Raw genomic sequence first — 48,905 nt, 5'->3', positions numbered from 1 at the left:
CAAGCAGAAGAGCGGCCGTGCCGGCCAGCACGGCACACCCTGGGGCGGAAGACACTGACGCCGCACCAACCCCGGCCTCTATCGACACTGTCGCCGGGGAATCGACTCCGCCGGGGTCCCGAAGCCTTCGAAAATTATGGACAGCCCCGGCGCCACCGGCGCGGTGGGACCCGATCCCAAAATGGTTAGCGCGTTGCTGGCAGGCTGGTCCGGAAGCGGCCGGCTGGAGGGACGGACGGCAGCGCCAACACTGTTGCCGGAACTCCGTTCCAACCACTCCGGTGTCGCCACGCCGCTCACCCGCCTGCACGTCCAGTGGACCATTATTAGAATCTATGTTTGATAATCAGTTGATCCTTTGCTACTTAAATTCTATGTGAGGGCACCGACACGGAAGACGGAAAAGGCGCGAACCGGCAAATCTGTGGACAACTATTTTCCGGCGCCAGGAGCAGCCATACACGAGGGTGGCCTGCCCGCACCAAATCGGGCTATCCGCCAGCAGGCCCCGGCGAAGGACTTTTTCACCCCCACCCACCCCGTTGAGAATCTAGATCATGACGCCATCATCTAAATCCTCAACGGAGAGGCGGTCTCGCACCCCCGCCGCTCGCTCCGTTTGCCGGCGGTTAGCCCTCTGCCCAGGAACCGGCCGGCGCCAGGGGCCCGCGTGCCATCGCCACGAGGGCACCCCGGCTCTGGACGCTGCACTTGCCGAAGAGCGACTTGAATTGGTCCTGCACCGTGTACCTGCTGACGGCCAGCTCCCGTGCCAGTGACGCGGTGTCAAGCCCGGAGGCAGACAACTCGAGCAGTTGGCCTTCGCGCGGGCTGAGGGCAAAACTGAGCTCGAAGACCGCCATCCGTTCCGCCGGGAGGCAGTCCTGGATGGTGACGGCGATGGGCGCGGGGGTGCCCGACACCGCCGTCGTCATCCTGGCGGCCACCAAGCTCGCCCACACCCCGTTGCCGACATGCAGGCACGAGCGGGCGGGATGCGCATCCACGCCCCGCTCCACGGCCAGCAGCTGTGCCGCCACGTTGAGCACCTCCGCCGGGATCCCTTGGTGCGGCGCAGGCCCCCGCTGCAACAGGTCAAGCCACGGCCCGGCGGACTCCGTCTGGCTGACAATGGACAGGTCGTCGGCCAGGACCAGCACGGCTTGCCGGTGCCCTGTGGCGTTTCCGCCCGGCCCTTCGTTGCCGGGGCCTTGAAACTCGCGGGCGGAGCACTCCCTCAGGCCGGCGGTGACCACTGCCGCCATCGCCGCCATGTACCGCACCTCTTCCACGGAAAAGTCGTGGCTGCCAGGGCCGCGCCACAGGTCAAGCCAGCCCCAGAGACCCCATCGGTCGGCGAACGCCACCGAGAGGACGTCAACAATTCCGTACCTGCAAAGCAGGCGCTCCCACAATTCGCTGCGGGCCGGATCGCCGCCGGTCGCGAATTTCAAGGAGACTGCCGGCGACGGGCCGGCGGCCAGTTCCGTCCACCGGTTGACCTGCGTCTGGTACTTCAGTGCAATGAGCAGCGGCAGTTCCCGCGGGCACGGCGTCTCGGCCATCGGCGCAATTCCGACAGTCGTGCACGGATCCGCCAGCAGCCACACCCAGCCGTCATGTCCGGCAAGGGCGCGCAGCTCCTGCCGGACGGCCGCACGGTAGGCGTGGCTGTCCAGATGCTCCCGGGCCAGCGCCTTCACCCGGTCCTGGCTGCGACTCACTGCCCAATTACTGGCCATGGGTCAAGTATGCGCGCATTTCGTGGCCTGCATTGAGGCTTCCAAAATCCCAGATTTATGGGATGTCGCGGCACGGCACGGAGACCTACGGTGAAGTTGTTGGTACCACCGGAAAGGAACGGGCAATGTTTACCCTGCAGATCGAACACGGCATCAAGGATTTTGCAATGTGGAGGGACGCGTACAACGCCGATCCATTGGGGCGGGCGGCCTCCGGGGTCGTGGCCGAGCGGTCGTTTCGCCCGATCGGCGACGAGCACTATGTGGTGCTGGACCTGGACTTTGCCACCTCCGATGAAGCGGAGGCATTCCTGGTCCGGCTTCGGACACAGGTCTGGTCGACGCCGGATGCCTCACCGGCGCTGGCGGGAGGGCCGCAGACGCGCATCCTGGAACGGCTTTACAGCGGCTAAGAGGGCCGTCGTCCGGCATGCCCAGGACAAGGCACACGTTGTTGGCACCTTGTCCACTGGCCAAAGGCCCCCGTCGGATGGCGCATGTGGCAGGTCACCGGGTAGGCGCGGGCGACCGCCGGGCGAGCTGCACGGCGTCGGCGATGGGCATGCGCAGGGCCTTTCCGTGCCCGGGCAGAATGGATGTGGCGGCGCATGTCTGCAGCTGGTCCAGGGCGCGGCCCGCCATGGCCCGGTCATGGTCAAACATGGGATGCAGCCGCTGCGGCCCGGTGACGGTGGAGAGCGGGTGGCCGGTCACGAGCGCGTCTCCCGAGGCCAGGGCGCCGGACGCCAGCAGGAAGGCGGTGTGGCCCGGTGTGTGGCCGGCTGTGTCAATGGCCTGCGGCAATCCCGGCAGGCCGGCAAGGAGTTCGTTGGTGAAAACGCCGGAGGCCGGCACGCAGGTGCCTTTCGAGCCTCCTGCCGCGATGATGTGACGCATCCATCGGAAAACCCGGGGCTGCCAGGCCCGCAGCAGGACTTGCTGCGTGGACACCTGGTTCTTGTCCCGGCCGATCATTTGACCTTGTTCGGCCGCGCCGCTCAGGACCGGAATGTTGAATTCTTCCGACAGCATCCGCGCGGAACCCGTGTGGTCCACGTGGCCGTGGGTGACAAGCAGAGCCGCCATGTTCCGGGGCTCCAGGCCCAGCTGCCGGATCGACTCCACAAAGTCGACGCCATCGCCGGGATACCCCGAATCGATGACGGTAAATTCCTTGCCGTCGCGGAGAATGATCCAGTTGGACGCCGGTCCCTCCACGAAAAACACGTCGTCGGCGCATTCCAGCGGCAGGGCCGTGTTGTTCAAACTGGTCGCCTCCCGGCTCTCGCTGCTCGCAAGCCCGCAGCGGGTCCCTCGCGGCCGTGGGCCCATGCGGCTTCCACCCGTTACAGGCCGAAGGTCTCGGATTCGTCGAAGGGCCCCACGACCGTAATGGTACGCGGCGCGGCGGCCAGATCGCGGGCCAGTTCCCGAACCTGCTCCACTGTGACTGCGTGGATGCGGTCCAGGGTCTCGTCAATGTCGAGGAATTCGCCGGAAACCAGTTCGGCCCGACCCAGGCGCGACATCCGCGAGCCGGTGTCCTCAAGCGCCAGCACAATTCCGCCTGACATCTGGCCCAGCGCCTTGGCCAGTTCGGCCTCGGTGATACCATCTTGCGCCAGCTTCTCCAGCTCGGCGGTCAGCAGGCCGATGACCTGGCCCACCTTCTGCGGGGAGCAGCCCGCATACATGCCAAAGTAGCCGGCATCGGCGTAGGAGGAGGCAAAGGAATACGTTGAATACACCAGGCCCCGCTTCTCACGGATCTCCTGGAACAGGCGCGAGGACATGCCGCCGCCCAGGACGGAGTTCAGCACGCTCATCACGTAGCGGCGGGAGTCGGTGGCGGTCAGCGACGGGCAGCCAAGAATGATGTTGGCCTGCTCCACCTTGCGGTTGACCACGTGCAGCCCGGCCGTGCCAGTGATGGATACGGGGACGGAATTGCGGCGCGGGGCCGGGGCAACGCCGTCGTCCAGGGACCAGCCCGCGGTGCGCAGGGCGGACAGCACGTGGTCACAGACGGCGTCGTGGTCCAAGCCGCCGGCGGCGGTGATCACCAGGGTTTCGGGACGGTAGTGCTTTTGGTAGTGATTCCAGACGGACGCGCGTGGAACGGCCTTGATGGCGTCAGGGGTGCCGCCGATGGGGCGGCCCAGTGCGTGGCTGCCCAACACGGCGGCCACAAACTTTTCGTGGGCGACGTCGGTGGGGTCGTCGCTGTCCATGGCGATTTCTTCCAGGATGACATCGCGTTCCTGCTCCAGCTCGGCCGGATCCAGCACTGCGGAGGTGACCATGTCGGCGATGACGTCGATGGCCATGGGCAGGTCGGTGTCCAGCACGCGTGCGTAGTAGCAGGTGCTTTCCTTGGCCGTGGCCGCGTTGGACTCCCCGCCCACCTCGTCAAAGGCGGACGCGATTTCCAGTGCGGTCCGGCGCAGGGTTCCCTTGAACAGCATGTGTTCAAGGAAGTGGGTCGAGCCGTGTTGGCCCTCGGTTTCATCCCGGGAGCCAACACCGACCCAAAAACCAATTGTCGCGCTTCGCTGCCCCGGCATGGACTCGGTCAGGACACGCACTCCCCCGGGCAGGACGGAACGGCGCACTGCGGCGCCGCCCGCCGTGCCCGAGATGAGCGTGGAGTCTGCGTCTGCCAGTCCGTCGGCAGCGGAGGTCAGCGGCAAAAGGGTAATTGCCATGAATTACTCAGCAGCGCCTTCGGCAACTGCTTCTTCAGCGTTCTCTTCCTCGGCAACCACCGGGGAAAGTGACAGCTTGCCGCGGTCGTCGATCTTGGTGATTTCCACCTGGATCTTCTGCCCGACGGACACAACATCATCAACGTTGTCAACGCGCTTGCCACCGGAAAGCTTGCGCAGTTCGGAGATGTGCAGCAGGCCGTCCTTGCCGGGCGTGAGCGAAATGAACGCGCCAAACGTGGTGGTCTTGACAACGGTACCCAGGTAACGCTCGCCAATTTCCGGAATCTGCGGATTGGCGATGGCGTTGATCGCTGAACGGGCGGCATCCGCGGAGGGGCCGTTCGTTGCACCGATGTAGACCGTGCCGTCATCTTCAATGGAGATGTCGGCGCCGGTGTCTTCCTGGATCTGGTTGATCATCTTGCCCTTCGGCCCAATGACCTCGCCGATCTTGTCAACGGGGATCTTGACCGCGATGACGCGGGGCGCGAACTCGGAGAGCTCGTCCGGCACGTCGATGGCTGCGTTCAGGACGCTCAGGATGTGCAGGCGGGCCTCGCGGGCCTGCTTCAGCGCTGCGGCCAACACGGAGGCCGGGATGCCGTCGAGCTTGGTGTCCAGCTGGATGGCCGTGACGAACTCGGAGGTGCCGGCAACCTTGAAGTCCATGTCGCCGAAGGCATCTTCGGCGCCAAGGATGTCGGTCAGGGCAGCGTAGCGGGTCTGACCGTCAACCTGATCGGAGACCAGTCCCATGGCAATGCCGGCAACAGGTGCCTTCAACGGGACGCCGGCGTTGAGCAGCGACAGGGTCGATGCACAGACAGAGCCCATGGAGGTCGAGCCGTTGGAGCTCAGCGCCTCGGAGACCTGGCGGATGGCGTACGGGAATTCCTCACGCGAGGGCAGAACCGGCATGATGGCGCGCTCGGCAAGTGCACCGTGGCCGATTTCGCGGCGCTTGGGCGAGCCCACGCGGCCGGTTTCACCGGTGGAGTACGGCGGGAAGTTGTAGTTGTGCATGTAGCGCTTGCGCGTTACCGGGCTCAGCGAGTCAATCTGCTGTTCCATCTTCAACATGTTCAACGTGGTGACACCCAGGATCTGGGTCTCGCCGCGTTCGAAGATGGCGGAGCCGTGCACGCGGGGCAGAACTTCAACCTCGGCGGTGAGCTGGCGGATGTCCGTCAGGCCGCGGCCGTCGATGCGGACCTGCTCGGTGAGGATGCGCTGGCGGATGACCTGCTTGGTGACGGCGCGGAACGCTGCGGACAGTTCCTTCTCGCGGCCTTCAAAGCCGGCAGCCAGGGCAGCAACTGTCTCGTCCTTCAAGGCATCGGAAGCAGTGTCGCGCTCCTGCTTGTCGGCGATGGTGAACACTGCTGCCAGCTTGGTGCCGGCAGCGGAGTTGACGGCAGCGAAAGCGTCTTCCTCGTAGTCCAGGAATACCGGGAACTCAACAGTGGGCTTGGCGGCGCGGGCGGCCAGGTCCGCCTGGGCGTCGCACAGTGCCTTGATGAAGGGCTTGGCAGCCTCCAGGCCCTCGGCCACAACTTCTTCGGTGGGGGCCTGGTGGCCCTGTTCCTTGATGAGCTTCCAGGAGTTGTCGGTGGCTTCGGCTTCCACCATCATGATGGCTACATCGTCGCCGGTCACCTTGCCGGCAACCACCATGTTGAACACGGCGTTTTCCAGCTCGGAGTGCTTCGGGAAGGCAACCCACTGGGCGCCATTTCCGTCGTCGACCAGGGCAACGCGGACGCCGCCGATGGGGCCGGAGAACGGCAGGCCGGACAGCTGGGTGGACATCGAGGAGGCGTTGATGGCAACCACGTCGTAGAGCACGTCGGGGTTGATGGCCAGAACGGTGACCACAATCTGGACTTCGTTGCGCAGGCCCTTCTTGAAGGCGGGGCGCAACGGGCGGTCCATCAGGCGGCAGGCCAGGATGGCTTCCGTGGACGGGCGGCCTTCGCGGCGGAAGAAGCTGCCGGGGATGCGGCCGGCGGCGTACATGCGCTCTTCCACGTCGACGGTCAGCGGGAAGAAGTCAAAGCCCTCGCGGGGGTGCTTGCCGGCCGTGGTGGCGGACAGCAGTGCGGTGTCTTCGTCAATGTAGACCATGGCAGCGCCGGCGGCCTGCTGGGCAAGGCGGCCGGTCTCGAAGCGGATGACGCGCTTGCCGTAACGGCCGTTGTCAATGACGGCCTCTGCGTACTGAATCTCGGGACCCTCCATAGAGAGTCACCTCCATTTCCTTGTAGGTGTTCTAAACGCCTGCACCGCAGAAACACTCCACCGCCGGCCCAGGCACTCCCACCGAATCATGCTGTGGGGACCTGTACAACACCCGGTCTTCGATCGAGGTCCACGGGCGCCCCGCGGGGCCGTTCCCGGAGACCACTACCGAGGACCGCGAATGTGTGGCGGACGGTTGTGTTCCGTGGCTCAAGCTGCTTCGCCGGTGCGCGGATGCGTGCCGGCTCGCGTCAATACTGTCGTGCGTCACTACTGTGAAGGCGGCCTCCCCCGCAGCACGGGGGAGGCCGCCTCATCTCACATGCTAGCGGCGCAGGCCGAGGCGCTCGATGAGCGTACGGTAGCGCGCGATGTCAGTGTCCTTCAGGTAGCCAAGCAGGCGGCGACGACGTCCGACCAGGCCCATGAGGCCGCGGCGCGTGTGGTGGTCGTGCTTGTGCATCTTCAAGTGTTCGGTCAAATCCAAGATGCGGCGTGAGAGCATCGCGATCTGAACCTCAGGCGAACCAGTGTCACCTTCGCTGGTTGCGAATGCCTGCATGATTTCCTGCTTTACAGCGGCTTCAAGTGCCACAAGTAACTCCTATTGATGTGCCGTGAACGTGGTGTCGCCGCATTCAAGGGAACCCCCGAACACGGCGGAATCCAGCCACCACGGACTGCAGCCGGACTCAGTCCCCTAGTTTACGGCAGATGAAGGCGTTAAGTCGAAGCGGGTGGGCTTGGGCACACCGGGGCGCCTACAGAATTTCCAGGCTCGCATCCACGTCCTGGTGCATCTGCTCAATGAGCGCTTCCGGGCCGGTGTAGGCGACCATGCCGCGAAGCCGCCGCATAAACTCCACCACCACGTGCTGGCCGTACAGGTCGAACGCCTCGACGGGCTCCTCCGGACGGCCGATGACAAACGCCTCCACCTGCCGGTTGACGCCGACAAAGGTGGGGTTGGAGCCGACGGAGATCGCCGCCTGCCAGCGGTGGCCGTGCTCGTCGGTCAGCCAGCCGGCGTACACGCCGTCCGCCGGGACGGTGCCACAGGCGTCCGGCGAGAGGTTCGCTGTCGGGAATCCCAGTGCCCGGCCGCGTGCTGCACCGTGCACCACTTCCCCGCTCATGCTGTGCCAGCGGCCCAGGACCTGGGCGGCGGTGGCGACGTCGCCCTTGGCCAGTGCCTCCCGCACCCAGGTGGAGGACCAGCGCCGGTCATGTCCTTCGTCATCGACGGGCACGACGTCGAACCCCAGTTGGGTGCCCAGCGCCACCATGGTGCCCAGGTCCCCGGCGTTGCCCTTTCCGAACCGGACATCGTGGCCCACCACCACGGCGCAGGTGCCAAGGGTGTTCACAAAGACGTTGCGGACAAACTCTTCCGGGGTCTGCTGGGCGAATTCCAGCGTGTAGGGGACCACCAGCACGCCGTCCATGCCCAGCTTCTCCATCGCGGCCAGCTTATCCGCCAGCCCCATGATCTGGGCCGGTGCGGAGTCCGGGCGGTGGACCAGTGCCGGGTGCGGGTTAAAGGTCAGGGCAACGGCCAGCGCGCCGCGGCGCACGGCCTCGGCCTTAACCTGGCCCAGCACCTGCTGGTGCCCGAGGTGCAGCCCGTCGAAGTTTCCCAGCGCGACCACGCAGGGGCCGAACCCTTGCGGGACCTGCTCCAGTGAGTTCCAAATGTGCACTTGCGTATCCTCTAGCTTTTTCCGTGCCTGGCAAGCTGCCACCGGTCAGACGTTTTCAAGGTTACCGCCTTGGGGCGCCCGGTCCGTCCCACGGTGCCTGGGGCGCACGCGGATCGGTGGCGGCCAGCGTCAGGATCCAGCGGTCCGCCGGCGTCCCCCGGTCGTTGAACGCACCGCGGACCTGGCCCTCGAAAGCGAAACCCAGTTTCCACGCCAGCTTGCGGCTGCCCCAGTTGGGCACCATCGCCGACCAGTGCAGATAGCTCAGGTTCAGCTGATTGAACGCGTAGTCGGCCAGCAGCCGCACGGCCTTTTCCGCCGCGCCGGTGCCGCGCGCGTGTTCGCCGAAGTTAATGCCGACGGCGGCGGCGCCCGGGTGCTTGCACTGCAGGTCCACCGTCCCCAGCAGCGTGTCCGTTGCGGGGTCCGCCACGGCAAATGTCAGGGTATCGCCGGTCCGCCAGCCGTCCGGGGTGATGGTGTTGATGAAGTGGTTGGCGTGTTCGCGCGTGTAGCCCAGCGGCACCGTGGTCCAGCGGATGGCTTCCAGACTGGAACAGTTGATGACCAGCTGGTCGGCGTCGTGCTCCCGGAGCGCCCGCAGCACCACGTTCCCGTCGCTGAGCTGCGGCACCACGGCCGCGATGTCCAGTTCCGGTTCGCCGCGTGCGCCGCCCGCCGGTGCCGCACTGGCGATGGCAGGCTTGTCCGTGGCGCTGCCGGCCATGCGTCCGCGCCACGCCGCAGCACTTTGCACCAGCAGCCAGCCATCCGCCACGTCCCCGTCCTTGTGGCCAAAGCCGGGGATCTCGGCGGCGAGCGTGAAGCCGCAGCGCTCCGCCAGCGCCCGGCTGGGGGCGTTGCCCACGGTGGTGCTCCAGTGCAGCACCGCCAGGCCCAGGGTGCCAAAGGCGTAGCCGCAGGCCAGGCCCACCGCACGGCCGGCGTTCCCCCGTCCCCGCCCCGCAGCCAGCAGCTTGATGCCGACGGAGCCGGCCCCGCCGCGGGGTGTGCGGTGGACGTTTTGGAGGCTGAGCGTGCCAATGACGCGTTCCCCGCCGTCGAGCCGTTCAACAATGGCAAAACGCAGCAGCGAACCGTTGTCCCAGCCCTCGGCAACGGAGCCTTCGATCAGCTCAGCGGCGCGTTCCGCCGTCATCCCGGCGTCCGCGCTGGCCCACTTCACGTTGAGGGGATCGTGATGAATGGCGGCAAAGTCGGCGGCGTCAGCCGTTGTGAAGCGCCGCAGGGAGGTGGGCCCGTCGGCCAAGGCGGGGGCCGGCGTCGAACGTTGCACGACGGAGGCGCTCACTTGTCGGCTGCCGCGCGGTGGCGGTACAGCCACCACAGCCCAACCAGCGGCAGGATAAGCGGCACGTAGCCGTAGCCTTGGCCAAACATGCTCCAGACGGTGGAGTGGGGGAACGCAGCGGCGTCAAGGACGCTCAGCAGGCCCACCACCAACACGCCGGCAAGTTCAATGCAGATGGCGACGGTGGCCGCCACGGCCCACTTGTGCCCGGGCCGTGCCAGCGAAATGGTGGCGACGATGTAGACGACAGCGGCAAACGCCGAAAGCAGGTACGCCACGGGGGCGTCATTAAAGGCCGTGGCGATCTGGAAGCCGGCGCGGGCGGTGGCCGAGATGGCGAAAATGCCGTACACGGTGATCAAAAGGCGGCCGGCGCCGGTGGTCCGTCCCGCTGCGGGTGCAGCCGCGTCGTCGTTGCTGTTGCTCAGGGAGTTCTTCATTGTCCAATTCCAGGTTGTAAGTGCGCAGCGGCCGTGCCGACGCCGTACCAAATCTGTGCCATGCGGGCCAGCATGACCACCACCGTCACTCCGACGGCGCCCATCACGTAGTTGGACCAAAACGTCCGTTCCATCATGGCCCAGTAGAAGCCGGCCACGGGCAGGGCTGCCGCCGTGAACATGTAGCCCCAGAACTCCCAGCCGGCGCCCGTCAGGTGTTCGCCGCTGGTCAGGCGGACCAGGGAGGCCACGGCGTACACAATGACGAAAAGTTCGACGCCGGCCAGCGACAGCAAGGTGATGTCGTTGGGTTTTTTCTTCGTCACCGCCGCGACGACGCAAATGATGGTTGACGCCAGGCCCACCACCAGTCCCGCATAAAACCAGCCGTCCACGGTCACTGTCCGGACTCCTTGGCTGTCGGTGTTGCGCTCACATTGTTCGGGGCGGGATCCGGGGGGAAGACCAGTACCGGCTTCGCGTACTTGCCGGCGTCGGCCAGCAGGGCTGTCAGCGTGCCGTCCGGGGCGAAGGCGGCGGCAGGGTTCTCCGTGGTGTGGGTGCCTTCCGCGCTGGCCGGGATCCGGCGGCCAAAGGACAGTTCCACGGCTTCCCCGGCGCTGAGTTCACGTACGGGCATGAGGGCACGGGCGGCGACGGCGATGTCAAGGATTTGCAGGTCCTCGCCGAGTTGTTCAAGCGTGCGTGCCTGCCCGATCGAATACGGGCCAACCCGGGTGCGTCGCAGGGCGGTCAGGTGCCCGCCCACGTCGAGGCCGGCACCGAGGTCGCGGGCCAGTGCACGGATGTAGGTCCCGGAGGAACACTCGACGGTGGCGTCCACGTCAATGTACTCAAGGCCTGATTCGTGTCGGCCGCGGCGGATGCCGTGGAACTCGAAGGAGTGGATGGTCACGGGACGGGCGGCCAGCGTGACGTCCTCGCCGGAACGTACCCGGGCGTAGGCACGTTCGCCGTTGACCTTGATGGCGCTGACGCTGCTGGGCACCTGGCTGATGGGTCCGGTGAGCGCGGCAATGCCGGTGCGGATGGCCGCTTCGGTGACGTCCGCCGTCGTGGTGGTGTGGGTAACCTCACCCTCTGCGTCGTCGGTTACCGTGGCGGCGCCCAGCCGGATGGTGGCCTCATATGTTTTTGAGGTCCCGACTATATAAGTGAGCAGGCGGGTGGCCTTGTTCACGCCAACGACCAAAACCCCCGTAGCCATGGGGTCCAGCGTGCCCGCATGGCCCACTTTCCGGGTCCCCGCAAGCCTTCGCATCCGACCAACCACATCATGGCTGGTCCATCCCTGCGGTTTGTCAACGATTACCAGTCCAGAAAGCACGCTTTGAAGTATATCGGGCCGGGATGGCCCCGCACTGCCGTTTTCCCTGAACATGGCGCCGTGGCCGCCACCCGCGGGGAACCGGTCCGCATGCGCTTCCCATTCACGGAGCAAAAAGGTGCTTGACGTTGTGATGCACATCACATACGCTGGGGCCACGCGTCCGGCTCTCCCCGGACGGCGTGTTGTGGACATTTGGTGCTGGGGCAATATCCAGTTCACCCGGCCGCCAATGGCTGAGGTGTCTGATCCGTTGCCGCATGGCCACCACCTGGGGCGGCTGGATCCCCCAGCGTCGATCAGCCCGTCATCACCGGGCCCTCCCACAAGGAAATATTATGAGGTTGAGAATTGCGGCCACAGCTGCCGCATGTGTCTTTGCAATGGCCATGGCAGCCGGACCTGCCGTGGCACACCCGGGCAGCCACCCCGGCGGCCAGAACGGCCACCACCATCCGTCCCCCGTGACGCAGGTGGCATCGCAGCTGATCAGCCCGTTGAAGGTCGCCTTTGGCCCGCGGGGAAGCTATCTGGTCGCAGAAGCGTTTGCGGGGCAGCTCACCAGCATTTCCGCCAAGGGGGTAAAGACCACTGTGGTCAGTGCCCCCGGCCAGGAAATTGCCGGCGTCTCCTACTCCAACGGCACAACGTACTATTTCAACAACGACCAGGGCGCCGGTCCTGAACCGGGGGCCGAACTGCTCCCCGCCCGGCTCATGAGCATCGACCACCGCGGCCATACCCGCCAGATCGCGGACCTGAGTGTGTTTGAAGCGGCCCACAACCCCGACGGAAAGACCGTCTATGGGGTGCGTAACGCCGCGCCTGCCTGTTTGGCACAGGCGCCGTATCTGCAGTCCACGGGCGAACTGTTTTCCCATCCCTATTCGTCCGCACCTGCCAACGGCGGCGTGTACGTGGGCGATGCCGGCTCAAACAGCATCCTGTTTGTGTCCGCCAGAGGCAAGGTCAAGCTGGTCAAGGCAGTGCCGGCCGAGCCCATCACCATCGATGCGTCGGTGGTTGCTGCGGCCGCCGCCATGGGCATGATGGTCCCTGACTGCATGCTGGGCCTGAAGTACTACGCCCAGGCAGTTCCCACCGACATCACCCTCAACGGTCAATGGCTGTACTACACCGTGCTGCCCGGCGCTCCAGGCGAAGATCTGGGCGTCGGCAAGGCATACCGGGTCAACCTGCACAGCGGCAGGACACAGCTGGTGGCACAGGGGCTGGCAGCGCCCACCGGGATCGCCGTGGACCGCAACAACCACGTCTACGTCGCCCAGTTGATGGGCGCCGGGGTCAGCATCATCAAGAACGGCAGGGCCACCACCGTGCTGCCCGCCATGATGGCCGCCGACGTTGCCGTCAGCGGCCATACGCTGGCAGCGGTCACCAACGCCCTGGACGAAGTAAACGGAGGCAAGCTGGTCACGATGGGGATTAGGTGAAGTTGGTACTCACGAAACCTCGGTAAGAGAGCTGCCGAGGGCCCCGAACCGAGGGGCCACAGGCTCGAGGGACCCCGTTGTCGGCTCGCTCAGCGAGCTGGCAACGGGGAGAGCCTGGGGACTTGCGAGGCTTGGGAGGCAGCGAACGGGCCGGCCACCCTGCGAAAGGTGGCCGGCCGCCGTCGTGCTACGAGAGAGTCGTGCTGCGAGAGAGGGGAAGAACTACGCCTGCTCGGCGTCCTCTTCGTCCTTCTTGTAAGGGTCCGCGTCGCCGGCGAACTCCGCGTTGGCGGAAAGCTCGGCAAGCTTGGCGTCGCGTTCCTTGGCCACCCGGAGGAGGGCTTCGAGGTTGGAGGCGTTAACGGGAATTTCGTCCGCAACAAACTCCAGTGTGGGAGTCAGGCGCACGGTGATGTTCCGCCCGACCTCGGCGCGGAGCACGCCCTTGGCACGTTCGAGCCCCGTCTTGGCATCGGACTGGACCGTCTCGTCGCCAAGGATCGTGTAGTAAATGGTGGCGTGTTGCAGATCGTTCGTGACGCGGGCGTCGGTGACGGTGATGCCTTCGACTCGCGGGTCCTTGACACGCCTGCGGAGGCCCTCGGCCACCACAACTTTGATGCGCTGGGCCAGTTTGGCAGCGCGGGCTGAGTCAGCCATGAATAACTCCTAAAGAATAAAAGGGACAGTCGACGGCGTCAGTTGCGCCGCCCTTTGCGGTCGACGATCCGGGGACTTGCCACGCACTGAAGGCGAGTCTACGCCGCCCCCCGGCAGCGAAGCCGATGGGGGCCCGGGAGTACGGTTGGGGCCTTCCAATCCTTGCAAGCTCGGATCGGGACCCTCGGCTTCAACCTATCGGCCGCATGCAGCGACGCTGCGACTTTGTCGTAAAACACAGCCGTGTGTGACACAAAGCGGGCGGGGCCCCCATCGGCATGGCAGACGGGGGCCCCACACGGTTGAGCCGATCTTACGCGCGCGGCTTCTCGCGCATCTCGAACGTCTGGATGATGTCCTCGGCCTGCAGGTCGTTGAACGAACCCAAACCAATTCCACACTCAAAGTCCGTGCGGACTTCGGTTGCGTCATCCTTAAAGCGCTTGAGCGAGTCAACGGTGAGGTTCTCACCGATGATCTTGCCGCCACGGAGCACACGTGCCTTGGAGTTGCGGCGGATGGTTCCGGAGCGAACGATGGAACCGGCGATGTTGCCGAACTTGGAGGAACGGAATACTTCGCGGATTTCCGCGGTACCGAGTTCAACTTCCTCGTACTCAGGCTTGAGCATGCCCTTGAGTGCAAGCTCAATGTCATCGATGGCGCCATAGATGACCGAGTAGAAGCGCATGTCAACGCCCTCGCGGTCGGCCAGTTCGGCAACGCGCTCGGCCGGCTTGACGTTGAAGCCGATGATGATGGCGTTGTCCACCGTTGCCAGGTTGACGTCGTTCTGCGTGATGGCACCCACACCGCGGTGGATGACGCGCAGCTGCACGCTGTCGCCAACATCGATCTTGAGCAACGAGTCTTCCAATGCCTCGACGGCACCGGACACGTCACCCTTGAGGATGAGGTTGAGGTTGGCAACCTTGCCTTCGATGATGGCTTGGTCGAAGTCTTCCAGGCTGACGCGCTTGCGGCGCTTGGCCAGGGCGGCGTTGCGGTCGGCTGCTTCACGCTTTTCAGCGATCTGGCGGGCCGTACGCTCGTCACCCGTGACAAAGAACGTGTCACCGGCACGGGGAACGTTGGACAGACCCAGGACCTGAACCGGACGCGACGGTCCGGCCTCGGAGATGACGTCACCGTTCTCGTCGAACATGGCCCGGACACGGCCATGCGCGGTGCCGGCAACAATGATGTCACCGACGTGCAGGGTACCGGACTGCACCAGGACGGTGGCCACGGAACCGCGGCCCTTATCCAGGTTCGCTTCAATGGCGATGCCGCGGGCGTCCTTGTTTGGGTTGGCGCGCATGTCCAGAGCGGCGTCGGCCGTCAGCAACACAGCCTCAAGGAGTTCCTCGATGTTGACGTTGTTGCGGGCGGAAACGTCCACGAACATGGTGTCGCCACCGTACTCTTCCGGAACCAATCCGTACTCGGTCAGCTGGCCCCGGATCTTCTCCGGGTTGGAGCCTTCCTTGTCGATCTTGTTCACGGCAACGACAATCGGCACGTTGGCAGCCTGGGCGTGGTTGAGCGCCTCAATGGTCTGCGGCATGACACCATCATCAGCGGCAACCACCAGGACGGCGATGTCGGTGACCTTGGCACCACGGGCACGCATGGCGGTGAACGCCTCGTGGCCGGGGGTGTCAATGAAGGTGATCTTGCGCTCGGCGCCTTCGTGCTCGTGCACGATCTGGTAGGCACCGATGTGCTGGGTGATGCCACCGTGCTCGTCAGCGACAACATCGGACTTGCGGATGGCATCCAACAGGCGTGTCTTACCGTGGTCCACGTGGCCCATGACAGTGACAACCGGGGGACGGACCTCAAGGTCTTCGTCACCTTCGGCTTCAAGCTCGGCATCGAAGTCGATGTCGAAGCTGCTCAGCAGCTCGCGTTCCTCGTCCTCGGGGGAAACGACCTGGACCTTGTAGCCCAGCTCGGTGCCCAACAAGGCGAAGGTGTCTTCGTCCAGGGACTGTGTGGCAGTGGCCATTTCACCGAGGTGGAACAGTACTGTCACCAGCGCTGCCGGGTTTGCCTCGATCTTGTCGGCAAAGTCGGAGATGGAAGCACCGCGGCGCAGGCGGATGACGGTCTTGCCGTCGCCGCGGGGAACGCTCACGCCACCAAGTGAAGGAGCACTCATCTGCTCCAGCTCCTGGCGCTTGGCACGCTTCGACTTGCGCTGCTTGCCACGGCCTGCACCGCCCTTGCCGAAGGCACCCTGGGTGCCGCCGCGACCGCGGCCGCCCTTGCCGAAGCCACCTCCGGCCGGAGCGCCGCCCGGTGCGCCGCCCGGGGTGGCCCCGGGTGCGCCCGGACGTCCACGGCCTGCTCCGCCGGGACGGTCGTTTCCGCGGCCGGGGGCAGCGGGACGCTCGGTGCGGTTGGGCATCATGCCGGGGGTGGGACGGGCGCCGCCGGGGCGCGGAGCACCCGGACGGGGGCCGCCGGCGCCGGCTGCACCAGCGGGACGCGGAGCGCCCGGACGGGGCGCACCTGCGGGACGGGGGGCTCCCGGACGGGGGCCGCCGGTGCCTGCCTCAGCGCTGCGCGGGGCACCCGGACGGGGCATGCCCTGCGAGGTGGCAAACGGGTTGTTGCCCGGACGTGGACCGCCGGCACCGCCGCCGGTTCCTGCCGGATGCGCGGCGCGGTTGCCATCACGGTTCTCGCCACGCTCGGGGCGGCCGGAACGCGGCATGCCCTGGGCGGAGGCGAAGGGGTTGTTGCCGGGCCGGGGGCCCGCGCCTCCGGCTGCGGGTGCAGCAGCTGCGGCGGGCGCCGCGGCAGCAGGTGCTGCCGGGGCGGGCTTCGACGGTGCGGCCGCTTTCGGGCCGGGTACCGCCGCGGGTGCCGCGGCAGCAGTTGCGGCAGGCGCCGCAGACTGGGGTGCCGGGGCTGCGGGAGCCGCCGGGGCTGCGGGAGCTGCCGGTGCGGCGGCGGCAGGAGCTGCCGCCGGCTTTGCGCCGGCCGGTGCCGCCACGGGGGCTGGCTTGGATTCCGCTGCCTTGGGGGCAACGGGGAATGCGTCGCGAAGTTTCCTCACGACGGGGGCCTCAATGGTGGAGGATGCTGAGCGAACGAATTCGCCCAACTCCTGCAATTTGCTTACTGCTTCTTTTGAGGTGATGCCGAGCTCTTTTGCAAGCTCGTGTACGCGGGCCTTGGCCACATTTCTCCTGTCTCGGCCCGCACCGGACAGGTACGAACCGCTTAATTCTTACTGCAACATTCCATGTCGGAATGGGCGGCGTGAGTGAGCATGAAGATGCTCATTTTTGGGCACTCATCGCTGGGTACTCATCGGGTTTCCATCGGTTTTCTGACCCGCTTTCACAAAGGGACAATATCGGTTCGTATTGATTGGATGCCGTCTCGTGACACATTTGCAAGCTGCGTTTCAAGATCGCCCGCATTGGTGATGCCCGGAAGGGCCCGCCCAATGGCACGGCGTTTGATTGCCAACTGCAAACAGTCCGGACTGGGGTGCAGCCACGCTCCCCGGCCAGGCATACGACGTCGTAAATCAACCAGCGCTTCCGGTTCACCGGATCCGCTGGTTGACCTTACCAGTCGTACTAATTGTTGCCGGGCGGCGGTTTGCCTGCAACCAATACAGGTCCGCACGGCCCCGGTAAAGTCGGAGGCAGTGCCTCCTGCTTTTACGGCGTTCTTTACCAACTGTGCGATGCCTTAGAAATTTTGGTCACAGACTGCCCTTGAGCCCGGTCATTCCTATTCTAGCGCGCTGGAGGTCCGCTACCTATTCAGCGGCGGCGTCGGAACTGATGTCAATGCGCCAACCGGTGAGCTTGGCGGCCAGGCGGGCGTTCTGCCCCTCCTTGCCGATGGCCAGCGACAGCTGATAATCGGGAACCACCACGCGGGCCGAGCGCGCGTCCTCGTCCACGATGGTGACGGAAATCACCTTGGATGGGGACAGTGAATTGGCGATGAATGTGGCCGGATCCTCACTGAAGTCGACGATGTCAATCTTTTCATCGTTCAGTTCAGTCATGACCGCACGCACGCGCGAACCCATTTCACCAATGCACGCACCCTTAGCGTTGACCCCGCCCTTGTTGGCCTTGACGGCCATCTTGGTGCGGTGGCCGGCTTCGCGGGCCAGGGCCACAATCTCCACGGTGTTGTCCGCAATTTCCGGAACTTCCATTTCGAAGAGCTTGCGGACCAGCCCGGGGTGGGAGCGGGACAGCGTAATGGAGGGGCCTTTAAGTCCACGGTGCACGTCGACCACGAAGGCACGCAGACGGTTTCCGTGGCGGTAGCTTTCACCGGGAACCTGTTCGTTGGGCGGCAGCACGCCCTCGACACTTCCAAGATTGACCTGAATCATGTTCGGGTTGTTGCCCTGCTGGATCTGGCCGGCGACCAGCTCGCCTTCCTTGCCGCGGAACTCGCCCAGCACATTGTCGTCCTCGACATCACGCAGGCGCTGCAAAATGATCTGGCGGGCGGTGCTGGCGGCGATGCGGCCAAAGCCGGCAGGCGTGTCGTCAAATTCGCCGATCCGTTCGCCATCCTCGTCCAGCTCGGCGGCCCAGATGGTGACGTGGCCGCTCTTGCGGTCCAGTTCGGCGCGGGAGTCCTCGATGGCGCCCGGTGACTTGTGGTAGGCCATGAGCAGGGCCTGCTCAATGGTGGGGATCAGCAGATCCAAGGGGATTTCGCGTTCGCGCTCCAGTATTCGCAGCGCGCTCATATCGATGTCCATGGTCAGCTTTCCTCTCCATCGACCGCGTCGCCGCCGGTCGGTTCAAATTCCAAATCAAGCTCGGCCTCGTCCAGGCGAGCAAACTCTATTTCCACCACGCCGCGGCGGATGGAAGAAAACAACACCTTTTCGGGCTCCCCCTGCTTGGGCTTCATACCCTTTTTAACGGGCAGTTCCGGCAACAGCTGCACGCCGTCGTCGTCTACGGCCAGAATGCGCCCCATGAGGTTTTCCCGGTCGACGGCGTTGACCTTGACCATGCGCCCCAGGGCGCGGCGCCAGTGGCGCGGTTCCGTCAACGGCCGGGTCGCACCGGGAGAGGAAATTTCCAGGTCATAGGGTTGGCCGTCGTCGTTGGGGTCCGTGTCCATGGTTTCGGAAAGCGCCTTGGAGACCCTGGCAATGGCGTCCAGGCCAACACCGCCGGTTTCGGTTTCAGGAAGGTCAACCACCACGGAGACAGTCCGGTGCGCGCCTGCCATTTGGACCTTGATATCTTCCAGGAAAAGTCCGGCTGCCGCCACGGTCGGTGACAACAGCGCGTTGAGCCTGTGTGCTTCGGCGATGGGGTCGACGACCGAGTGAAAGTTCCCCGAGCTTCGGGCCGCTTTGGGCCTATCCGGCTTGGCCATGGAACGACCGCCTCCCTTAAATGATGTTGTGGATATCTACACTACCGAGTTTCACAGTGTGCCGCTGAACGTTTTTGCTGTGAGTAAGAACGCATAATGGACCTTTCCGCCGTGAAATGGAAGCCCTTGGCGTGCATTGGGCGAGGACATCATGAGATCATCAACAGTTGTGACTAATTCCGCATCCGCAGCCGAGTCCGCCACGGACCCTTCCGGCGGTTCCCTGCCCGGTGACGCCGCCGCATTGTCCCTGAAACCTGCGGCCCGGCCATTGCGGACGGGACCCCGCCGCGCCTCCTCCCCCGTCGGTGCGCCCGTGCAAGCGTCCGCCACGCAAGGACTCCTGGTGATCGGGGCTGACGGCCTGGTTGTCGGTCCCCCGGTTGCCGGCAAGCAGTCCGCAGATGCAGACCTGCCGGCCACAGACGACGCCGAAACTCACCTCCCGGGGCAGTCCCCACCCGCCCCTCTGGCTGGCCTGCCCGACACGACCGATGGGGAAGAAGCCCCAGCTTCGGCGGCCGACAGGGACGGCTGGGACAGTTCCGACGCGGCGGAGGTTAAATCCTCCCCGGTGCCGGCGGCCGACAGGGACGGCGGGGAAACTTCCGACGAGACCCCCGGGCCCGCGTCCGGGCCAGACGACACAGCCAGGTCCACGGCCGGCGTGGCGGACGGCACCACAGATTGCGCAGCCGACGCGGAGACCAACACCAAACACCCTGGCGGCGCTGTTGGTAACGCCGGACACCCTGGCACACTGGATAGTGAAGCGGCTCCCGGTTCGGCAGCAGACGAGGTGGCCACTGACGCTGCCGACAATGCAGGGGGCACCGCGGGAGGCACCATCGAGGCAGAGGCCGAAACCAGTACGGATGATGCCGACGCAGGGCCGGCAACGGAAACGAATTCTGGACCAGCCCCACTGACCCGCCGCGCAAGACGGCTGGCCGAAGATGGCACCCCCGCCCCCGCCGTTTCTGGTGTTGCAATGACGGATGAACTTCCGGAACCGGCCGCGGACGCAACTTCCGGTCAGGCAACGGTCACCTCAGCACCGGCGGCCAAGGGCCGGACAACCGGGTGGGCGTGGGTGCGCGCGTTGTTGTTCCTCGCCCTCATTGCTGCCATGGTGCTGGGCCTGGGGACGGTGATCGCCGGGCAGGACGCGGCGGGCGGTCCATCGGCCACCGAAATCAACCGGGAACAGTCCTGGGTGCAGACAGCGGCCCTGCTGGCGCAGGCGCAGAACGTGCGCGATGCCGAGCCGGGCACGGCCGCCAAGTCACTCCTGCAACAGAGTTCCAAAGACCTGGGGCTGCAGCTGGCGGCGCTGGCAGGACGCCAGACGGCAGTCAGCACGGCACCGGCCTCGACCGCAGCCCGTGTCACCACTGTCGGATTCGCGGAGGCCCTTGCCAGCAGCGCCAACAGCCTGCTGGCACAGTCCCTGACTGCGGAAGGCGCCATGGGCAGGCTGTTTGCCGCCGCGGGCGCAAATAGGCTGCTGCAGGCTTCCGCCCTGGACGCGCTGCTTGGCAAGCCCTCCCCGCAGTCGCCCTACCTTCTCACTGTGGAACCGGTAACGGACACCGTTCCGGCCTGCAAGTCAACGAAGGAACCACCGCCCGGGGTCAGCGCCGACGCCGCACTCGCCGCCGCGGCCCGGGCCGAGCAGGAGGCCGTGTACGCCTACCAGGTCTCCGGATCGCGCCTGGCCGAGCCGGAACTCAGCCGCGCCGTGGAACTGGCCACCGACCACCAGGACCGGCTGGATCTCCTCAACAGCGAGCTGGCGCGCCGGTGCCTGCGCGTTGTCTCCCTTGTACCCGGGTTTGTCCTCGATCCGGCGTTTACGGAGGCGCCGACAGCTGCCTTGACGAAATTGGAACGTCAGCTGGTCCTTGTTTATGGCGATGTGGCTTCCCTCAGCGCGCCGGCAAAGGACGCCGCCGGCTTGTCCTCCCGCACCGAGACCAGTGCCACGGCGGCCACACCGTCAGTTGCCCGGGTGTTGAGCCTGCGTGAAATCGCGGTTGCCGGGCTGGTGGGATCTGTGGCGAATGTTCAGGAATGGGGCGGAGGCGTCGAGCCGCTTCCCGGCGTCGCCGGCGTGCCGGCTTCCGCCCCGGGCACCGCCCCGACTTCCGTGCCGGCCAGTCCCTGAGGCCACTACGCCCGTGACATGACGCGGCCACAGGATAGGCACGCCTCAGCGAGGACATCCTCACCTTGCTGGCGGCCGGTTCCCGGCGGTGCTTTGCTTGAAAGCATGAAGCGTGCAGAAGAATTGGGTATCCGGCCGCGCCTGCCACGCACGGCGGAAATTGCCCAGCGTTTGAACTGGCTGCGGGCCGGCGTACTCGGGGCCAATGACGGCATTGTCTCCGTGGCCGCCGTGGTGGTCGGCGTTGCCGGCGCGACGGCGGCCACCGGGCCAATCGTCACCGCCGGCATGGCTGCCCTGGTGGGCGGTGCCATCTCCATGGCCCTGGGCGAATACGTTTCCGTCAGCAGCCAGAGAGACAGCCAAAGGTCCATGATCGAAGAAAAGCGTCTGGACCTGGCGCTGCGGCCCGAACGGAACCTGGCCGGGCTAGCCACGCTCTACGAAGACAAGGGGCTCTCCCGCGACACGGCCGCGCTGGTGGCCCACGAATTGACAGCACACGACTCCCTGGGCGCCCACCTGGCCGCCGAGTTGAACCTCGACGAGGACGACGTCGTCAGCCCCTGGCACGCGGCGTTTGCCTCGGCCATTGCCTTCACCCTGGGCGCCGTCCTGCCCATGCTGGCCATCCTGCTCCCACCCTCCACCGCCCGCGTCCCGGTGACGTTTATTGTGGTCCTGGCCGCGCTGGCCATCACCGGATGGATCGGCGCCAGAATAGGCGGCGGCTCCAAAATCCGTGCCGCATCCCGGGTGGTTCTCGGCGGCGCCCTGGCCCTGGCCGTCACGTTTGCGATCGGCCGCCTGCTCGGCGCCAGCGGACTGGTGGGCTGACGATAGGCTGGCTGCATGCCCGCCACCGTTGACATCCCCGAAGACCTGCGCCGGCGCCACGCCCGCAGCCCCGAGGGACGTGCGTGGCTGGCCGAACTTCCCGCCCTCATCAGCCTTGCCGTGCGGCGCTGGAATCTCTCCGTGGACCTTCTTCCAGGGGCTCCACCGTGGAACGGCCACACCGGGATCGTGGTGCCGGTGAAACGCGGAGACGGGACGGCTGCCGCCCTGAAAATCGCCTTTCCTTTTGACGAAGCCGTGCTGGAACCGATTGCGCTGTCTTTGTGGAACGGCCACGGCATGGTGCAGATCATGGAGCAGGACACCGCCACCTGTTCCATGGTCATTGCACGGTTGGACGCACAGAAGTCGCTAATCAAGGTCCCCATGGACGAGGCCGTGGATGTGTGGGGCGGTCTGGTCCGGCAACTTTCGATAGAGCCGGACAGCCGGCCCGGCTGGACCCAAATGCCCCACGTTGCCGCCACCGCCGAAAGGTACTGCGACGAACTCCCCGCCCGCTGGAATGATCTCGACGGGCCCTTTCCGCAGTGGCTGTTGGAGGCTGCGCTGGAGGTTTGCCAAACGCGTGGGGCCGTTTCCCGCCGCGAGGCCCATGACGTCCTGGTCCACACGGACCTGCATTACCTGAACATCCTGGCGTCCCTGGACGGCACCGGCTACCTGGGCATCGACCCGCAGGCACAGATTGGCGACGTGGAATTTGCCGTGGCACCGTGCCTGTGGAACCGGCTGCAGGACTTGCCGCGCCGGAACGCCGAAGCCGGGCTCCGGCGTCGTTGTTCAGAGTTGGCCGCGGCAGCAGGGCTGGACAGCGGGGTCGCCGCTGCGTGGGCCGTGGTCCGGGAAGTGGAAAACGCGCTTTCGTACCTGGAGACGCCGGGCCACGACGGCGACGCCCAGCGGTCCCTGTGGGTTGCCGGCACCATGGCGGGAAGGTCCCTGCCGGGCCTGCCTGCCGCACACGACCTGAAAACGCTCGATTAGCCGCCTAGCCCAGCATCGTGGCGGCCCAGGCACCCACACCGTTTTCGTTCCAGACGTCAATGCCCAGTTTCACAATGAGTACGGCAACGACCGCCAGCAACACGATCCGAATGAACTTGCTGCCTTGTTTCACGGCTGTCCGGGCGCCGAGGTAGCCGCCGGCCATGTTCGCGAGGCCGAGCACCAGGCCCACCCCCCACAGCAATGAGCCGTGCGGCAGGAAGAACATCAGGGCGCCGGCGTTGGTGGCCAGGTTCACGATTTTGGCCTTGGCGCTGGCTTCCAGGAATGCGTAGCCCATGAGGCTGACCAGCGCGATGACCAGGAAGGAGCCGGTGCCCGGACCAATCAGGCCATCGTAAAAGCCGATCACGGCGCCAATGCAGCCGGCCAGGACGTAGTGCCGCCGGCCCGAATGCCGCAGCGCCGTCAGCTCGCCCATGCCGGGCTTGAACGCGGTGAACAGCAGGACGGCCACGAGGGCCGCCACGATGATTGGCTTGAACACGGAGCCGGGCAGGCTCGCCGCCACCACGGCCCCGCCCACGCTGCCCAGCAGTGCCACGGCCGCCATCGGCAGCGCTGTGCGCAGGTCCGGTCTCACCCGCCGGTAGTACGTGACCGAGCTCGTGGCCGTGCCGAAGATGGAGCCCATCTTGTTGGTGGCCAATGCCTGCACGGGGGTAATGCCCGGAATCATCAGCATCACGGGCAGCTGGATCAGCCCTCCCCCACCCACGACGGCGTCAATCCAGCCCGCGGCAAAACCTGCCACCAGAATCAAGAGGATCGTGGCGGTGGTGATGTCCTCAAAGCCGGAAATCATGCGTTCCTCTCGGTTGTCATCGGGGCTGCCAGCCGGCGACGTCCGGTGGTCGAGCCTGTCTCATGCGCGGCTGTGGTTGGCTCGGGTGCAGGCCCGTGGTTGCGTCCGGCGCCGGACCGCTGTTTTTACGTCCGGCTATCCCCCGGGTGCTCCCACTGCTCGCAAGCTCGCAGCGGGTCCCTCGCGCCCGTGGGCCCAGCCCGACGGCCCCGGGCGGCCTTACGGTCTCCTTTACGCCGGACTTTCAAAACCAGCGGCTCCGACGCCTGGTACCACAGGGCCGCCCCGTGCCGCGCGCTGCGCGCGGCACGGGGCGGCGGTGACGGGAACAACGCAAGGCCGGCGGAGCCCGTGTTTCCGTAGGCCGCGTCAGGGAGGCCGAGGCCGCCCGCGGCCGATTGGCCGGAAAGCGGCCGAGGGAATACGGGTCCGCAGGCCGGACGCGACCACGCCCGACCCGGGTCCGCAAGCCGGACGCAACCACGCCCAGGCAGGGTATGGACGCGTCCGCAGCCCGGAATCGCTACTGCTTGTCGAGGATGAACTTGACGGCATCCTCGACGGCGACGTTGTCGGCGTGGCCAGTGGCGCGGTCCTTGATTTCCACGACGCCGTCCACGAGTCCGCGGCCCACGGCCAGGATGACGGGGACGCCCAGGAGCTCGGCGTCGCCGAACTTCACACCGGGGGAAACCTTGGGCCGGTCGTCGTAAATGACGTCCAGGCCGGCTGACTCAAGGTCATCGGTGAGCTTGGCTGCGGCAGCGAAGATCTCCTCGCCGCGGCCGACGGCGACCACATGGACGTCGGCCGGAGCAACGTTCGCGGGCCAGACCAGGCCCCTGTCGTCGTGGTTGGACTCGGCCAGGGCCGCGACGGCGCGGGTGACGCCGATACCGTATGAGCCCATCGTGACCACCTTGAGCTTGCCGTTTTGGTCCAGGACCTTCAGGTCCAGGGCCTCGGCATACTTGCGGCCAAGGGCGAAGATGTGGCCCATCTCAATGCCCCGTGCCGCCACCAGGGGGCCGGAGCCGTCCGGAGCGGGATCGCCTTCACGCACCTCGACGGCCTCAATGGTGCCGTCCCAGCTGAAGTCGCGCCCCGCAACGAGGCCGAAGACATGCTTGCCGGGTTCGTTGGCACCGGTGATCCAGCTGGTGCCGGAAACAACCCGGGGGTCGACCAGGAACCGCAGCTTGGTGGATGCCTCGGCGCCCAACACGGCGGCGTCCAGGGACAGGCCCGGGCCGATGTAACCCTTGACGAGCCCGGGGTGCTTCGCCAGGTCGGCCTCACCAGCCGCCTCGACACCAACCTCGCCGCCCACGCTCAGGTGGGCGCCGATGTTGGCTTCAATGCGCTTGAGGTCCACGGCGCGGTCGCCGGGGACGCCAATAACCACAATCTGGCGTTCGCCGGTGGGCAGGTCGATGGCCAGCACGACGTTCTTCAGCGTGTCTGCGGCGCTCCACTCGGTGCCGGCGCGCGGCGCGAGTTCGTTGGCAGCTGCCACCAGGGTGTCGATGGTGGGCGTGTCAGGAGTATCCCGGACTACGGCTGCGGGCGCATTGGTGAAGTCAATGTCCTCGGGGACCACGGTGGTGACAGCTTCGACGTTGGCTGCGTACCCGCCGGCGGAACGCACAAAGGTGTCCTCGCCGATGGCCATCGGATGCAGGAATTCTTCGCTCTTGGACCCTCCCATGGCGCCGGCGGTGGCCGCCACGGGGATGACTTCCAAGCCCAGCCGCTCAAAGATACGCAGGTAGGCACCCCGGTGGGCCACGTAGCTGGCGTCCAGTCCGGCGTCGTCAATGTCGAAGGAGTAGGAGTCCTTCATGATGAACTCGCGGCCGCGGAGCAGGCCGGCACGCGGCCTGGCCTCGTCACGGTATTTGTTTTGGATCTGGTACAGGCTCAGGGGCAGGTCCTTGTAGGACGAATAGAGGTCCTTGACCAGGAGGGTGAACATTTCCTCATGGGTGGGAGCCAGGAGGTAGTCGGCGCCCTTGCGGTCCTGCAGGCGGAAAATGCCGTCACCGTATTCCAGCCACCGGTTGGTAACCTCATAAGGTTCCTTGGGCAGCAGTGCCGGGAAGTGGACTTCCTGGGCGCCGATCGCGTCCATTTCCTCGCGAATAATGGCTTCCACCTTGCGCAGGACGCGCAGGCCCAGCGGCAGCCAGGAGTAGATGCCCGGGGCGGCGCGGCGGATGTAGCCGGCGCGCAGGAGCAGCTTGTGGCTGTCCACTTCGGCATCGACGGGATCCTCGCGCAGGGTGCGAAGGAAGAGTGTGGAAAGGCGAAGAGCCACGCGAAATTTCCGTTTCTTGAGCAGTTGGGCACCCGTCACCGGTAGACGGACCAGTACCAATCTACCGGTTCAGGCAAAAGGGCGGCACACCCACCGCGGAGAATTGCCGCCGTGGGTGTGCCGCCGCTTCGAGAGTTTAGGGTCAGCCGGCCTTGCCTTCCAGCGCCACCAGGACACCGGCCACGGCGAAATACTTGTTGCTGCCGAGGTCGCGGATGGTCTTGACGCCCAACAGCTCCTTCAGCGCGGCAGCCTTGGCATCGATGATGCCTGGCAAGGCGGCGGGTGAGGCATCGAGGATCTCCTTCAGCGATTTGTCTTCGAATTCCTTGTCGAGTGCCTTTGCCAAATCAACGTAAAACAGCCATAGCGCGTGTCCTTTCGTTGGTGTCCAAGCTCCACCAGGTGGAGGCCGCGCCCTGACGGCGCCGCCTATGCCAAGCTATGCCACCGGCGCTGAAGCGTTCAAGGGCTTTTACTGGGAGTTTGCCCATAACCTTGTCCGCGCTTTTGTCCCGCGCTGCCTGCCACGGCGGTAGACAATGGCCCGCCGGCAGCATAGTTTTAATTCATCACGCGATGAATTACTTAGCCTTGGAGGGTCAATGTCGCACCGGGCAGCACTGCCAAACCCCGCAACCGCACTCCACCCGCCGGTCCCGGCCGACCCTGCCGCCGGCACCGGCCCGGGCAGCGTCACCGTGAAGAACCTGCTGGTGCACCGCGGCAAGGCGGATGTCCTGCAGGATCTCAGCTTCACCATTCCCGCCGGCCGCATTACGGGACTGCTGGGACCCTCGGGCAGCGGCAAGACCACGCTGATCAGGGCACTCGTGGGCGTCCAGAGAATCACGTCCGGCACTGTCCGCGTGCTGGGACGTCCGGCTGGCGACCCATCCCTGCGGAACGACGTCGGCTACGTCACGCAGGCGCCCAGTGTCTACCGCGACCTGAGCGTCCTGGACAATGTCCGGTACTTCGGGGCCATGCACGGGCGGGGCCGGGCGGACGCGCTGGAGGCCGTGGCCGCCGTCGGGCTGGGAGACTTTCTCAAGCGCAAGGCAGCTGACCTCTCCGGCGGCCAATTCAACCGCGTGTCCCTGGCGTGCGCACTCGTTTCCAAGCCGCCGCTGCTGTTCCTGGACGAGCCCACCGTGGGCCTGGACCCCGTGCTGCGCGCGGACTTGTGGGCACAGTTTGCGGACATGGCGGCAGCCGGCACCACGCTTGTCATCTCCAGCCATGTCATGGAGGAGGCCGGCCACTGCGATTCACTGCTGTTGCTGCGCGACGCCCGGCTGCTGGCCCAGCTCACGCCCGCAGAATTACGGCGCCGTGGAGGCACGGACGATTTGGAACTGGCGTTCCTGCACCTGATCCGGGCGGATGAACAGGCGCAGGATGCCACCGTACAGGCATCGGGAGGGTCAAAGTGAACTGGCGGATGATGTGGGCGACGAATGTGCGGGTGCTCCAACAGCTCAAGGGCGATCCCCGCAGCATTGCGCTGATTCTGGTAGTGCCTTCGGTGCTGCTGGCCGTGGTGTATTGGCTCTACCAAAACGAGACGGTGCCGCCCGGCGCGCCGCGGACGTTCGACAGGGTGGGCCTGATGATGCTGGCCATCTTCCCGTTCGTCGTGATGTTCCTGGTCACTTCCATCACCATGCTGCGCGAGCGGACCTCCGGCACCCTGGAACGGCTGCTTACCACCCCGATCCACAAGGGCGACCTCCTGTTCGGCTACGCGCTGGCATTCTCGCTCATGGCCGCGCTCCAGTCCCTGGTGGCCACGGCCGTCGCCTACTGGGTGTTTGGCATGTCGATCCTGGGCAACGCCGGCTGGGTGGTTCTGGTGGCCGTGGTGAATTCCGTGCTCGGGGTGGCCCTGGGCCTGCTCTGCTCGGCATTTGCCACCACCGAATTCCAGGCCGTGCAGTTCATGCCCGTGGTGGTGATACCGCAAATCCTGCTGTGCGGGCTGTTTGTGGCGAGGGACCAGATGAATTCGGTCCTGGAGGCCATCTCGAATGTGCTGCCGCTGACGTATTCGGTGGCTGCGCTGCAGGAAATTGCCGGCCATGCCGACGCCACGTCCGCGATGGCCGCGGACCTGGTGGTGGTGGCGGCCTTCGTGGTGGCCGGGCTGCTTCTGGCGTCACTGACGTTGCGACGCCGGACGGCCTAGCCCCGTGCGCACCCCGCCCCAGCGCGGCCGCCGGCAGGGCCGCACCACCTCCCGCGAGCTGATCCTGGGCAGCGCCCGGAAACTGTTCGCCGAGCACGGCTATGCGGCCACCAGCCTGCGCGAGATTGCCCGGGAAGCCGGCGTGGACCCGGCCATGGTCCACCACTGGTTTACCGGCAAGGAGGAGTTGTTCAACGCCTGCGTGGAGCTGCCGGCCGATCCGGCGCAGGTGCTGGGCGGAGTCAGCGAAACAGCGGCTGAGGTGAGGGGCGAAGCGTTGCTGCGCGCCATCCTGGTGTTGTGGGATTCAGCCGCCCAGCCCGCATTGCTGGCGCTGCTGCGCAGCGCGGCCGGCTCCAGGGCCCAGGGCGCCCTGATCCGGCAGGTGCTTGTCAAGCGCGTCTTGGTCCGGGCCCTGGCAGGACTGCCGGGCAGCCAGACGGAATTGGACCGCCGCGGGGCACTGGTGGCCAGCCAGATGATCGGGCTGATGGTTTCGCGGTACCTGCTGCGGGTGGAACCGCTCGCCTCCGCCGGCCACGACGAATTGGTCGCCTTGATCGGCCCCACGCTGCAGCATTACCTGACGGGGCCGCTGCCCGGAATGCCGTGAACGTCACGGGCGGCCGCCATGGGCAGCTCTCCCCATCGCCCACAGCCGCCCCTGCCGCCTACGGTTAAGGTTCACGTCCACGGAAAACGCAGGAGTAACCATGACGCAAGGCCTGCAGGGCGCGGACCCGGAAGCGCTGCGCCAGTTTGCACGCGACATGGACCGTGCCGGCCAGCAGCTGCTGGCGCTGAAGCAGGAACTGGGCGCCCGCATCGCGAACAACATGCAATGGGAGGGCCCGGATGCTTTTGTGTTCCGCCACGCCTGGCAGTCATCCTATGCACCCGTGATCGGCAAGGCAGCCGCCATGCTCACGGACACCGCCCGGGCACTTAACGCCCAAGCCATGGGGCAGGAAACGGCCAGCCGCTAATTCCGGACTCCTCCCCAATCCGGCCCGCTGGCGAGCCAGCCGTCAGTTGAGCTGTGGTTGGCCACGGCAGATCCGTTTCGTCGGCAGTTGGCAACCAAAAGTACGGTCTAACACCCGATCCAACGTCCAACACCGGCTAACAGCAGCCCAAACGTCATCACACCTTGGAAGCGGCTGCGGTTCCACCGCCCATGTTCTGAACTTATTGAGGCACAGTCGCGAGATTTATTGACGCACAGCGAGGGTCTCATCGCACCAGGCCAGCCACGATTCCTCGAACACAATGCCCGCGCGCAACACCGCACGCTGCAGCTCCCCGGCCCGTTCCAGGGAAACCCCGGGCGGAAAGTCGCGCGCCTCAATGGTCCGGTACCGCTCCAGGGTGTCAGCGTGCAGCTCCCGGTGCCGGCGGATTTCCGCGCTCATGTCCACCGTTCCGAGCACGGCGGCCGCCCGCAGCCGCACCAGCAGGCTGTCCCGGATGGGCCGAGGATCTGCCTGCCGCAGGCTCCACCGCTCAAGCTCGGCGCGGCCCCGCGGCAGTACGTCAAAGTGCCGCTGGCTTCCCCGCGCCGTTGCCAGGCCGCGGGCGGCAATGAGCCGCTCACCTTCCAGCTTCCCCAGCTCCCGATAGATCTGCTGGTGCGTCGCCTGCCAAAAATGGCCCAGCGACTTGTCAAAACGGCGGGCCAGCTCCGCCCCGGTGCACGGCTTTTCCAGCAGCGAGGTCAGGATCGCGTGCGGCAGTGACATCGCCCGCCCGCTAAATCCGCGCCGCCAGCCGCGTGCCCTGGTCAATGGCCCGCTTGGCATCCAGTTCCACCGCCACGTCGGCTCCCCCGATGAGGTGCACAACGGCGCCGCCAGCTTCCAGCGCGGCCTGCAGTTCGCGCCGGGGGTCCTGGCCGGTGCACAGGATGATGGTGTCAACGGCGAGGACCGTGTCGGTGCCGTTGACGCGCAGGTGGAGTCCGGCGTCGTCAATCTTTTGGTATTCGACGCCCGGGACCATCTGGACACCCTTGGCGCGCAACTCGGTGCGGTGGACCCAGCCGGTGGTCTTGCCCAGCCCGGCGCCGATCTTGGTGGCCTTGCGCTGGAACAGGCCCACGCGGCGGTCCGGTCGTGGGGGCTGCGGCTCGGTGATGCCGCCGGGGCCGGTGTATTCGGGGTCGATCCCCCATTGCCTGTAGAACTTTTCCGGGACCAGCGTGGCGCTGGTCCCGTGCGCGGTGATGTACTCGGCCGTGTCGAAGCCTATCCCGCCGGCCCCGAGGATGGCCACGTTGGTGCCGACGGGCTTTTTGTCGCGCAGGACGTCCAGGTAGCTCAGCACGCTGGGATGGTCGACGCCGTCGATCTCGGGAATGCGCGGCAGGACGCCCGTGGAGAGGACCACCTCGTCAAAGCCGCCGGCCAGGAGGTCGTCCGCCGTGGCGGGAGTATTCAGCCGCAGGTCAATGCCGCGCAGCTGGATTTGGCGGTTGAAGTAGCGAATGGTCTCGTGGAATTCCTCCTTGCCGGGAATCTGCTTGGCGATGTTGAACTGGCCGCCGATCTCCCCCGCCGCCTCAAAGAGCGTCACCTGGTGGCCACGCTCCGCTGCGGTGACCGCGAATGCGAGCCCGGCCGGGCCGGCCCCCACCACGGCCAGCTGCTTCGGCGCGGTGGCGGGCTCGATCACGATTTCCGTCTCGTGGCAGGCGCGCGGGTTCACCAGGCAGGAGGACGTCTTGCCCACGAAGGTGTGGTCCAGGCAGGCCTGGTTGCAGGCGATGCAGCTGTTGATCTCGTCGCTGCGGCCCTCTGCGGCCTTGCGCATGAAAAACGGGTCGGCGAGGAAGGGACGGGCCATGGAGACCATGTCCGCGTGGCCGTCCGCCAGCAGGCCCTCCGCCACGTCGGGGGTGTTGATGCGGTTGGTGGTGACCAGCGGGATGCCCACCGAACCCATCACCTTTTTGGTCACCCAGGCAAAGCCTGCCCGGGGCACGGAAGTGACGATGGTGGGGATGCGGGCCTCGTGCCAGCCGATGCCGGTGTTGATAATGGTGGCACCGGCGGCTTCCACTGCCTGCGCCAGGGCAATGACTTCGGCCAGGGTGGAACCGTCTTCGACCAGGTCCAGCATGGAGAGCCGGTAGATGATGATGAAATTTTCGCCCACGCGTTCGCGCGTGCGGCGCACGATCTCCACGGGGAAGCGCATCCGGTTTTCATAGGCGCCGCCCCATTTGTCGGTGCGGTGGTTGGTGCGCCGGGCCACGAATTCGTTGATGAGGTAGCCCTCGGAGCCCATGATTTCCACGCCATCGTAGCCTGCATGCTGGGCGAGCTTGGCGGCGGCCGCGAAGTCCTCAACGGTCTGCTCCACCTCATCCCCCGTGAGCGGGCGCGGGGTGAGCGGACTGATGGGTGCCTGCACCGCACTGGGCGCCACCAGGTCCTTCTGCGATGCATAACGGCCAAAGTGGAGAAGCTGCAGGGCTATTTTGCCGCCTTCGGCGTGCACGGCGTCCGTGACGACCCTGTGCCGCTCGGCCTCCTCCGGTGTGCTGAGCTTGGCACCGCCCTTCATGGGGCGTCCGGCGTCGTTCGGTGAAATGCCGCCTGTGACCATCAGGGCCACGCCGCCACGCGCCCGCTCCGCGTAGAAGGCGGCCATCCGGTCAAAGCCTCCCGGAAGTTCTTCGAGCCCCACGTGCATGGAACCCATCAGCACCCGGTTGGGCAGCGTGGTGAAGCCCAGGTCCAGGGGCGTGAACAGGTGGGGGTAACTGGCACCAGACATTCATGCACTCCTTTGCGCAACAAGTTGCATAATCGTAGCGCAGAAACGCGGTGTTGGTTAGAACAGCACCGTGGCGAAGGTGCCCACCTGTTCAAAGCCGACCTTTTCATAGACGGCCCGTGCGCGGTGGTTGAAGTCGTTGACGTAAAGGCTGGTGACCGGAGCCAGGCGCTGCGCAAGAAGGACGACGGCGGCCATGTAGCCGGCGCTCAGCCCCAGGCCGCGGTAGCGGGGGTTCATCCACACGCCCTGGACCTGCGTGGCCCGGATGGTGACGGCACCAAGGTCGGCCTTGAAGATGACCTCCCCGTCGGGTTCGCAGTGGCTGAAGGAGTGGCCGTTGTTGATCAGCCATGCAACGCGGCGGCGGTAGTTTTCCTCCCCGCCCAAAAATGGTGAGTAACCCACCTCTTCTTCGAACATGGCTGCGGCAGCGGCCAGCACTTCGCTGAACCGGCTGCTGGAGCTGGACTCCAGCGCCGGGTTGGGGTCCAGCCCCGGCGGTCCGTCGATGACCAGCAGCGGCTGGTTTGCGCGGACCTCCTGGGCACTGATGCCGGCCAGGGAAAGTTCACCCATGATGCCCAAAACGGCGTCCGCCGGGCCGAAGATGGAGGCGTGCGGCTGCCAGTGCGTGGCAATCCAGCGGCCGAAATAGGCCGCCTGTCCGGGCTCAATGCCAATGGGGACCACATTGGAACCCACCCAGCATGCCGAAGCCAGCGGACCGCCGTCGTGCTCGAAAAGGCCGAGAATCACCGCACCGTGCTGTGCGGGCACGGCGCTGCCGCCCGTGGTGAGCAACGCATCGATGAAAACGTTGGCCACGGGGTCGCGCGCCACCAGGGTCCGGAGCGCGGCGGTGTCCCCATGGGCCAGGACACGCACCGGGCCCTGCTCGGCGCCTTTACGAGACGCTAACCACGGGGCCACCCGGGAGCGGATTGTCGGCATCGGACTCCATCTCTTCGGCGATTCTCATGGCTTCTTCAATCAGGGTCTCAACAATTTGGTCCTCGGGGACGGTCTTGATGACCTTGCCACGCACGAAGATCTGGCCCTTGCCGTTGCCGGAGGCCACGCCAAGGTCCGCCTCGCGGGCCTCGCCGGGTCCGTTCACCACGCAGCCCATGACGGCAACGCGCAGCGGCACTTCCATGCCTTCGAGCCCGGCGGTGACTTCCTCGGCCAGCTTGTACACGTCCACCTGGGCGCGTCCGCAGGACGGGCAGGAGACGATTTCCAGCTTCCGCGGGCGCAGGTTCAGCGACTGCAGGATCTGGTTGCCCACCTTGATCTCCTCCACCGGCGGGGCCGACAGTGAGACGCGGATGGTGTCGCCGATGCCCTTGGCAAGCAATGCCCCGAAGGCAACGGCGGACTTGATGGTGCCCTGGAAGGCGGGGCCGGCCTCGGTGACGCCCAGGTGCAGCGGCCAGTCGCCCTGCTCCGCGAGCATCTCGTATGCGGCGACCATGACGACCGGGTCGTTGTGCTTGACGGAAATCTTGAAGTCGTGGAAGCCGTGCTCCTCAAACAGGGACGCCTCCCACACTGCGGACTCCACCAGGGCCTCCGGGGTGGCCTTGCCGTACTTCTTCATGATGGAGGGCTCCAGCGAGCCGGCGTTGACGCCGATGCGGATTGAGGTGCCATGGTCCTTGGCGGCCTGGGCGATTTCCTTGACCTGGTCGTCAAACTTGCGGATGTTGCCGGGGTTCACCCTTACGGCCGCACAGCCGGCCTCGATGGCGGCAAAGACATATTTGGGCTGGAAGTGGATGTCCGCAATGACCGGGATCTGCGACTTTTTGGCAATGATGGGCAGGGCGTCGGCATCATCCTGCGAGGGACAGGCGACGCGCACAATGTCACAGCCGGATGCCGTCAGCTCGGCAATCTGCTGCAGCGTGGCGTTGATGTCCGTGGTCTTCGTAGTGGTCATGGACTGCACGCTGACGGGAAAGTCCGAGCCGACCCCGACGGAGCCGACCTTGATCTGCCGGGTTTTGCGCCGGGGGGCGAGGACGGGCGGTGGCAGTGGCGGCATTCCGAGGCTGACCGAGGTCAAAATATGCTCCTTGAAGTTATTTCAGGCGGTGCGTCCGCGGCGCCTACCTTGCAGCGCCGCGAAAAGGTTCACGCATCATCTGTTCTAAAGTGTAGGCGCGTTGGGCGCCATGCGTGGGCGGTGGCGGCTACGGCAGGTATTTGCTCAACTGGCCAATGACCGGCTTCCATTCGGAGACCTTCAGTCCCGTGACGCCGCCGCCTGCGCTCATCGGGTCCTGCTTGAGGATTTCGTGGACGGCTGCCTCGTCGGCGGCGTTTAAAATCAGGAGCGCCCCGGCGCCGTCTGCATAGGGTCCCGAGGCCAGCACCACTTCCGCCTCGGCCTGCGCCGCCAGCCATTCGCGGTGTTGGGGCCGGTGCTCCACACGGGCTTCCTCGGCTTCGGGACCATAAACATATTCAACAGCAAAGATCGTCATGCTTTCACCCTATAGCAGGAGGACTTTAGCCACTGTCGCCGCGGCGGCAGCCCACAGCAGTGACGTCATGGTTCCGATAATGAACCTTTCGCTGGCCGCCGGCGCCTGCTTTAGTTCCGGATACCGGCCCAGGCCCTTGATGGCGACCACGTAGGCGATGGCCACCGGCTGGCCCGTCAGGACGGCCAGTACGACGGCGGCCCTCTCCAACACGCCGATCAACAGTCCCCCTCGCAGAACCCCCGCCGTAACATCTCCCACGGGAGCAGTGGGAGGATCGACGTCCGGGGCCTGAGGTGCCTCGGGTGCGGGCAGCGCGTCTGGTGGGGCCGGCGCCTCGGGTGCGGGACCGGCGTCGGACACGGGTGGTCCCACAGGTGCGGCCGGGGACTCAGGGGTTCCTCCAGCACCAATTTCGTGGGCGTCGGCCGCGCGCACGGAATGCGACTTTGCCAGCCGCAGGACGCCGGCCGTCAGCGGCCAGCCTCCCAGGCAGGCCACGGCGACTGTCAGTGCCATCCAGAGAAATGTCATCTGTCCTCCTGTTCGGTTCCCAGCGTAGCCAGCCGGGCAGACAAACGACGCCGGGGCATGCCGGACGTGCGCCCCGGCCCGCGAAACCCGCTATCGGTCAGCATGGCCCAGGAGCAGCTCGGCGGCAGCCCGCCCTCCGCGCTCCTCCTGCCAACCCGACCGCAGGATCGCCTTGCTGACCGCCTGCGGACTGATGCCAAGCGCCTTGGCAACGTCAACCTGACGGCGGGATTCGGCCCGGTCCAGGGCGTCCAGCACCCGCCATTCGGCCCCCGTGCGCCGGCGGACCAGGTCGCCCACAAGCACCAGGACGGCCCCGGCCGCCGCGGCGTGGCCGCGGCCCGGTTCCAGCCCGCCAGGCATTGCCCCCTTCGCCACAGCCGCCTGGACGGACAGGGGAACGCGCTCCCCTGCCTTTTTGGCCTTGTCCACGGCTTGTCGGGCCAGCACGAATGCGGCGCCGGCACCCTCCCGCGGGCTGGCGGGCAGTGGCAGGTCCACGCCGCCGATGCCGATGCCCACGTACCAGTGTCCTGCGCGGAGCGCCCTCATGGACACCTCCACGACAGACCGGGGATCATCGAGCACGCCTTGGATTTCGTCGCCGACGGATCGCTCAAACGGGCGAACCACGGGCACGTCCCGGAGTGTGGACAAAAGCTCCGGAACGAGGTCGGCGCCCTTGCGGCTGCCGCGCTGGTCAATCGTCATGACAAACATGAATGAATCATAATCGGTTGATTACTTATAATCAACTAATTTCAGATGACCAAACTGCCTCCGGAAGCCGACGCGTCGGCATGGCGACCCGACGCGCGGGGACGGCCTGGTGAGCAGGCCGATGGGGCTTTCACTGTGTCCCACACCATATTCGGGTATCGTGTGGTTAGACCACATATTTCACAGAAGCCCAATCCCGGAGGAAGCCTTGACGCAAACCATCGATCCCGGCAACACGAAATTCCCGGCCCCACGGCGGGCCGCGGCCGCACCGGCTCCCGCCAAAACGCCAGCCGCACTCAAGCGCCGCTTCCCCAAGTACGCCGACCTGGCACCCCTGATGCAGTTCAAGAAGCCGGAGTTCAGCAGGTCGGCCAGGCTTCGGAGCGCCAGCACCATCTGGGACCTTCGGGATATGGCCAAGCGCCGCACCCCGCAGGCGCCGTTTGACTACACGGATGGCGCCGCCGAAGCGGAAATCACCCTGCGCCGGGCCCGCCAGGCCTTCCTGGACATCGAGTTCCGCCCGGGCATCCTGCGTGACGTCTCGAGCATTGACTTGAGCACCAGCATTCTGGGCGCGAAATCGAAGCTGCCGGTGGGAATCGCACCCACGGGCTTTACCCGGATGATGCAGTCCGAGGGCGAATATGCCGGCTCCCAGGCAGCCCAGGCAGCAGGAATCCCCTACACGCTCTCCACCATGGGCACGGCGTCAATTGAAGATGTGGCCGAAGCTGCCCCGGACGGCCGCAACTGGTTCCAGCTATACCTGTGGACCGACAGGGAGCGTTCGCTGGAGCTGATAGAGCGTGCGGCGCTGGCCGGCAATGACACCTTGATGGTCACGGTGGACACCGCCGTTGCCGGGGCCAGGCTCCGCGACGTCCGCAACGGCATGACGATCCCGCCGGCGCTGACGATCAAGACGGTGCTGGACGCCTCCTACCGTCCGGCCTGGTGGTTTAATTTCCTCACCCACGAGCCGTTGATGTTTGCCTCGCTCTCGCGCTACTCCGGAACTGTTGCCGACCTCATCAACTCCATGTTTGATCCCACCCTGACGTTTGCGGACCTCGATTGGCTGCGCGAAACCTGGAAGGGGAAGCTGGTGGTCAAGGGCATCCAGACCGTCGAGGACGCACGCAAGGTGGTGGACCACGGGGCAGACGGCATCATTCTCTCCAACCACGGCGGCCGCCAGCTGGACCGGGCCCCCATCCCGTTCCACCTGCTGCCGGACGTCTCCGCCGCGCTCAAGGCGGACAACAGCGACGCAGCCGTCATCCTGGACACCGGCATCATGAGCGGAGCGGACATTGTCGCCGGGCTGGCCATGGGCGCAGACTTTACGTTGATCGGCCGGGCCTACCTTTACGGCCTCATGGCCGGCGGGCGGGCGGGCGTGGACCGCGCCTTGGAAATCCTCGAGACGGACATGCGCCGCACCATGGCACTGCTGGGCGTCAGCAAGGTCTCCGAGCTGACCCCGGACCACGTCCACATCCTCAAGGCATAACCTCCAACGTGTTGAACGCGTTGAGAGGGCCATTATCCCCGGGGCGCCCCTGGGACATCCGCCCTCTCAACGCTTTGCCTGGTGGCCATCTGCCCCTGAACGAAGAGCGCTAACCAAACAGGTTGACGGGCTTGACGATGTCCGCGTAGATCAGCAGTGCCCCCATGACCATCAGCAGCGATGCGGCCACATAGGTCACCGGCAACATTTTGGCGATGTCGAATGCCCCGGGATCCTTCTTCTTGAACAGCTTGGCAACGGTCCGGCGGGCACCTTCATACAGCGCGCCCAGGACGTGTCCGCCGTCGAGCGGCAGCAGCGGGATCAGGTTGAAGACGAACAAGGCCAGGTTCACGCCGGCCATCAGGCCGATCAGCGTGGCGATGCGGGAGCTCAGCGGCACCTGTTCCATGGAGGCGACCTCGCCAGCCACCCGGCCCACACCCACCACGGAGATGGGGCCGTTGGGATCACGGGGTTGCGAGCTGAACGCGGCCTGGGCCACGCCCACCAGCTTTTGCGGAAGGTGGAAGACCACGCCGCCGATCTGGGCGATGTTGTTACCCACGGCGGGCAGCACCGCAGCAGCTGATTCGGGCACCAGGGCGGAGGTGGGGCCCATGCCAATAAAACCGGCAGACACGGTTTCCGGCTTGCCGTCGGCGTCAACTTTGGCGTTGCCGTTGGCATCCACCACCGGCCGCGCGGTCAGGACCGGGGTGATGGCGGTGGTGATGGTCTCGCCGCCGCGCTGGTAGCTCATTTGCACGGACTTGCCGGCGGAGGCCCTGATCCACTCGGTCAGGGTGGTCCAGTTGGTAACGGCCCTGCCGTCAAAGGTCTTGATGACGTCGCCGGGCAGCAGCCCAGCAGCAGCGGCCGGCGTCTTGGTGCAGGTGGAATGGTCCGCGGGCTCGGGCTGCCCATACGCCACCTGGCAGGCGCTGACCTGTGAAAGCGTGGTGGTGGCCTGGGCCGAGCCAAACCCCATGAGCAGCACACCCGTGAGAACAATGCCGATCAGCAGGTTCATGGCGGGCCCGCCCAGCATGATGATGATCTTCTTCCAGACCGGCAGCCTATAGAACACGCGGTTGGAGTCCTCGGGCCGCACGTCCTCGTGGGCCAGGCTGCGGGCCTCGGTGGCCAGCGTCTGGAACATGCCGGTACTGGAGGGCCGGACGCTGCCGTCCACCGGGTTGGGCGGGTACATCCCGATCATGGCGACGTAGCCGCCGGCAGGGATGGCCTTGAAACCATATTCGGTTTCGCCCTTTTTCCGGGACCAGATGGTGGGACCGAAGCCGATCATGTACCGGCTCACGCGGACGTTGAAGAGCTTGGCGGGCAGCAGGTGGCCCACCTCGTGCAGCGCAATGGAAACCACCACGCCGATTGCGACGAATAGCACGCCGCTAATGAAAAGCAATACAGTCACAATGAACTTTCTAGCTACAAGTTTTCCGGCACATCACAAACCCTGCTGCGGCCAAGCCGTTCAGGCCTTGCCGGCCAACAGCTCGTTGCCGCGCCGCCGGGCCCACACTTCAGCTTCCAGCACCGACTCTAGCGTCAGCTCCGAATCCGGTGTGTGTTCCCTGAGAACTTCCGCAATGGTGTCCACAATGTCCAGGAAGCCGATGCGCCCCGCATGGAACGCGTGCACGGCCTCCTCGTTCGCCGCATTGTATACGGCCGGGCAGGTGCTCCCCCGCCGGGCGGCTTCCTTGGCAAGCTCGACGGCGGGAAACGCGGCGTTGTCCAGCGGTTCGAACGTCCAGGTGGCAGCCTTCGTCCAGTCGCACGCCTGCACCGCACCGGGGACGCGTTCGGGCCAGCCGAGCCCCAGGGCGATGGGCAGGCGCATGTCCGGCGGCGAGCACTGGGCCAGCGTTGAACCATCGGTGAACTGCACCATGGAATGGACCACGGACTGCGGGTGCACCACCGCCTCAATGCGGTCCAGCGGCACGTCGAAGAGCAGGTGCGCCTCGATGACTTCCAGGCCCTTGTTCACCAGGGTCGCGGAATTGGTGGTAACCATGGGGCCCATGTCCCAGGTCGGGTGTTTGAGCGCCTGGGCGGGGGTGACACCGCCCAGTTCGGCCCGGGTCCGTCCGCGGAACGGCCCGCCGGAAGCGGTGACAATCAACTTTTCCACCTCACCGGGCGAGCCTGCGCGCAGGGCCTGGGCAAGCGCGGAGTGCTCGGAATCGACCGGCACCAGCTGCCCGGGAGAGGCCGCGTCCTTGACCAGCTGGCCGCCCACAATCAGCGACTCCTTGTTGGCCAGGGCCAGGATGGCCGTGGTGCCCAGGACGGCCAGAGTCGGTGCCAGCCCGATGGACCCGGTGATGGCGTTAAGCACCACGTTGGCCGCATTCTCCGTCCCCGCCGCCCACGTGGCGATGGCGGTGGAGGCATCGGGGCCGGCCACGATCTCCGGCATGTATCCGGGGTCCCCTGCCGCAGCGGCACGGGAGGCGATCAGCGAACGGAGGTGCCCGGCGTCGTCCGCGGCAGTGCCCACGGCCCCGGCACGGGTCAGGACGGCCTGCTCCGCCAGCAGTTCAAGGTTGCCGCCCCCCGCACTAAGTGCGGTGACGGTGAACCGCCGCGTCCCGTCCGGCAGGGTGGCCCGTTCGACGACGTCCACGGCCTGGGTGCCGACGGAACCGGTGGAACCCAGGATGATCACTTTTCGCTGTTGCATGCTTCCAGTATTCCCCAAGCGCTCCCCATGCCCGCAAGCTCGCATCGGGTCCCTCGCTCTTGTGGGCCCATCCACCCGCTGTCGTACTTTTGATTCCCGCACGCCCCACCCAACGCCGTATCACCTTTGGTGCCGTTTTCTGAATCGCCGTATCACCTTTGGCACGGGATTGATGAACGCCGTAACACTGGTGTGACAATCGGACCGAACGCCCTCCCTTCAGACGGGAGGGCGTTCCGCATTTAGGCGCCAAAGGTGATACGGCGTCGCCCGAAAACCTACCAACGGTGATACAGCGTCGATCGGGTCAGGGGGCCGCGCGGCGCAGCGTTTCCAGTGCGTGCTTCAGGATGGGACCGTCCACCATTTGCCCCTTGTACGCAAAAACCCCCGTGCCTGCAGCGTCGGCGGCGGCCAACAGTTCGCGGGCGGCGGCAACGTCCGCCTTCGTGGGCCGGTAGGCGTCACGGATGACCTGCACCTGGCTGGGGTGGATGCAGGCCTTGGCAGCAAAGCCGCTGGCCACGGCGTCGTCCGCTTCGGCGGAGAGTCCGGCGAGGTCCGCGATGTCGGCATAAATGGAGTCGACGGCCACCTTTCCGGCGGCCCCGGCGGCGAGCAGCAGCTGCGAGCGTGCATGGCGCGCCACATCTCGGTAGGTGCCCGCCCGGGGGCTGCTGCTGTCAAAGCGGCTGGAGGTGCCGCCCAGGGAAGCCACCAGGTCCTCGGCACCCCACATCAGTGCGACGACGTTGGCCACCCTCGCCAGCGCGGGGGCAGCCAGAATGCCCGCCGCGGTTTCGCACAGGGCCACCACCCTGTAGCCGGCGAGCGCCGCAATCGCACCCGGATCCTCGGCCTTGGCGACCATGATGGTGCGGTACCCGGTCCGGGCCAGGGCCGCCAGGTCCAATTCGCTTTCCGGGGTACCCAGGGCGTTGATCCGCACCAGGGTGGTGGCCGTCTCCAGCGGGTTTTCCACGAGGTGCCCGCGGGCCCGGGCCTTGGCCTCCGGCGCCACGGCGTCCTCCAGGTCGAGGATGACGGCGTCGGAACGCTTCGCGGCCTTGGGGTACCTGTCGGGGCGGTCGGCCGGGGTAAACAGGAGCGTGGGACCCATGGCGAAGGTTTTGTTCGGGACGTTCATGGTGCGCTCCTTGGGTGCCGTATTCGTGGCGTCGGGTTCGTGGTGCCGGGACCTCATTTGGTTGGCGTGAGCCAGAACAGGGCGGTGCGGCTGGCCTTGCCCACCACGGTGCCGTCCTGGTTGCGGCCCGTGTGGACCATGGTGACAATGCCTTGGCCCGGCCGGGATGATGAGAGCCGCTTTTCCGTCACGACCGTCTCCGTGTAGAGCGTGTCCCCGTGGAACAGGGGGTGCGGGAAGGAGATGTCCGTCATTCCCAGCTGCGCCACGATGGTGCCCTGGGTCAGCTGCGCCACCGACTGCCCCACCATGGTGGACAGCGTGAACATGGAGTTCATGAGCCGTTGGCCAAACGGCTGCGTGGCGCTCCATGCGGCGTCGAGGTGCAGGGCCTGGGTGTTCATGGTCATGGTGGTGAACAGGACGTTGTCCGTCTCCGTCATGGTGCGCCCGGGCCGGTGTTGATACACGACGCCGGTCCCCAGCTCTTCGTAGTACAGTCCCCTCTGCGTGACCACCCGTTCCTCCGCGCTCATACAGTGTCCAAATCATGCATCTCAAGGTTCAGCGGTGCACCGGTGGCGGCGACTATTTCCGCCACTGTCACCCCCGGTGCCAGTTCCTTCAGGACGAGCCCGTCCGGCGTCACTTCAATGACTGCACGATCGGTCACGATCAGGTCCACGCAGCCCTTGCCCGTCAGCGGCAGCGTACAGCTTTCGAGGATTTTCGGGTTCCCCGCCTTGTCGGTGTGCTCCATCATGATGATCAGCTTCTTGGCGCCAAACACCAGATCCATCGCGCCACCCATGCCCTTGACCATTTTGCCCGGGATCATCCAGTTGGCGAGGTCGCCGTTTTGGGCCACCTGCATGGCACCGAGCACGGCCACATCCACATGGCCGCCGCGGACCATGCCGAAGGACAGCGCCGAATCAAAGAAAGCCGCCCCCTTGTTGACCGTGACGGTTTCCTTGCCGGCGTTGATCAAATCGGGATCGACGTCGGCATCCAGCGGGTACGGGCCGGTGCCGAGAATTCCGTTTTCCGAATGCAGCACCACCTCCACCCCCGCCGGGATGAAGTTCGGAATCAAGGTGGGCATACCGATGCCGAGGTTCACGTACTGCCCGTTGTGCAGTTCCCGCGCCACCCGGGCGGCAAGTTCGTTGCGTGTCAGTGCCATGGTCAGGCCTCCTTCGTTTCGACAGGCGCGACGACCGGGTCGGAGACGGTTCGCTTTTCGATGCGCTTTTCGCTGCCCGGGCTGCCGGCCGGGACGTGGACCACGCGCTGGACAAAGATGCCCGGCACGTGGACGTGCTCGGGGTCGAGCTCGCCGGGTTCCACCAGTTCCTCCACTTCGGCGATGGTGGTCTTCCCTGCCATGGCGCACAGTGGGTTGAAGTTCATGGCCGTGGCATGGAAGACCAGGTTGCCGTGGCGGTCCCCCTTCCAGGCATGAACCAACGCATAGTCGGGGGTGAGGGACTCCTCGAGCACAAAGTCGGCGCCGTTGAAGGTGCGCACCTCCTTGGGTTCGGAGGCAATCGCCACGCCGCCGGCGCCGTCGTACTTGCGGGGCAGTCCGCCCTCGCTGACCTGGGTTCCCACCCCGGCGGCTGTATAGAAGGCGGGGATGCCGGCGCCACCGGCGCGAAGCTTCTCCGCCAGGGTGCCCTGCGGGGTGAGTTCGACTTCGAGCTCCCCGGCCAGGAACTGGCGGGCAAACTCCTTGTTCTCCCCCACGTAGGAGGAGATGGTGCGGCGGATGCGGCCGTCAGTCAACAGGACGCCCAGGCCCCAGTCGTCCACGCCGCAGTTATTGGAGATGGTCTCCAATTCCGTGGTGCCGGCGTCGTGCAGGGCCTGGATCAGTGCCACCGGGATGCCGCACAGGCCGAAGCCGCCCACGGCCATGGACGCTCCGTTGTGGATGTCGTGGACGGCGGCGGCAGCGGAGGCAACCACTTTGTTAATCATCGCTAATACCTTTCACTGTGTTGGGGACTGGTCTCAACAGGCTCGACACCGTCAGTCACAGGCCGAGTTCGCGGGCTATGAGCATGAGCTGCACTTCCGTGGTGCCCTCCCCTATCTCCAGGATCTTCGAATCACGGTAGTGGCGGGCCACGGCGAACTCGTTGATGAACCCGTAGCCGCCAAAAACCTGGGTGGCGTCGCGGGCGTTGTCCATGGCCGCCTCGCTTGCGACCATCTTAGCGATGGCCGCCTCGGTCTTGAACGGCTTGCCGGCCAGCATGCGGGCGGCGGCGTCGTAGTAGGCCAGCCGGGCGGTGTGGGCGCGGGTCTGCATGCGGGCGATCTTGAATGAGATGCCCTGGTAGTGGCCAATGTTGTGGCCAAAGGCCGAGCGGTCCTTGGCGTAGCGGACGGCCTCGTCCACGCAGCCCTGCGCAGTTCCGGTGGCCAGGGCGGCGATGGCGATGCGGCCCTCGTCCAGGATGGACAGGAAATTCGCATAGCCCCGGCCCCGGACGCCGATCAGATTTTCCTCGGGCACGTGCACGTCCACGAGGGTCAGTGGGTGAGTGTCGGAGGCGTTCCAGCCCACCTTGTTGTACGCCTTCTCCACGGTGAACCCGGGCGTTCCGTTGGGCACCAGGATGGTGGAGATTTCCTTCTTGACGGAGCCGTTGGCACGTTCGGAGGTGCCCGTCACCGCCGTCATGGTCACAAACTTCGTGATGTCCGTGCCCGAGTTGGTGATGAACTGCTTGTGCCCGTCGAGGATCCATTCCCCACCCTCAAGCCGCGCCTTGGTGGTGGTGCCCCCGGCGTCGGAGCCGGCGTCGGGCTCGGTCAAGCCAAAGCCGGCAAGCGCCTCGCCCGCAGCCAGGGAGGGCAGCCACTCCTGCTTTTGGGCCTCGGTGCCAAAGCGGTGGACCGGCATGGCGCCCAGTGAGACGCCGGCCTCGAGCGTGATGGCCACTGACTGGTCCACTCGGCCCAGTTGTTCCAGGGCCAGCGCCAGCGCGAAGTAGTCCCCGCCCATGCCGCCGTATTCCTCCGGGAAGGGCAGCCCGAACAGGCCCATCTCCCCCATTTGCGCCACGACGTCATAGGGGAAGCTGTGTTCCTCGTCGTGCTTGGCGGACACGGGGGCCACCACGTTGTCGGCGAAGTCCCGGACGGTGTCGCTGAGGTCCTGGTATTCGTCGCTGAGGTCAAAATTAGGCATTGGGTTCTCCTTCGAAGGCTTGAATGGTGGCAACAATCTGGTCTGCCTTGACCAGGCTGCCAACGGTGACGCTGAGGTGGACGGTGCCGGCCACGCCGGCGGTGAGCTGGTGCTCCATCTTCATGGCCTCGACAGCCAGCAGCACGGTGCCGGCCTCCACTCGCGATCCGCTGTCCACGCTCACAGTGGTGACGGTGCCGGGCATGGGGCTGCGCACGTCCGGGTTGGCGGCAGCGTCCTCATGCTCGATCCCGGAAAGCATGCGGTGTGTGGCAGCGTCGCGGGTCAGCACGGGCACCTGGACGGTCCAGCCATCGCTGCCCAGGATGACGGCGCCCCCCTGAAACGCCACCCGGTACTGTCGGGACCCGCCGTCCCAGAGCAGCTCCAGCCCGCTGCCCTGCGCATCGACGAGCCGGGCGCTGTGTTCGCTGCTTTCGCCGGCCGCCATGACATGCACGACGCCGGCCCCTTCCGTGCCGCTGACCGTCACCACATCGGTGCGGCCGGGACCCGCAAAGGCAACCCGCCACGGGGCAGAATCGCCAAGCCGCCACCCGTCGGTGCGTGACCACGGACGGGGAGGCGGCGGAGACCCGACCACCGGATAGGCGGTGGAGCCAGCGTTTCCGTAGCTCACGTCAAGGAGGCTGTAAGGCCGCCCGCGGCCGTCGGCCGGGAAGCGACCGAGGGAACGCTGGTCCGCCGCCGAGGGAGCCTGGGTCTCGACGCGGGCTTCGACGAGCTCGACCGCGGAGCGCCACCACAGCGCCGCCGCGGCGTACTCGGCAGCCCCCAGCTGTCGGAACGCCATGTCGGGAAGCTTGCGCTCAATGAGGTTCGTGTCGAGCCGACCGGCCTGCACGTCGTCGTCGTTGATGAGCAGGCGCAGGTATTCCACGTTCGTGGACACACCCAACACCACATAGTCGCGCAGCGCCGCATCCAGCCGGGCCAGCGCCTCGGAACGGTCCGCACCCCAGGCAATGACCTTGGCCAGCATGGGGTCGTAGTTCGCTGAAATTTCCAGGCCCGGCAGGAGCGAGCCGTCCACCCGCACGCCGGTGCGCGCGGCCACGGATTCATCCAGCACGGACACGGTGCCGACCGAGGGCAGGAACCCCTGCGCCGGATTTTCCGAGTACACCCTGGCCTCTACCGCATGCCCTTCGAGCACGACGCCGGCCTGGGCCACCGTGAGCCTCTCCCCCGCCGCGATCCGCAGTTGCCAGGCGACCAGGTCAAGGGTTTCCCCGTTGGCCCGCACCACCATTTCGGTGACGGGGTGCTCCACCTGCAGCCGGGTGTTCATCTCCATGAAGAAGAATTCCTCGGGGTTGTCGTTGGAGACCAGGAACTCCACCGTGCCGGCGCCCGTGTAGTTCACGCTGGCGGCCGCGGCGCACGCGGCCGCTCCGATGCGGGCCCGCGTGGCGCCGCCGTCGTCCAGGGAATCCAGCAGCGGTGACGGGGCCTCCTCAATGACCTTTTGGTGGCGGCGCTGGAGGGAGCATTCGCGCTCGCCCAGATGGATCACATTGCCGTAATTGTCGCCGAGGATCTGCACCTCAATGTGGCGGGGGGTGGAAACGAGGCGTTCCAGGAACAGGGTGTCGTCGCCAAAGGAGCTGGCCGCCACGCGCCGGGCCGTGGCCAGCGTGGCCGGCAGTTCCTCCGGCCCCCACACGGCGTGCATGCCCTTGCCGCCGCCACCGGCGGACGGCTTGATCAGGAGGGGGTAGCCGATGCCTTCCGCAGCCGCCATCAGGTCCGCGTCCGTGAGCCCTGGCTCGGAGATGCCCGGAACCACGGGCACGCCGGCCGCTGACACATGGTTTTTGGAGCGGATCTTGTCCCCCATGACGTTCAGCGCCTCGATGTTGGGGCCGATGAACGTGATGCCTGCGTCCGCCAGCGCCCGGGCAAACGCCAGGTTTTCGGACAGGAAGCCATAGCCGGGGTGGACGGCTTGTGCGCCGGATTCCCGGCAGGCGGCCACGATGGCGGCAATGTTCAGGTAGCTTTCACTCGCGGCAGCCGGGCCGATGCACAGCGCTTCGTCGGCCTCGCGCACATGGCGGGCACCGGCGTCGGCCACGGAATAGACGGCTACGGACCGGATGCCCAGCGTCTTCAGGGTGCGGATGACGCGGCAGGCAATCTCGCCGCGGTTGGCGACCAGAACCGTGTCAAAAAGGGCGGGTTCAAGGGTTGGGGTCAAGGCTGGCTCACATTCTAAAGAGGCCGAAGGAGGTGTCCGGCAGCGGCGTCCGGGCACAGACGTCCAGGGCCAGGCCCAGCACGGTGCGGGTGTCCGCGGGGTCGATGACGCCGTCGTCCCAAAGCCGGGCCGTGGAGTAATACGGGCTGCCCTGGTCCTCGTACTGGGCCCTGATGGGGGCCTTGAAGGCCTCCTCGTCCTCGGCGGACCACTCCTCCCCAAGCCGTTCACGCTGGTCCCGCTTGACGGTGGCCAGGACGGAGGAGGCCTGGTTGCCCCCCATGACGGAAATGCGGGCGGCCGGCCACATCCACAGGAAGCGCGGCGAGTAGGCCCGCCCGCACATGGAGTAGTTGCCGGCGCCAAACGAGCCACCCACGATGACGGTCAGCTTGGGCACACGCGCCGTGGCGACAGCGGTGACCATCTTGGCGCCGTGCTTGGCAATGCCGCCCTGTTCGTAGTCCTTGCCCACCATGAAGCCGTTGAGGTTTTGCAGGAAGATCAGCGGAATGCCGCGCTGGTCGCACAGTTCAATAAAGTGCGCGCCCTTCATGGCCGACTCGCTGAACAGCACGCCGTTGTTCGCCACAATGCCCACCGGGTGGCCGTGCAGCCGGGCGAAGCCGGTGACCAGCGTGGTGCCGTAGTTCTTCTTGAATTCATGGAATTTGCTGCCGTCGACAAGGCGTGCGATCACTTCGCGGATGTCATAGGCAGTGTTGAGGTCAGTGGGGACGGCGCCGTACAGCTCGCCCGGATCCGCCTCCGGTGCCAGGACGGGATCCAGATCCCAGGCCGGGGACGGGTTTTCCGGCAGGGTGGCCACAATGTCGCGCACAATTTGCAGGGCGTGTTCGTCGTTTTCGGCCAGGTGGTCCACCACGCCTGAGATGCGGGCGTGGACGTCGCCGCCGCCCAGCTCCTCCGCCGTGACAATTTCCCCGATGGCCGCCTTCACCAGCGGCGGACCGCCCAAAAAGATGGTGCCCTGGTTGCGGACTATGACGGTCTCGTCGCTCATGGCCGGAACGTAGGCGCCGCCGGCCGTGCAGGATCCCATGACGGAGGCGATCTGCGGGATCTTCCGTGCAGACAGCTGGGCCTGGTTGAAGAAGATCCGGCCAAAGTGCTCCCTGTCCGGAAACACCTCGTCCTGTTTGGGCAAAAAGGCGCCGCCGGAATCCACCAGGTAGATGCACGGCAGCCGGTTTTCCAGCGCAATCTCCTGCGCCCGCAGGTGCTTCTTCACCGTCATCGGGTAATAGGTCCCGCCCTTGACGGTGGCGTCGTTGGACACCACCATGACGTGTCGGCCGTGGACCACGCCGATGCCGGCGATCACCCCGGCCCCCGGCGATGCGTCGTCGTACATCCCGTTGGCTGCCAGGGGCGCGATCTCCAAAAACGGGCTGCCGTCGTCAAGCAGGCGGTCAACACGGTCCCTCGGCAGCAGCTTCCCGCGCGCCACGTGGCGTTCGCGGGATTTCGCCGGACCGCCCAGCGCCGTGGTGCGCAGGCGTCCGCGCAGCTCGGCCACCAGTTCACGCTGCGCGGCGTCATTGCGCACGAACGCGTCCCCGCCCGGCTCCACGCGGCTTTGCAAAGTCTCCATTGACGAGTATTCCGTTCCCGGCCGCAGACACCGGACGGTGCCTTACATCGGCCGAATTCACATGCTAAGTTAATAGTCACTAACTGAGTTTCAGGTTAGCCCGTGAATTCTGTGATGTCCAGCACAAGGAAAAGCATGAGCGAGTCCCCAGCCACCACGCGCACCGAGGCCAAGGCCAACCGTCGCACCGTGCTGCTCGATTCCGCCGCCCTCCTGTTTGCCCAGCGCGGCTTCAACGGCGTGTCCATCGAGGACCTTGGCGCGGCCGCCGGCGTGAGCGGACCGGCCGTGTACCGGCACTTCAGCGGCAAGCAGGCCCTCCTGGGCGCGCTGCTGGTGGGCGTGAGCGAGGACCTGCTGGCCGGCGGGCGCGCCGTACTTGACGCCGGGGCCGACGACGCCACCTCCCTGCGTGAACTGCTCGCGTTCCAGGTCGACTTCGCCCTGGCTAAACCTGATGTGATCCGCGTCCAGGACCGGGACTTTGATTCGCTCAGCCCCGAGGACCGCCGCCAGGTGCGCGCCCTGCAGCGCGCTTACGTGGAGCTGTGGGTTGAGGTGCTGGGCCGGCTCTACCCGGAGCGGGATGCACCATTGCGGCGCCTGCAGGCCCACGCCGTGTTTGGCCTGAT

The 48,905-nt window shown here is 66.1% G+C and carries 46 protein-coding genes (1 of these 46 cut by a window edge); 12 read left to right on the top strand and 34 right to left on the bottom strand.

Going from position 1 to position 48,905, the window contains the following annotated elements; translation table 11 throughout:
• The first annotated feature begins 136 nt into the window (after positions 1-136).
• Positions 137-343, top strand: coding sequence for a hypothetical protein (locus CVV68_RS15995; RefSeq protein ID WP_110501991.1), 207 nt, complete (start codon positions 137-139; stop codon positions 341-343).
• A gap of 286 nt (positions 344-629) precedes the next feature.
• Here CVV68_RS15995 and CVV68_RS15990 read toward each other — a convergent pair whose 3' ends face one another.
• Positions 630-1,742 (bottom strand): helix-turn-helix transcriptional regulator, encoded by a 1,113-nt coding sequence (locus CVV68_RS15990; protein WP_110501990.1) that lies wholly within the window; start codon positions 1,740-1,742, stop codon positions 630-632.
• A 125-nt stretch (positions 1,743-1,867) separates the two neighbouring features.
• Between CVV68_RS15990 and CVV68_RS15985 the strand changes: the two genes are divergently transcribed.
• Positions 1,868-2,155, top strand: coding sequence for a hypothetical protein (locus CVV68_RS15985; RefSeq protein WP_110502009.1), 288 nt, complete (start codon positions 1,868-1,870; stop codon positions 2,153-2,155).
• 94 nt (positions 2,156-2,249) lie between these two features.
• On the opposite strand, the gene CVV68_RS15980 is transcribed toward CVV68_RS15985, so the two are convergent.
• The 9 genes from CVV68_RS15980 to truB all read right to left on the bottom strand — a co-directional run bounded on the left by CVV68_RS15980 (position 2,250) and on the right by truB (position 11,488).
• Positions 2,250-3,008: an MBL fold metallo-hydrolase gene (locus CVV68_RS15980; RefSeq protein ID WP_245933582.1), complete on the bottom strand. Its 759-nt coding sequence runs from the start codon at positions 3,006-3,008 to the stop codon at positions 2,250-2,252.
• Positions 3,009-3,088: 80 nt separating this feature from the next.
• The gene (locus tag CVV68_RS15975; protein ID WP_110501988.1) at positions 3,089-4,447 is read right to left on the bottom strand and encodes a M16 family metallopeptidase; all 1,359 of its coding nucleotides are present in this window, start codon (positions 4,445-4,447) and stop codon (positions 3,089-3,091) included.
• Positions 4,448-4,450: 3 nt separating this feature from the next.
• Entirely contained in the window at positions 4,451-6,688 is a 2,238-nt protein-coding gene (locus tag CVV68_RS15970; protein ID WP_110501987.1) for a polyribonucleotide nucleotidyltransferase, read from the bottom strand.
• A gap of 325 nt (positions 6,689-7,013) precedes the next feature.
• Positions 7,014-7,283 (bottom strand): 30S ribosomal protein S15, encoded by a 270-nt coding sequence (rpsO, locus tag CVV68_RS15965; protein WP_110501986.1) that lies wholly within the window; start codon positions 7,281-7,283, stop codon positions 7,014-7,016.
• Positions 7,284-7,449: 166 nt separating this feature from the next.
• Entirely contained in the window at positions 7,450-8,388 is a 939-nt protein-coding gene (locus tag CVV68_RS15960; protein WP_110501985.1) for a bifunctional riboflavin kinase/FAD synthetase, read from the bottom strand.
• Positions 8,389-8,449: 61 nt separating this feature from the next.
• Positions 8,450-9,700, bottom strand: a complete 1,251-nt coding sequence (locus CVV68_RS15955; protein ID WP_146238923.1) for a GNAT family N-acetyltransferase — start codon at positions 9,698-9,700, stop codon at positions 8,450-8,452.
• Positions 9,697-10,140, bottom strand: coding sequence for a hypothetical protein (locus CVV68_RS15950; RefSeq protein WP_110501983.1), 444 nt, complete (start codon positions 10,138-10,140; stop codon positions 9,697-9,699). The genes CVV68_RS15955 and CVV68_RS15950 overlap by 4 nt, the downstream gene beginning before the upstream one ends.
• A complete protein-coding gene (locus CVV68_RS15945) occupies positions 10,137-10,541 on the bottom strand; it encodes a hypothetical protein (RefSeq protein WP_438502648.1) in 405 nt (134 codons plus the stop codon). The genes CVV68_RS15950 and CVV68_RS15945 overlap by 4 nt, the downstream gene beginning before the upstream one ends.
• Positions 10,538-11,488 carry a tRNA pseudouridine(55) synthase TruB gene (truB, locus tag CVV68_RS15940; protein ID WP_245933581.1) on the bottom strand — a complete coding sequence of 317 codons (951 nt, stop codon included), beginning with the start codon at positions 11,486-11,488 and terminating at the stop codon, positions 10,538-10,540. Before truB ends, CVV68_RS15945 begins: the two co-directional genes overlap by 4 nt.
• Positions 11,489-11,826: 338 nt before the next feature.
• On the opposite strand from truB, the gene CVV68_RS15935 reads away from it, so the two are divergent.
• The gene (locus tag CVV68_RS15935; RefSeq protein ID WP_170133200.1) at positions 11,827-12,942 is read left to right on the top strand and encodes a ScyD/ScyE family protein; all 1,116 of its coding nucleotides are present in this window, start codon (positions 11,827-11,829) and stop codon (positions 12,940-12,942) included.
• A 222-nt stretch (positions 12,943-13,164) separates the two neighbouring features.
• Here the strand turns inward: CVV68_RS15935 and rbfA are convergent, their stop codons facing one another.
• The 5 genes from rbfA to rimP form a co-directional block, all read right to left on the bottom strand.
• Positions 13,165-13,602: a 30S ribosome-binding factor RbfA gene (gene rbfA / locus CVV68_RS15930; protein ID WP_110501981.1), complete on the bottom strand. Its 438-nt coding sequence runs from the start codon at positions 13,600-13,602 to the stop codon at positions 13,165-13,167.
• Between the two features lie 313 nt (positions 13,603-13,915).
• Positions 13,916-16,795, bottom strand: coding sequence for a translation initiation factor IF-2 (infB, locus tag CVV68_RS15925; RefSeq protein ID WP_110501980.1), 2,880 nt, complete (start codon positions 16,793-16,795; stop codon positions 13,916-13,918).
• Between the two features lie 161 nt (positions 16,796-16,956).
• Positions 16,957-17,250 carry a YlxR family protein gene (locus tag CVV68_RS15920; RefSeq protein WP_438502651.1) on the bottom strand — a complete coding sequence of 98 codons (294 nt, stop codon included), beginning with the start codon at positions 17,248-17,250 and terminating at the stop codon, positions 16,957-16,959.
• A gap of 136 nt (positions 17,251-17,386) precedes the next feature.
• Positions 17,387-18,358, bottom strand: coding sequence for a transcription termination factor NusA (gene nusA / locus CVV68_RS15915; protein ID WP_110501978.1), 972 nt, complete (start codon positions 18,356-18,358; stop codon positions 17,387-17,389).
• 2 nt (positions 18,359-18,360) lie between these two features.
• Positions 18,361-18,990 carry a ribosome maturation factor RimP gene (gene rimP, locus CVV68_RS15910; RefSeq protein WP_110501977.1) on the bottom strand — a complete coding sequence of 210 codons (630 nt, stop codon included), beginning with the start codon at positions 18,988-18,990 and terminating at the stop codon, positions 18,361-18,363.
• Between the two features lie 169 nt (positions 18,991-19,159).
• Here rimP and CVV68_RS15905 point away from each other — a divergent pair, with 169 nt between their 5' ends.
• The 3 genes from CVV68_RS15905 (at position 19,160) to CVV68_RS15895 (ending at position 23,002) form a co-directional block, all read left to right on the top strand.
• Positions 19,160-21,157: a DUF4439 domain-containing protein gene (locus tag CVV68_RS15905; RefSeq protein WP_170133199.1), complete on the top strand. Its 1,998-nt coding sequence runs from the start codon at positions 19,160-19,162 to the stop codon at positions 21,155-21,157.
• Between the two features lie 105 nt (positions 21,158-21,262).
• On the top strand, positions 21,263-21,994 hold the full coding sequence (locus CVV68_RS15900; protein ID WP_110501975.1) for a VIT1/CCC1 transporter family protein: 732 nt from the start codon (positions 21,263-21,265) through the stop codon (positions 21,992-21,994).
• A 15-nt stretch (positions 21,995-22,009) separates the two neighbouring features.
• Positions 22,010-23,002, top strand: a complete 993-nt coding sequence (locus CVV68_RS15895; RefSeq protein WP_110501974.1) for an aminoglycoside phosphotransferase family protein — start codon at positions 22,010-22,012, stop codon at positions 23,000-23,002.
• A 4-nt stretch (positions 23,003-23,006) separates the two neighbouring features.
• Here the strand turns inward: CVV68_RS15895 and CVV68_RS15890 are convergent, their stop codons facing one another.
• From CVV68_RS15890 to CVV68_RS15880, 3 genes are all read right to left on the bottom strand, one after another.
• Complete coding sequence (locus tag CVV68_RS15890) at positions 23,007-23,828, bottom strand: sulfite exporter TauE/SafE family protein (RefSeq protein WP_110501973.1); 822 nt, start codon at positions 23,826-23,828, stop codon at positions 23,007-23,009.
• A gap of 523 nt (positions 23,829-24,351) precedes the next feature.
• Positions 24,352-26,145 carry a proline--tRNA ligase gene (locus CVV68_RS15885; RefSeq protein ID WP_110502006.1) on the bottom strand — a complete coding sequence of 598 codons (1,794 nt, stop codon included), beginning with the start codon at positions 26,143-26,145 and terminating at the stop codon, positions 24,352-24,354.
• Between the two features lie 142 nt (positions 26,146-26,287).
• Positions 26,288-26,494 carry a hypothetical protein gene (locus tag CVV68_RS15880; protein ID WP_245933580.1) on the bottom strand — a complete coding sequence of 69 codons (207 nt, stop codon included), beginning with the start codon at positions 26,492-26,494 and terminating at the stop codon, positions 26,288-26,290.
• Between the two features lie 256 nt (positions 26,495-26,750).
• Between CVV68_RS15880 and CVV68_RS15875 the strand changes: the two genes are divergently transcribed.
• From CVV68_RS15875 to CVV68_RS15860, 4 genes are all read left to right on the top strand, one after another.
• Complete coding sequence (locus CVV68_RS15875) at positions 26,751-27,581, top strand: ABC transporter ATP-binding protein (RefSeq protein WP_110501971.1); 831 nt, start codon at positions 26,751-26,753, stop codon at positions 27,579-27,581.
• 8 nt (positions 27,582-27,589) lie between these two features.
• The gene (locus CVV68_RS15870; protein ID WP_110502005.1) at positions 27,590-28,333 is read left to right on the top strand and encodes an ABC transporter permease; all 744 of its coding nucleotides are present in this window, start codon (positions 27,590-27,592) and stop codon (positions 28,331-28,333) included.
• 4 nt (positions 28,334-28,337) lie between these two features.
• Positions 28,338-28,946: a TetR/AcrR family transcriptional regulator gene (locus CVV68_RS15865; protein WP_110501970.1), complete on the top strand. Its 609-nt coding sequence runs from the start codon at positions 28,338-28,340 to the stop codon at positions 28,944-28,946.
• A gap of 100 nt (positions 28,947-29,046) precedes the next feature.
• Positions 29,047-29,319, top strand: a complete 273-nt coding sequence (locus CVV68_RS15860) for a hypothetical protein (protein ID WP_110501969.1) — start codon at positions 29,047-29,049, stop codon at positions 29,317-29,319.
• A 225-nt stretch (positions 29,320-29,544) separates the two neighbouring features.
• Here the strand turns inward: CVV68_RS15860 and CVV68_RS15855 are convergent, their stop codons facing one another.
• The 7 genes from CVV68_RS15855 to CVV68_RS15820 all read right to left on the bottom strand — a co-directional run bounded on the left by CVV68_RS15855 (position 29,545) and on the right by CVV68_RS15820 (position 35,856).
• Positions 29,545-30,072, bottom strand: a complete 528-nt coding sequence (locus CVV68_RS15855) for a PadR family transcriptional regulator (RefSeq protein ID WP_110501968.1) — start codon at positions 30,070-30,072, stop codon at positions 29,545-29,547.
• A 10-nt stretch (positions 30,073-30,082) separates the two neighbouring features.
• Positions 30,083-32,110: an oxidoreductase gene (locus tag CVV68_RS15850; protein WP_110501967.1), complete on the bottom strand. Its 2,028-nt coding sequence runs from the start codon at positions 32,108-32,110 to the stop codon at positions 30,083-30,085.
• A gap of 57 nt (positions 32,111-32,167) precedes the next feature.
• Entirely contained in the window at positions 32,168-33,064 is an 897-nt protein-coding gene (locus tag CVV68_RS15845; protein WP_211320871.1) for a GNAT family N-acetyltransferase, read from the bottom strand.
• A complete protein-coding gene (gene ispG / locus CVV68_RS15840) occupies positions 33,018-34,181 on the bottom strand; it encodes a flavodoxin-dependent (E)-4-hydroxy-3-methylbut-2-enyl-diphosphate synthase (protein ID WP_110501966.1) in 1,164 nt (387 codons plus the stop codon). Before ispG ends, CVV68_RS15845 begins: the two co-directional genes overlap by 47 nt.
• A gap of 127 nt (positions 34,182-34,308) precedes the next feature.
• Positions 34,309-34,602 carry a YciI family protein gene (locus CVV68_RS15835; RefSeq protein ID WP_110501965.1) on the bottom strand — a complete coding sequence of 98 codons (294 nt, stop codon included), beginning with the start codon at positions 34,600-34,602 and terminating at the stop codon, positions 34,309-34,311.
• A 9-nt stretch (positions 34,603-34,611) separates the two neighbouring features.
• A complete protein-coding gene (locus CVV68_RS23560; protein ID WP_170133198.1) occupies positions 34,612-35,136 on the bottom strand; it encodes a hypothetical protein in 525 nt (174 codons plus the stop codon).
• Between the two features lie 90 nt (positions 35,137-35,226).
• Positions 35,227-35,856 carry a MarR family transcriptional regulator gene (locus CVV68_RS15820; protein WP_110501963.1) on the bottom strand — a complete coding sequence of 210 codons (630 nt, stop codon included), beginning with the start codon at positions 35,854-35,856 and terminating at the stop codon, positions 35,227-35,229.
• Between the two features lie 208 nt (positions 35,857-36,064).
• Between CVV68_RS15820 and CVV68_RS15815 the strand changes: the two genes are divergently transcribed.
• Positions 36,065-37,375: an alpha-hydroxy acid oxidase gene (locus tag CVV68_RS15815; RefSeq protein ID WP_110501962.1), complete on the top strand. Its 1,311-nt coding sequence runs from the start codon at positions 36,065-36,067 to the stop codon at positions 37,373-37,375.
• A 109-nt stretch (positions 37,376-37,484) separates the two neighbouring features.
• Here CVV68_RS15815 and CVV68_RS15810 read toward each other — a convergent pair whose 3' ends face one another.
• The 9 genes from CVV68_RS15810 to CVV68_RS15770 form a co-directional block, all read right to left on the bottom strand.
• Positions 37,485-38,816, bottom strand: coding sequence for a M50 family metallopeptidase (locus CVV68_RS15810; RefSeq protein WP_110501961.1), 1,332 nt, complete (start codon positions 38,814-38,816; stop codon positions 37,485-37,487).
• Positions 38,817-38,873: 57 nt separating this feature from the next.
• On the bottom strand, positions 38,874-40,088 hold the full coding sequence (gene dxr / locus CVV68_RS15805; RefSeq protein ID WP_110501960.1) for a 1-deoxy-D-xylulose-5-phosphate reductoisomerase: 1,215 nt from the start codon (positions 40,086-40,088) through the stop codon (positions 38,874-38,876).
• Positions 40,089-40,395: 307 nt separating this feature from the next.
• Positions 40,396-41,235 (bottom strand): HpcH/HpaI aldolase/citrate lyase family protein, encoded by an 840-nt coding sequence (locus tag CVV68_RS15800; RefSeq protein WP_110501959.1) that lies wholly within the window; start codon positions 41,233-41,235, stop codon positions 40,396-40,398.
• Positions 41,236-41,288: 53 nt separating this feature from the next.
• Complete coding sequence (locus CVV68_RS15795) at positions 41,289-41,771, bottom strand: MaoC family dehydratase (protein ID WP_110501958.1); 483 nt, start codon at positions 41,769-41,771, stop codon at positions 41,289-41,291.
• Positions 41,768-42,421: a CoA transferase subunit B gene (locus CVV68_RS15790; protein ID WP_110501957.1), complete on the bottom strand. Its 654-nt coding sequence runs from the start codon at positions 42,419-42,421 to the stop codon at positions 41,768-41,770. Before CVV68_RS15790 ends, CVV68_RS15795 begins: the two co-directional genes overlap by 4 nt.
• 2 nt (positions 42,422-42,423) lie before the next feature.
• Positions 42,424-43,218 (bottom strand): CoA transferase subunit A, encoded by a 795-nt coding sequence (locus CVV68_RS15785; RefSeq protein ID WP_110501956.1) that lies wholly within the window; start codon positions 43,216-43,218, stop codon positions 42,424-42,426.
• Between the two features lie 55 nt (positions 43,219-43,273).
• The gene (locus CVV68_RS15780) at positions 43,274-44,437 is read right to left on the bottom strand and encodes an acyl-CoA dehydrogenase family protein (protein ID WP_110501955.1); all 1,164 of its coding nucleotides are present in this window, start codon (positions 44,435-44,437) and stop codon (positions 43,274-43,276) included.
• The gene (locus tag CVV68_RS15775; protein WP_110501954.1) at positions 44,430-46,658 is read right to left on the bottom strand and encodes an acetyl/propionyl/methylcrotonyl-CoA carboxylase subunit alpha; all 2,229 of its coding nucleotides are present in this window, start codon (positions 46,656-46,658) and stop codon (positions 44,430-44,432) included. The genes CVV68_RS15780 and CVV68_RS15775 overlap by 8 nt, the downstream gene beginning before the upstream one ends.
• A 7-nt stretch (positions 46,659-46,665) precedes the next feature.
• On the bottom strand, positions 46,666-48,273 hold the full coding sequence (locus CVV68_RS15770) for a carboxyl transferase domain-containing protein (protein ID WP_110501953.1): 1,608 nt from the start codon (positions 48,271-48,273) through the stop codon (positions 46,666-46,668).
• A gap of 135 nt (positions 48,274-48,408) precedes the next feature.
• On the opposite strand from CVV68_RS15770, the gene CVV68_RS15765 reads away from it, so the two are divergent.
• Positions 48,409-48,905: the 5' portion of an SACE_7040 family transcriptional regulator gene (locus tag CVV68_RS15765; RefSeq protein WP_211320870.1), read on the top strand. Its footprint extends 112 nt past the window's final position; only the first 497 of its 609 coding nucleotides appear in the window; the start codon lies at positions 48,409-48,411; the stop codon falls past the right edge of the window.

Source organism: Arthrobacter livingstonensis (assembly GCF_003219815.1).
Lineage (GTDB): Bacteria > Actinomycetota > Actinomycetes > Actinomycetales > Micrococcaceae > Specibacter > Specibacter livingstonensis.
The sequence above is the reverse complement of the archived record's forward strand: the minus strand, read 5'-3'. Positions and strand labels throughout refer to the sequence as shown.

What these genes read in the sequence shown, in the direction of transcription:
- CVV68_RS15995 (WP_110501991.1), top strand. Translation starts at nt 137, where the DNA reads ATGGACAGCCCCGGCGCCACCGGCGCGGTGGGACCCGATCCCAAAATG.
- CVV68_RS15990 (WP_110501990.1), bottom strand. Translation starts at nt 1,742, where the DNA reads ATGGCCAGTAATTGGGCAGTGAGTCGCAGCCAGGACCGGGTGAAGGCG.
- CVV68_RS15985 (WP_110502009.1), top strand. Translation starts at nt 1,868, where the DNA reads ATGTTTACCCTGCAGATCGAACACGGCATCAAGGATTTTGCAATGTGG.
- CVV68_RS15975 (WP_110501988.1), bottom strand. Translation starts at nt 4,447, where the DNA reads ATGGCAATTACCCTTTTGCCGCTGACCTCCGCTGCCGACGGACTGGCA.
- CVV68_RS15970 (WP_110501987.1), bottom strand. Translation starts at nt 6,688, where the DNA reads ATGGAGGGTCCCGAGATTCAGTACGCAGAGGCCGTCATTGACAACGGC.
- CVV68_RS15950 (WP_110501983.1), bottom strand. Translation starts at nt 10,140, where the DNA reads ATGAAGAACTCCCTGAGCAACAGCAACGACGACGCGGCTGCACCCGCA.
- CVV68_RS15935 (WP_170133200.1), top strand. Translation starts at nt 11,827, where the DNA reads ATGAGGTTGAGAATTGCGGCCACAGCTGCCGCATGTGTCTTTGCAATG.
- rbfA (WP_110501981.1), bottom strand. Translation starts at nt 13,602, where the DNA reads ATGGCTGACTCAGCCCGCGCTGCCAAACTGGCCCAGCGCATCAAAGTT.
- nusA (WP_110501978.1), bottom strand. Translation starts at nt 18,358, where the DNA reads ATGGACATCGATATGAGCGCGCTGCGAATACTGGAGCGCGAACGCGAA.
- rimP (WP_110501977.1), bottom strand. Translation starts at nt 18,990, where the DNA reads ATGGCCAAGCCGGATAGGCCCAAAGCGGCCCGAAGCTCGGGGAACTTT.
- CVV68_RS15900 (WP_110501975.1), top strand. Translation starts at nt 21,263, where the DNA reads ATGAAGCGTGCAGAAGAATTGGGTATCCGGCCGCGCCTGCCACGCACG.
- CVV68_RS15895 (WP_110501974.1), top strand. Translation starts at nt 22,010, where the DNA reads ATGCCCGCCACCGTTGACATCCCCGAAGACCTGCGCCGGCGCCACGCC.
- CVV68_RS15890 (WP_110501973.1), bottom strand. Translation starts at nt 23,828, where the DNA reads ATGATTTCCGGCTTTGAGGACATCACCACCGCCACGATCCTCTTGATT.
- CVV68_RS15875 (WP_110501971.1), top strand. Translation starts at nt 26,751, where the DNA reads ATGTCGCACCGGGCAGCACTGCCAAACCCCGCAACCGCACTCCACCCG.
- CVV68_RS15870 (WP_110502005.1), top strand. Translation starts at nt 27,590, where the DNA reads ATGATGTGGGCGACGAATGTGCGGGTGCTCCAACAGCTCAAGGGCGAT.
- CVV68_RS15860 (WP_110501969.1), top strand. Translation starts at nt 29,047, where the DNA reads ATGACGCAAGGCCTGCAGGGCGCGGACCCGGAAGCGCTGCGCCAGTTT.
- CVV68_RS15855 (WP_110501968.1), bottom strand. Translation starts at nt 30,072, where the DNA reads ATGTCACTGCCGCACGCGATCCTGACCTCGCTGCTGGAAAAGCCGTGC.
- CVV68_RS15850 (WP_110501967.1), bottom strand. Translation starts at nt 32,110, where the DNA reads ATGTCTGGTGCCAGTTACCCCCACCTGTTCACGCCCCTGGACCTGGGC.
- CVV68_RS15845 (WP_211320871.1), bottom strand. Translation starts at nt 33,064, where the DNA reads ATGCCGACAATCCGCTCCCGGGTGGCCCCGTGGTTAGCGTCTCGTAAA.
- CVV68_RS15835 (WP_110501965.1), bottom strand. Translation starts at nt 34,602, where the DNA reads ATGACGATCTTTGCTGTTGAATATGTTTATGGTCCCGAAGCCGAGGAA.
- CVV68_RS23560 (WP_170133198.1), bottom strand. Translation starts at nt 35,136, where the DNA reads ATGACATTTCTCTGGATGGCACTGACAGTCGCCGTGGCCTGCCTGGGA.
- CVV68_RS15820 (WP_110501963.1), bottom strand. Translation starts at nt 35,856, where the DNA reads ATGTTTGTCATGACGATTGACCAGCGCGGCAGCCGCAAGGGCGCCGAC.
- dxr (WP_110501960.1), bottom strand. Translation starts at nt 40,088, where the DNA reads ATGCAACAGCGAAAAGTGATCATCCTGGGTTCCACCGGTTCCGTCGGC.
- CVV68_RS15800 (WP_110501959.1), bottom strand. Translation starts at nt 41,235, where the DNA reads ATGAACGTCCCGAACAAAACCTTCGCCATGGGTCCCACGCTCCTGTTT.
- CVV68_RS15795 (WP_110501958.1), bottom strand. Translation starts at nt 41,771, where the DNA reads ATGAGCGCGGAGGAACGGGTGGTCACGCAGAGGGGACTGTACTACGAA.
- CVV68_RS15790 (WP_110501957.1), bottom strand. Translation starts at nt 42,421, where the DNA reads ATGGCACTGACACGCAACGAACTTGCCGCCCGGGTGGCGCGGGAACTG.
- CVV68_RS15785 (WP_110501956.1), bottom strand. Translation starts at nt 43,218, where the DNA reads ATGATTAACAAAGTGGTTGCCTCCGCTGCCGCCGCCGTCCACGACATC.
- CVV68_RS15780 (WP_110501955.1), bottom strand. Translation starts at nt 44,437, where the DNA reads ATGCCTAATTTTGACCTCAGCGACGAATACCAGGACCTCAGCGACACC.
- CVV68_RS15770 (WP_110501953.1), bottom strand. Translation starts at nt 48,273, where the DNA reads ATGGAGACTTTGCAAAGCCGCGTGGAGCCGGGCGGGGACGCGTTCGTG.